General features: G+C 49.8%; 48 protein-coding genes, 1 tRNA gene and 1 rRNA gene. 6 read left to right on the plus strand and 44 right to left on the minus strand.

All coding sequences use genetic code 11. The annotated features are described in order from the left end of the window. Positions 1–265, plus strand: a 265-nt coding sequence (locus DP119_RS15955) for a hypothetical protein (protein WP_205853891.1), incomplete at its 5' end; no start/stop codon positions are given. A gap of 80 nt (positions 266–345) precedes the next feature. Here DP119_RS15955 and lysS read toward each other — a convergent pair. From lysS to tilS, 11 genes are all read right to left on the minus strand, one after another. Beyond that, positions 346–1,830 carry a lysine--tRNA ligase gene (lysS, locus tag DP119_RS15365; protein WP_112233955.1) on the minus strand — a complete coding sequence of 495 codons (1,485 nt, stop codon included), beginning with the start codon at positions 1,828–1,830 and terminating at the stop codon, positions 346–348. 154 nt (positions 1,831–1,984) lie between these two features. Next, positions 1,985–2,476, minus strand: coding sequence for a 2-amino-4-hydroxy-6-hydroxymethyldihydropteridine diphosphokinase (gene folK, locus DP119_RS15370; protein ID WP_112233956.1), 492 nt, complete (start codon positions 2,474–2,476; stop codon positions 1,985–1,987). Then, a complete protein-coding gene (folB, locus tag DP119_RS15375) occupies positions 2,473–2,838 on the minus strand; it encodes a dihydroneopterin aldolase (RefSeq protein WP_112233957.1) in 366 nt (121 codons plus the stop codon). Before folB ends, folK begins: the two co-directional genes overlap by 4 nt. A gap of 2 nt (positions 2,839–2,840) precedes the next feature. After that, positions 2,841–3,647, minus strand: a complete 807-nt coding sequence (gene folP, locus DP119_RS15380; RefSeq protein WP_112233958.1) for a dihydropteroate synthase — start codon at positions 3,645–3,647, stop codon at positions 2,841–2,843. Between the two features lie 136 nt (positions 3,648–3,783). Beyond that, positions 3,784–4,725 carry a cysteine synthase A gene (cysK, locus tag DP119_RS15385; RefSeq protein WP_112233959.1) on the minus strand — a complete coding sequence of 314 codons (942 nt, stop codon included), beginning with the start codon at positions 4,723–4,725 and terminating at the stop codon, positions 3,784–3,786. Positions 4,726–4,822: 97 nt separating this feature from the next. Then, positions 4,823–5,755, minus strand: a complete 933-nt coding sequence (locus tag DP119_RS15390; protein ID WP_112233960.1) for a peptidyl-prolyl cis-trans isomerase — start codon at positions 5,753–5,755, stop codon at positions 4,823–4,825. Then, a complete protein-coding gene (gene hslO / locus DP119_RS15395) occupies positions 5,736–6,617 on the minus strand; it encodes an Hsp33 family molecular chaperone HslO (protein WP_112233961.1) in 882 nt (293 codons plus the stop codon). Before hslO ends, DP119_RS15390 begins: the two co-directional genes overlap by 20 nt. Before the next feature lie 17 nt (positions 6,618–6,634). Beyond that, positions 6,635–7,402, minus strand: a complete 768-nt coding sequence (locus DP119_RS15400; protein ID WP_112233962.1) for a type III pantothenate kinase — start codon at positions 7,400–7,402, stop codon at positions 6,635–6,637. 105 nt (positions 7,403–7,507) lie between these two features. After that, positions 7,508–9,523 carry an ATP-dependent zinc metalloprotease FtsH gene (gene ftsH / locus DP119_RS15405; protein WP_112233963.1) on the minus strand — a complete coding sequence of 672 codons (2,016 nt, stop codon included), beginning with the start codon at positions 9,521–9,523 and terminating at the stop codon, positions 7,508–7,510. A gap of 121 nt (positions 9,524–9,644) precedes the next feature. Next, positions 9,645–10,196 (minus strand): hypoxanthine phosphoribosyltransferase, encoded by a 552-nt coding sequence (gene hpt, locus DP119_RS15410; protein WP_112233964.1) that lies wholly within the window; start codon positions 10,194–10,196, stop codon positions 9,645–9,647. 22 nt (positions 10,197–10,218) lie between these two features. Further along, positions 10,219–11,610 carry a tRNA lysidine(34) synthetase TilS gene (tilS, locus tag DP119_RS15415; protein ID WP_112233965.1) on the minus strand — a complete coding sequence of 464 codons (1,392 nt, stop codon included), beginning with the start codon at positions 11,608–11,610 and terminating at the stop codon, positions 10,219–10,221. 121 nt (positions 11,611–11,731) lie between these two features. On the opposite strand from tilS, the gene DP119_RS15420 reads away from it, so the two are divergent. After that, positions 11,732–11,805: transfer RNA gene (locus DP119_RS15420), tRNA-Met, on the plus strand. A gap of 45 nt (positions 11,806–11,850) precedes the next feature. Here DP119_RS15420 and DP119_RS15425 read toward each other — a convergent pair. From DP119_RS15425 to DP119_RS15435, 3 genes are all read right to left on the minus strand, one after another. Further along, entirely contained in the window at positions 11,851–12,312 is a 462-nt protein-coding gene (locus tag DP119_RS15425) for a DinB family protein (protein WP_112233966.1), read from the minus strand. A gap of 201 nt (positions 12,313–12,513) precedes the next feature. After that, complete coding sequence (locus DP119_RS15430) at positions 12,514–12,933, minus strand: S1 domain-containing RNA-binding protein (RefSeq protein WP_058382215.1); 420 nt, start codon at positions 12,931–12,933, stop codon at positions 12,514–12,516. A gap of 114 nt (positions 12,934–13,047) precedes the next feature. Further along, on the minus strand, positions 13,048–13,464 hold the full coding sequence (locus DP119_RS15435; RefSeq protein ID WP_112233967.1) for an FtsB family cell division protein: 417 nt from the start codon (positions 13,462–13,464) through the stop codon (positions 13,048–13,050). Between the two features lie 242 nt (positions 13,465–13,706). Between DP119_RS15435 and DP119_RS15440 the strand changes: the two genes are divergently transcribed. The 3 genes from DP119_RS15440 to argF are packed head-to-tail and all read left to right on the plus strand — an operon-like array spanning position 13,707 to position 18,812. Next, positions 13,707–14,774, plus strand: coding sequence for a carbamoyl phosphate synthase small subunit (locus DP119_RS15440; RefSeq protein WP_112233968.1), 1,068 nt, complete (start codon positions 13,707–13,709; stop codon positions 14,772–14,774). Further along, positions 14,767–17,865, plus strand: coding sequence for a carbamoyl phosphate synthase large subunit (locus tag DP119_RS15445; RefSeq protein ID WP_112233969.1), 3,099 nt, complete (start codon positions 14,767–14,769; stop codon positions 17,863–17,865). Before DP119_RS15440 ends, DP119_RS15445 begins: the two co-directional genes overlap by 8 nt. Continuing rightward, the gene (gene argF, locus DP119_RS15450; RefSeq protein WP_112233970.1) at positions 17,862–18,812 is read left to right on the plus strand and encodes an ornithine carbamoyltransferase; all 951 of its coding nucleotides are present in this window, start codon (positions 17,862–17,864) and stop codon (positions 18,810–18,812) included. The genes DP119_RS15445 and argF overlap by 4 nt, the downstream gene beginning before the upstream one ends. Before the next feature lie 871 nt (positions 18,813–19,683). Here the strand turns inward: argF and DP119_RS15455 are convergent. The 18 genes from DP119_RS15455 to metG all read right to left on the minus strand — a co-directional run bounded on the left by DP119_RS15455 (position 19,684) and on the right by metG (position 39,777). Next, positions 19,684–19,974, minus strand: coding sequence for an RNA-binding S4 domain-containing protein (locus DP119_RS15455; RefSeq protein ID WP_112233971.1), 291 nt, complete (start codon positions 19,972–19,974; stop codon positions 19,684–19,686). Continuing rightward, positions 19,961–21,439, minus strand: a complete 1,479-nt coding sequence (gene yabN / locus DP119_RS15460) for a bifunctional methyltransferase/pyrophosphohydrolase YabN (RefSeq protein WP_112233972.1) — start codon at positions 21,437–21,439, stop codon at positions 19,961–19,963. The genes DP119_RS15455 and yabN overlap by 14 nt, the downstream gene beginning before the upstream one ends. Before the next feature lie 3 nt (positions 21,440–21,442). Then, complete coding sequence (locus DP119_RS15465; protein WP_112233973.1) at positions 21,443–23,023, minus strand: putative polysaccharide biosynthesis protein; 1,581 nt, start codon at positions 23,021–23,023, stop codon at positions 21,443–21,445. Between the two features lie 16 nt (positions 23,024–23,039). Next, positions 23,040–26,573, minus strand: a complete 3,534-nt coding sequence (gene mfd / locus DP119_RS15470) for a transcription-repair coupling factor (protein ID WP_112233974.1) — start codon at positions 26,571–26,573, stop codon at positions 23,040–23,042. Positions 26,574–26,682: 109 nt separating this feature from the next. Further along, complete coding sequence (pth, locus tag DP119_RS15475; protein ID WP_112233975.1) at positions 26,683–27,243, minus strand: aminoacyl-tRNA hydrolase; 561 nt, start codon at positions 27,241–27,243, stop codon at positions 26,683–26,685. A 108-nt stretch (positions 27,244–27,351) separates the two neighbouring features. Beyond that, positions 27,352–28,002 (minus strand): 50S ribosomal protein L25/general stress protein Ctc, encoded by a 651-nt coding sequence (locus DP119_RS15480; protein ID WP_112233976.1) that lies wholly within the window; start codon positions 28,000–28,002, stop codon positions 27,352–27,354. An 86-nt stretch (positions 28,003–28,088) separates the two neighbouring features. Next, a complete protein-coding gene (locus tag DP119_RS15485) occupies positions 28,089–29,051 on the minus strand; it encodes a ribose-phosphate diphosphokinase (RefSeq protein WP_112233977.1) in 963 nt (320 codons plus the stop codon). 17 nt (positions 29,052–29,068) lie between these two features. Next, positions 29,069–30,439 carry a bifunctional UDP-N-acetylglucosamine diphosphorylase/glucosamine-1-phosphate N-acetyltransferase GlmU gene (gene glmU / locus DP119_RS15490; RefSeq protein WP_112233978.1) on the minus strand — a complete coding sequence of 457 codons (1,371 nt, stop codon included), beginning with the start codon at positions 30,437–30,439 and terminating at the stop codon, positions 29,069–29,071. A 303-nt stretch (positions 30,440–30,742) separates the two neighbouring features. Further along, the gene (gene spoVG / locus DP119_RS15495; protein ID WP_112233979.1) at positions 30,743–31,027 is read right to left on the minus strand and encodes a septation regulator SpoVG; all 285 of its coding nucleotides are present in this window, start codon (positions 31,025–31,027) and stop codon (positions 30,743–30,745) included. Positions 31,028–31,175: 148 nt separating this feature from the next. Further along, complete coding sequence (locus tag DP119_RS15500) at positions 31,176–31,553, minus strand: RidA family protein (RefSeq protein ID WP_112233980.1); 378 nt, start codon at positions 31,551–31,553, stop codon at positions 31,176–31,178. Between the two features lies 1 nt (position 31,554). Beyond that, complete coding sequence (purR, locus tag DP119_RS15505; protein ID WP_112233981.1) at positions 31,555–32,379, minus strand: pur operon repressor; 825 nt, start codon at positions 32,377–32,379, stop codon at positions 31,555–31,557. A gap of 57 nt (positions 32,380–32,436) precedes the next feature. Next, on the minus strand, positions 32,437–33,300 hold the full coding sequence (gene ispE / locus DP119_RS15510; RefSeq protein ID WP_112233982.1) for a 4-(cytidine 5'-diphospho)-2-C-methyl-D-erythritol kinase: 864 nt from the start codon (positions 33,298–33,300) through the stop codon (positions 32,437–32,439). A gap of 141 nt (positions 33,301–33,441) precedes the next feature. After that, positions 33,442–33,705 (minus strand): biofilm formation stimulator Veg, encoded by a 264-nt coding sequence (gene veg, locus DP119_RS15515; RefSeq protein ID WP_058382232.1) that lies wholly within the window; start codon positions 33,703–33,705, stop codon positions 33,442–33,444. 161 nt (positions 33,706–33,866) lie between these two features. Then, on the minus strand, positions 33,867–34,745 hold the full coding sequence (gene rsmA, locus DP119_RS15520) for a 16S rRNA (adenine(1518)-N(6)/adenine(1519)-N(6))-dimethyltransferase RsmA (protein ID WP_112233983.1): 879 nt from the start codon (positions 34,743–34,745) through the stop codon (positions 33,867–33,869). Continuing rightward, on the minus strand, positions 34,742–35,302 hold the full coding sequence (gene rnmV, locus DP119_RS15525) for a ribonuclease M5 (RefSeq protein WP_112233984.1): 561 nt from the start codon (positions 35,300–35,302) through the stop codon (positions 34,742–34,744). Before rnmV ends, rsmA begins: the two co-directional genes overlap by 4 nt. Before the next feature lie 115 nt (positions 35,303–35,417). After that, positions 35,418–36,767, minus strand: a complete 1,350-nt coding sequence (locus DP119_RS15530; protein WP_112233985.1) for a G5 and 3D domain-containing protein — start codon at positions 36,765–36,767, stop codon at positions 35,418–35,420. Positions 36,768–36,853: 86 nt separating this feature from the next. Beyond that, on the minus strand, positions 36,854–37,621 hold the full coding sequence (locus DP119_RS15535) for a TatD family hydrolase (protein ID WP_112233986.1): 768 nt from the start codon (positions 37,619–37,621) through the stop codon (positions 36,854–36,856). Between the two features lie 194 nt (positions 37,622–37,815). Next, positions 37,816–39,777 carry a methionine--tRNA ligase gene (gene metG, locus DP119_RS15540; protein WP_112233987.1) on the minus strand — a complete coding sequence of 654 codons (1,962 nt, stop codon included), beginning with the start codon at positions 39,775–39,777 and terminating at the stop codon, positions 37,816–37,818. Positions 39,778–40,086: 309 nt separating this feature from the next. On the opposite strand from metG, the gene DP119_RS15545 reads away from it, so the two are divergent. Beyond that, on the plus strand, positions 40,087–40,365 hold the full coding sequence (locus DP119_RS15545) for an AbrB/MazE/SpoVT family DNA-binding domain-containing protein (protein ID WP_058382238.1): 279 nt from the start codon (positions 40,087–40,089) through the stop codon (positions 40,363–40,365). Between the two features lie 46 nt (positions 40,366–40,411). Here the strand turns inward: DP119_RS15545 and rsmI are convergent, their stop codons facing one another. The 12 genes from rsmI to rrf all read right to left on the minus strand — a co-directional run bounded on the left by rsmI (position 40,412) and on the right by rrf (position 51,417). Next, complete coding sequence (gene rsmI / locus DP119_RS15550) at positions 40,412–41,284, minus strand: 16S rRNA (cytidine(1402)-2'-O)-methyltransferase (protein ID WP_112233988.1); 873 nt, start codon at positions 41,282–41,284, stop codon at positions 40,412–40,414. Next, complete coding sequence (locus tag DP119_RS15555; protein WP_112233989.1) at positions 41,281–41,553, minus strand: GIY-YIG nuclease family protein; 273 nt, start codon at positions 41,551–41,553, stop codon at positions 41,281–41,283. Before DP119_RS15555 ends, rsmI begins: the two co-directional genes overlap by 4 nt. Beyond that, positions 41,537–42,277, minus strand: a complete 741-nt coding sequence (locus DP119_RS15560; protein WP_112233990.1) for a tRNA1(Val) (adenine(37)-N6)-methyltransferase — start codon at positions 42,275–42,277, stop codon at positions 41,537–41,539. The genes DP119_RS15555 and DP119_RS15560 overlap by 17 nt, the downstream gene beginning before the upstream one ends. Positions 42,278–42,515: 238 nt before the next feature. After that, positions 42,516–42,875, minus strand: coding sequence for a DNA replication initiation control protein YabA (gene yabA, locus DP119_RS15565; RefSeq protein ID WP_112233991.1), 360 nt, complete (start codon positions 42,873–42,875; stop codon positions 42,516–42,518). Positions 42,876–42,888: 13 nt separating this feature from the next. Next, entirely contained in the window at positions 42,889–43,701 is an 813-nt protein-coding gene (locus DP119_RS15570; protein WP_112233992.1) for a PSP1 domain-containing protein, read from the minus strand. Positions 43,702–43,705: 4 nt separating this feature from the next. Beyond that, positions 43,706–44,698: a DNA polymerase III subunit delta' gene (holB, locus tag DP119_RS15575; RefSeq protein ID WP_112233993.1), complete on the minus strand. Its 993-nt coding sequence runs from the start codon at positions 44,696–44,698 to the stop codon at positions 43,706–43,708. 97 nt (positions 44,699–44,795) lie between these two features. Beyond that, positions 44,796–45,125, minus strand: coding sequence for a cyclic-di-AMP receptor (locus tag DP119_RS15580; protein ID WP_058382245.1), 330 nt, complete (start codon positions 45,123–45,125; stop codon positions 44,796–44,798). Positions 45,126–45,300: 175 nt separating this feature from the next. Continuing rightward, the gene (gene tmk / locus DP119_RS15585) at positions 45,301–45,933 is read right to left on the minus strand and encodes a dTMP kinase (RefSeq protein WP_112233994.1); all 633 of its coding nucleotides are present in this window, start codon (positions 45,931–45,933) and stop codon (positions 45,301–45,303) included. A gap of 78 nt (positions 45,934–46,011) precedes the next feature. Continuing rightward, the gene (locus DP119_RS15590; RefSeq protein WP_276308724.1) at positions 46,012–48,129 is read right to left on the minus strand and encodes an RNA degradosome polyphosphate kinase; all 2,118 of its coding nucleotides are present in this window, start codon (positions 48,127–48,129) and stop codon (positions 46,012–46,014) included. Between the two features lie 22 nt (positions 48,130–48,151). After that, positions 48,152–49,678: an exopolyphosphatase gene (gene ppx, locus DP119_RS15595; protein WP_112233995.1), complete on the minus strand. Its 1,527-nt coding sequence runs from the start codon at positions 49,676–49,678 to the stop codon at positions 48,152–48,154. A gap of 62 nt (positions 49,679–49,740) precedes the next feature. Beyond that, the gene (locus DP119_RS15600) at positions 49,741–51,159 is read right to left on the minus strand and encodes an aminotransferase class I/II-fold pyridoxal phosphate-dependent enzyme (protein WP_112233996.1); all 1,419 of its coding nucleotides are present in this window, start codon (positions 51,157–51,159) and stop codon (positions 49,741–49,743) included. Positions 51,160–51,301: 142 nt separating this feature from the next. Next, positions 51,302–51,417, minus strand: a 5S ribosomal RNA gene (gene rrf, locus DP119_RS15605). Positions 51,418–51,536: the final 119 nt, after the last annotated feature.

Genomic DNA, 51,536 nt, shown 5'->3' on the forward strand with positions numbered 1-51,536 from the left:
GTTGATTGCTCAATACTGCTGGCGTATCGCCGTCATAAGACGCGCGATTCGCTTTGATCTGCCGAAGCTGATCAGTAAGTTTGCCGCGATCGCTCGCGGCTGTATTATTGACGTTTTGCTGTTCAGTTTTCAAGGTTCATGTGTTAATTCGCTTAATGTGACAGCGACTTTTAAATACTACCAAACTCTCTTGGGAGAGTCAATAGTTATTTCGCTTTTCTTTGCTTCTCGCTTTTTACTAAAAACGCGACAAGAAATATCTTAACACCTTAACACGATAAACACAATAGTTTTTTTAAAAAAACCCAAACAAGCAAAATAGCTCATTCGGGTTTTACTAACACTTTATTCTTTTGGTCGCATCTGAGGGAACAATAACACGTCTCGAATCGAAGCTGAATTAGTCAATAGCATAACTAAACGATCAATTCCAATTCCCAATCCACCTGTTGGAGGAAGACCGTATTCTAATGCTTCGATAAAGTCATCATCCATTTCATGAGCTTCGTCGTTTCCTTCTTCTTTTTCTATGAGCTGCGCTTCAAAACGTTCGCGCTGATCGATCGGATCATTCAATTCTGTAAAGGCGTTTGCATGTTCTCTCCGCACGATAAATAATTCAAAGCGATCTGTGAATCGCTCGTCTTCAGGATTTTTCTTGGCAAGAGGAGAAATTTCAACTGGGTGCCCATAAATGAATGTAGGCTGGACTAATTGTTCTTCGACTTTTTGTTCGAAGAATTCATTGAGAATATGGCCAACTTCCATAGTCGGTTTGATTTCAATTCCATGTTCGTTAGCGAGCGCTTGTGCTTCTTCCTTCGACATGTGCTGCCAGAAATCTACACCAGTGTAGTCTTTAACTGCATCTGCCATGTGCAGGCGTTTCCAGCCCGGAGCTAGATTGATGTCTTCTTCCCCATAACGAACAGTGGTTGTACCAAGAACCTCTTGTGCAGTATGAGCAATTAAGTTCTCTGTCAAGGACATGATATCATTGTAATCAGCATATGCTTCGTAAAGTTCAAGCATAGTGAATTCCGGGTTATGACGGGTAGAGATACCCTCGTTACGGAAGACACGCCCAATTTCATAGACTTTTTCTAGCCCACCTACAATGAGACGTTTCAAATGAAGTTCGATAGCAATGCGAATATATAATTGCATATCTAGCGCGTTATGGTGAGTGATAAACGGACGTGCAGTGGCTCCACCAGCGATTGAGTGAAGCATCGGTGTCTCAACTTCTAAGAAACCTTGGTTATCCAAGTAACGGCGCATTGCTTGAATGATGCGGCTACGCAAAATGAATGTTTCTTTACTTTCTTCACTTGTGATCAGATCAAGGTAACGCTGGCGATAACGTTGTTCTACATCTTTTAAGCCGTGGAATTTTTCCGGCAGAGGGCGAAGCGATTTTGTTAAATATTCTACTTCTTGCGCTTTAATGGAAAGTTCGCCAACGTTTGTTTTGAAAACAGTTCCGCGGACACCAATGATGTCACCTAAGTCTGCTGTTTTGAAGAATTCATACGAATCTTCTCCGATGGCATCTTTGCGGACATATATTTGAATCTGCCCCTTTAAATCTTGCAAGTGAGCAAAACCGGCTTTCCCTTTTCCACGCTTGGTCATAATGCGTCCTGCAATAATAACCTCAGCGGATTTCTCTTCTAATTCTTCTTTTGAAAATTGATCGTATTGATCAACGATTTCTTGTGAAAGATGCGTACGTTCAAAACGTTTCCCGAATGGATCAAGTCCGTGTTCCCGGAAGTTTTGCATTTTTTGGCGGCGCACCACTAATTGGTCATTCAACTCTTCTGACATTTCCTACACTCCTTTTTCTGTTAAAACCACGTGCTTTCGTGTATTTATCTATTGTACACAATTTTTCTTGCCGTTACATAAGAAAAGCTGCCCTTTTATGGCAACTTCTAACTGAATTCTTTGTTGTTCTATTAATCGTAATTAATCTAGTTAACTAATTTTCATCAAGTAAAAATGCATTTACATCCTTATACGTTTTCCATAAATGTACTTCCTGTGTTTCTAGACCTTCCGGAAGCATGAGTGATGGCATCAGTTCCTGTAAAGGCACGAGCACAAATGCCCGCTCGTACATGCGGGCATGCGGGATGGTGAGCTTTTCTGTTGCCAGCTGCTCTTGACCGTACAACAATACATCAAGATCTACTGTACGGGGGCCCCAGCGAACCAACCGCTCCCTGTGCAAAGCGTGCTCAATTTCTTGGCATGCAGCCAGTAACCCCAAAGGTGAGAGACTGGTTTCCAAGCGGATAACTAGATTCAGGAATACATCTTGGTCGAGATAGCCTACTGGAGCTGTTTCGTAGATAGAGGACATTCTCATGTTGGAGATGGACGGATTCTCTTGAAGCAAACGAACCGCTTTTTGAAGCTGCGCTTTACGGTCCCCTATATTCGACCCCAGAGATAGGTAGGCTTCGTTCATCGAAAGCCCCCCCGGGTAATATCGATCGCTACTGATTTGTAATGCCCGGGAATCGGCGGGTCGGGTTTGATTAGCTGAATGCGAACTCCCTGGACCAAGGGGAATTGGTTCAATAATTCGGCAGCTACTGTTTCGGCCACTGCTTCGACTAGCTTTTTAGGTTTTCCTTCAATAACTCGTCGACATGTTTCGTATGCTTCGCCGTAATGAACCGTATGTTGCAGCTCATCGGTTTCCCCAGCACGTTTTAAATCGACGGCTAGCGTCACTGTTGCCCGGAAACGCTGACCAAGTTTTTGTTCTTCAGAAAATACCCCGTGATAGCCGTAAAACTCCATTTCGTTTAAATGAATATAATCCATGCCTATCCCTCCACCTTCGTCTTGCCTGTTAGGAAATCCACCATCTTGACTGTCTGCACCGTTTCTTTCACATCATGGACACGCACGATTTGGCAGCCTTTCGCGATACCGAAAGCTACCGTTGCAAGAGAGCCTTCCAAACGCTCATCAACTTTTGCATCGAGTAATTTGCCGATGAATGATTTACGTGAAGTACCGAGGAGCACTGGGTAGCCCATTGCCACGAGCTGATCGAGCCGCTGCATCATCTCGACATTTTGCGCGAGCGTCTTGGCGAACCCGATACCGGGGTCGAGCCAAATCTGATCATTCCGAACACCGGCATCTTGTGCGATGCGGATGCTTTCTTCAAGGTCTTTTTTTGCGTCTTGCCAAAAATCATTGTAAACCGCTTCGGCGCGGTTGTGCATTAGAATGATCGGCACTTGTTTGTCTGCAGCTACCCGGGCAATTTCAGGATCGTATTTCGCGCCCCAAATATCATTGATAATGTGCGCACCGGCTTCGACTGCTGCACGGGCGACAGCGGATTTGTATGTATCGATGGAAATAATTGCCTCTGTTTGTTCTTTGAGCGCCCGGATGAGGGGAACTACGCGGGCGATTTCTTCTTCGTCGGAAATCTGCGTGTGGCCGGGGCGCGTCGATTCACCGCCCACATCGATAATAGCGGCACCGTCTTTTAGCATTTGCTTGGCGCGGGCGAGCGCTTTTTCAACGTTGTTGAATCGGCCGCCATCGGAAAACGAATCCGGGGTTACATTCAATATGCCCATCACTTGTGTTTGTGCATGTACATCTAAGTTCATCTTTGTTCACCGTCCATGTTTGAATTGGAGGAATCAGTCATTTCCCGGGAAATACTATTATACAAACTGCTCTTATCTTATCGTGAATCTACAGTTTATGCACAAAAAGAGCCCCCTTTTCAGAAGGCTCTTCGGTTTATCCATTATTTTCGTCAAATTGGTAAAGCGGAGTGCTCAAATAGCGTTCACCGTTTGATGGCAAGATCGCCAATACTTTTTTGCCTTTGCCGAGTCTTTTCGCCAGTTCAAGCGCTGCGTAGATTGCGGCTCCTGATGATACACCACCAAGAATGCCTTCTTCGCGTGCCGTTCTGCGGGCAAATTCATACGATTGCTCATTGCTTACTTGCATGATTTCATCATAGATTCCTGTGTTCAACACGGCTGGCACAAAGCCAGCACCGATGCCTTGGATTTTGTGAGGGCCTGGTTTTCCACCGGACAAGACCGGGGAATCCGTCGGTTCAACAGCTACGATATGGATATTCGGGTAGTGTTCTTTCAATACTTGCCCAGCACCAGTAATCGTGCCGCCTGTCCCAATGCCTGAAATGAAGCCGTCCAGTTGATCCATCGCTTCGACGATTTCAGGCCCTGTAGTCAGACGGTGCACTTCAGGGTTTGCTTCGTTATTGAATTGCTGGGGCATGAACCAAGAGTTTTCAGCCGCCAGTTTTTCAGCCGTCTTGATGGCGCCGTTCGGGCCGTTCATGCCGTCTGGGCCTGGCGTTAACACTAGTTCCGCACCATATGCGCGCAACAAGTTGCGGCGTTCCATGCTCATTGTTTCAGGCATGACGAGTACGCTGCGGTAGCCTTTTGCTGCAGCGATCATCGCGAGGCCGATCCCTGTATTGCCGCTTGTCGGTTCGATTAAGGTATCGCCTTCTTTTAAGTCGCCGGATTTTTCAGCTGCTTCAATCATCGCGAGTGCAATCCGGTCTTTTACGCTGGAGCCTGGGTTGAAGTATTCCAATTTAACGTAAACTTCCGCATCTTCAGGTCCTGTCAGCCGGTTTAATTTAACAATCGGTGTTTGCCCGATCAATTCGGTAATTGAATTTCCTACTCGTGCCATGTTTACCACTCCTAATCCCTACTATTTTTGTCGACATTATTTATTTCATCCTATCAATTGCGGCGCGAGCTGTCAATCTTGGGAGCGTGTCGATAGCTTATTCTCCTTCGCCGTAAAACCACTCAGCATTGAATTCTTGCCAGAAGGCTTCGGGAGAAACCGATTGAGGCAATTGTTCGAGGGCCAGCTCCCGGCTGATATGTTCTTTCACTTCGTCGTAGCTGAACGTGCGGCCTTCGATTTTCTCTTTCACCATAATGACGGCGGTCCGTCCATCTTCAAGAGCCAGCGGGGCAGACCACGAGCCGGGTTCGATGCTTTCGACCGTTTTCGCGATTTGGGAATCGATCGACTCTTGGCCGGGAGATACGAATCCGATATCCCCGCCGAGGTTGCCTGTGGCGTTATCAATGGAACGCTCGCGTGCCAGTGCTTCAAAGCTCGAGCCACTGTCGAGTTCTTTGATCGCCTCTTCCGCTTCCGCTTTGGAATTCAAGACGATCATGCTTGTGCGGTAGGAATCTTTGACGTCATAGATGGTCCTGTTGTCTTCATAGAAGTCTTTGATGGCCTGATCATCGATGAGGACATCTTTTGTCAAGACTTTCTCCAAGATCAATTGCGCTTTCACTTTTTCACGCTGGCGTTCGTTGTCACTGGCATACAGCAGTTCTTCGGTCCCGTCCTGCGCGGTCCGCATCATGGCCAGTTCCAAGTCGATTTCCTTGTCGGATACTTCGATGCCGTAGTCATCTGCCGCAGCGGCCATGACTTTTTCATTGACCAATTCGAGAAGGGCACTTCGGCCATGCTGCTGTTCCATCGAGGCCATCCATTCAGCCCGCGTGATTTCTTCCCCATCGACTACTGCGACTTCCTCGTTTGCGGCACTGCTGCCGTTAGGGATGAGCCACGCAATGAACCACAGCAAATTGGCTAATAATAAAATACCGATGACCATTAACACAGGCTTCGTTTTTAAGTGGCGTTTCTGTTTCTGCGGTGTCGTGTTAGTTCGATTCGAGTTCATTGAGCAATGCTTCCAATTCTTCTTTAGTGTAATGATACTTTTCGTGGCAGAAATGGCATTCCGCTTCCGCTTGGCCATCTGTATCGATCATTTGGCGGATTTCTTCTTTTCCGAGTCCCATGATGCCTTCTGCAAACTTTTCTTTTGAGCACGTGCACTTGAACTGGACAGGCATCTTCCCGAGGATTTGCACATTATCTGCACCCAGCACTTCTTCCAGGATTCCTTCAGGCGTGAGCCCACGCTTGATCATGGACGAGACGGGTTCGATATTAGCCAAACGTTTTTCGATCAATGTAATGGTTTCGTCATCGATATCCGGCATCAATTGAATGATGAACCCACCGGCTGCGAGCACCGAATTGTCGGTGTCGACGAGCACGCCAAGGCCGACTGACGAAGGCACTTGTTCGGAGACGACAAAATAATAAGTCAGATCTTCCGCGATTTCCCCAGAGACGATCGGCGTCTGTCCGGTGAAATAATCGCGCATGCCCAGGTCCTTGACGACGGAGAGCATGCCGTCTGTGCCGACGACCCCTTTAACATCGAGTTTGCCGCCTTTGCTGTCGACATGGGTTTGTGGATTGGCGACATAACCGCGCACATTACCTTTGGCGTCGCTATCGACCAATAAATGACCGACCGGTCCGCCTGCTTCGATTTTCAAGGTGACGCGGTCTTCCCCTTTGAGCATGGCCCCGAACATGACACCGCCTGTCATTAAACGCCCGAGGGCTGCTGTCGCGGCAGGCCAGGTCTGGTGGCGGCGCTGCGCCTCCCCCACCGTTTTTGTCGTATTGACTGCAAATGCACGCACATTGCCGTTAAAGCCTAGTCCGCGTACTAAATAATCTGGCATATTGATTCTTCCTTCCTTTACGCTTGATTGCGTTTATAAATGAAATGTAGGCCTTTTAATGTCAAAAACGGGTCGACATGATCGATCATATCCGATTCTGCAGCAATCAACGGTGCTAGCCCACCTGTCGCGATGACCGTCGGGTGCTGCTTGCTTTGTTTTTTCATGCGGGAGATGATGCCTTCTGCCTGGCCAACGTAGCCATAAACGATGCCAGCTTGCATGGCCGAAATGGTGTTTTTGCCGACGACGGAGTCCGGGCGCGTGATTTCAATGCGCGGCAGTTTTGACGCACGCGTATATAGCGCTTCGGTCGAGCTTTGGATCCCCGGGGCAATTGCGCCGCCTTGGTACTGATTCTTTTCATCGACATAGCAAAAAGTGTTGGCGGTGCCGAAGTCGACGATGATCAAAGGGCCGCCATATTCCTGTATAGCCGCTACGGCATTGACGATGCGGTCCGCGCCGACTTCACGCGGGTTTTCATATTTGATGTTAAGTCCGGTCTTGACCCCGGGCCCGACAACCAGCGCTTTGGTGTGGAAATATTTTTGTGCCATGCGCTCCAGCGCAAACATGATTGGCGGAACAACGGATGACATAATCATGCCGTCAATCGCTTCAAAGCCTAAACCGACATGATTCAAAAATGCTTTGATCTGCATAGCGTATTCATCTTCGGTTTTGTGGCGGTCGGTTTCCATCCGCCAGTGGTGAAGCAGTGTGTTGTTGTCGTATACGCCAAGGACGATATTGGTATTGCCTGTATCCATCACTAAGATCATAAATTCTCCCCATTTATCTGCTGAATTTCCAACACATCATACCATAATTCTACAAAAGCAAAAAGCCGGCGCCAAGCCCTTTCCAGGGCTGGCACCGGCTTTCGGTTATTTACGGTCTTCTCGGATCGGTCCTTGCGAATCAGTGGATGAGCCTTCTTCCGGCAAATCTCCTGATGATGGATCATTCGGTGCGCCCGTCACATCCGGGTTTACCTCGTCTGAATCCGTTTCGCCTTCTTCATCTTTTTCGTATCGGCCATTCAAGGCTTCATACGAACGTTCCGGTAAGGTTCCGTGTTCTTTCAAATGCATAATTTGTGCAGCATCAAGTGTTTCCACTTCGAGCAATGTGTTGGCGAGTAGTTCGAGAAGCTCGCGTTTTTCCGTGAGGATCTCTTTCGTCCGGACATATTGCTCTTTAATGATGCGCTGGATTTCTTGGTCGATCTCGAATGCGATGGCATCGGAATAGTTTTGATCCGAATTGAAATCGCGTCCAAGGAAGACGTTTCCGCCTTGGGACTGGCCGAATTGAATCGGGCCGATCTTATCGCTCATCCCGTATTCAGTCACCATGCTGCGGGCGATCGCTGTTGCACGCTGGAAGTCATTGTGCGCGCCAGTGGATACTTCACCGAAGACGATATCCTCTGCAACGCGACCGCCGAGCAAGCCGGCAATCTTATCAAGAAGTTCCGGTTTGGTCATGAAGTAACGATCTTCACGAGGCAGCATGACGGCATATCCACCAGCCTGGCCGCGCGGGACAATCGTTACTTTATGGACGATGTCAGCGTCATCCAAAATCAGGCCGATAACCGTATGCCCTGATTCGTGGTATGCAACGATATTGCGTTCTTTTTTCGAAATAACGCGATTCTTCTTTGCTGGACCGGCAATAACCCGGTCTGTCGCTTCGTCGATATCGGCCATGTCAATTTTCTTCTTATTGCGGCGAGCGGCGACAAGCGCTGCTTCGTTCAATAAGTTCTCAAGGTCTGCACCGGAGAAGCCAGGCGTCCGCTGTGCAATTGCCTTCATGTCGACTGTGTCATCAAGCGGCTTGTTGCGCGCATGGACTTTCAACACTTCTTCACGTCCTTTGACATCCGGGCGGCCGACTGTGATCTGGCGGTCAAAACGGCCAGGACGCAGAAGTGCCGGATCCAGGATATCCGGACGGTTGGTTGCAGCGATGATGATGATGCCTTCGTTCGCGCCGAAGCCATCCATTTCGACGAGCAATTGGTTGAGCGTTTGTTCACGCTCATCATGCCCGCCGCCAAGGCCGGCACCGCGCTGGCGTCCGACTGCATCGATTTCATCGATGAAGATGATACATGGTGCGTTTTTCTTCGCGTTCTCGAACAAATCACGAACACGCGAAGCCCCGACACCGACGAACATTTCGACGAAGTCCGAACCACTGATGGAGAAGAACGGCACCCCTGCTTCACCGGCTACTGCACGGGCAAGCAAAGTTTTACCGGTACCCGGAGGCCCGACAAGCAAGATACCCTTCGGAATGCGGGCACCGATTTCACCGAAGCGTTTCGGATCTTTCAGGAAATCCACTACTTCGACAAGCTCTTGCTTCTCTTCATCCGCTCCGGCTACATCGTCGAAGCGAACTTTTTGTTTCTGGTCATCGTATAATTTCGCCTTGCTTTTCCCGAAATTCATCACTCGGCCGCCACCGCCGCCTTGTGATTGGTTGAGCAAGAAGAAGAACAGGATGAAGATGATGATGAATGGAATGATGCCGGTAAAGAATGAAACCCATCCGCTAGTTTGCGGCGCTTTCAAAAATTCGACTTCCACTCCTTCTTGCGCTGTTGCAAGCTCGTCAATTTGCGCTACCAACGCCTCATTCTCGATCGGCACATTGGTTACAAACGATTCGCCTTCATCATAATCTGTCATGCGGCCGGTCACTTCGTACACTTGTGCGTCCGGCTGGATGGTCACTTCTGTAATTTCGCCAGCGTTCAGCGCATCCAGAAAGTCGCCATAGCCAATATTTTGCGTCGGTTGGTTGCTATTATTGAAAGTTCCTAGAATACCGATGATGACTAGGAATATCAGTAGATAAAATATGGTGTATCGGAATATTCGATTCATCCCGCGCCTCCTCACAAAGTTTCCCAAAACTATACTAAATACTAACACAGGGACAAAAATGCATACAATGAAAAGCCTTTACGGCATGCTTGAAATCATCGGCTCTTTGAACGTTCTTTGACTATTCCTCTTCACCGCTGTAAACGGACGGCTTAAGTATTCCAATATATGGAAGGTTGCGGTATTTTTCTGCGTAGTCCAAGCCGTAGCCGACAACGAACGCATCCGGCACTTCAAATCCGATGTAATCCGCTTTCAAATCCACTTTGCGCCCAGTCGGCTTGTCGAGAAGCGTAACGATTTTAATGGAGTTCGCTTTGCGGTATTTGAACAGGTCCACCAAATAGCTCAGTGTAAGCCCGCTGTCGATGATGTCTTCGATAATCAGCAAGTCACGGCCTTCGACGCTTGCGTTCAAATCCTTGACGATTTTGACTTCACCTGAAGAAACCGTTGCGTTTCCGTAGCTTGAAACATCCATGAAATCCATTTCCACATAACCGTCAAAGCGTTTCATGAGGTCGCCCATGAATGGCATGGCGCCTTTCAATACGCCGATGGCAAGCGGGTATGTCCCTTCATAATCACGCGTCAATATTTCCCCGAGTTCGCGCGCTTTCTCCTGAAGCTGTTCTTCGCTGATCAATACTTCTTTAATGTCCTTTTGTAGCATGGTGGGCCTCCTAGTTTCTTCCTCATTTTGCATAGTCTATGCATTGTTCAACTAATACTCGGTTGTCTGCCGGACGCTTGGTCCGGCTCAGGCAAGCGGCGATGCGCAAACCGGGCACCAGTAATACTTCATTTTTTCCGGCCACGATGATTGGCCAGTCGTCCCGCTGCTGCGACGGGATTTTCTCATCAATCATCAGCCGCGCCAATTTTTTCGCCTGGCTCATGCCAGCCAATAAGATCCGGTCGCCCGGCTCTCTTCCGCGAAGCATGAAATCCGTCTTTTCGGAATGGAAATACCAAAAAACGGCATTCTCTGCTTCCGGCTCTTCACCGACCGGCACAACCCGGTAACGGGAACCAAGGACAGGCGGTGACCACAGCCGGCCTATATCCGCCCGCTGGCGCTGCAGGTTTTCTGAATGCTTTTCAAAGAATACCTGGTCGTATTGGCGTATCATCATATAATTTTGCGGCAAATGTAAAAAAACAGTGCCCGAGGAACTCTGCAGCAGCTCGCGCACTTGTTCCGCCAAATGGCTCGTTATTAACACTCGCTTATCATCATATAGATAGTTTAATAGTAGTAGAACCATCCTTTTTTGTAAAGCAGAGGGATGGCTTCTGAAACTTTCGGCAGAAATAAGCAATTCCTTATCTGAAGACAGCAATTCCTTTAGTGTTCCTTCAGCGAGCTGCTGGAGGAACGCTGAGTCTTCATTGATTTGTTCGGCAAGCTCTGAAAAGTGTAACGAAGCGCGAGGGTTTTCCTGTGCCATTGCCGGTAAAATGGTCTTGCGGATACGGTTTCGCGTGTAAGCGTCACTGGCATTACTCGGGTCTTCACGGTATGGTACTTTGTTCAGTTGTGCGTACTGGGTGATTTCCTCTTTGGTGACCGCAAGCTGCGGCCGCACGAGCATGCCGCTGCCAAGTGGGCGCTTGAGACGCATGCCAAAAGCCCCGTTACCCAGGCTGCCTCGCATGCCTTCCATCAAAATGGTCTCCAATTGATCGTCTGCATGATGGGCCGTGATGAGAACCGTGGATCCGGTTTTTTCCATTACTTGCTCGAATATCCGGTAGCGTTCGTTCCGGCAGACACTTTGTGCGTTCCCGCCATATTCAGCTAAAATCGCAGGGATAGGGACTGAAAAACTTACACACGGCACTTCCCATAGCTTGCAATAATGTTCAACGAAGCGGCGGTCTTCCGCAGATTGTTCGCCCCTCAGCATGTGATCGATATGCACTGCTGTGAGATGCACACCCAGTTGATGCCGCTTTTTTGCAAGAAACTGCAAAAGGACCATCGAATCGATGCCGCCGGAAACACCGATGACAAGACGATTTCCCTTTTCGAAAAGCCTGTGCTTTTTTTGGTATGCAAGCATCGTTTGTTCATAATGATCCATGGCATGCCCTCCTGTTCTGACTGTTTTCCAGCCTAAATAAAATAAATATCGCAAAAACATAAAATGCTAATTGACACATATGTATTGAGGATAGTATGATATAAACTGTTCGTTTGAACAAGGCGGCGTAGCTCAGCTGGCTAGAGCGTACGGTTCATACCCGTAAGGTCGGGGGTTCGATCCCCTCTGCCGCCATCCTGTTATAAGCAGCGCCCTCCGTTATGGAGGGCGCTGCTTTTTTTATGTTAAAAAAGTGTCGATTTGCTTGAAATGATGGGCATCGTGGCTGGTGAGATCACCGAAATAACGCCCCATTGTCATATCCTTATCATCGACGTAGAACACGGCATTCCATTGACCAGGAGTGGCAGATGCAAGCTGCTCTTTCAACATTCGGCGCTCTTCGATGGCTTGCGTGACAATTGACGGAAAATCCATCGTTTCGGCTTTATCGATGGCACGGCGGTTGAATTCATCGACTTCCGGCAAAGGTTCCAGATGTGCCCCTTCTTTCATATGCGGCAAGCGCTCGCTGCGAATAAAACGGTCCCATTCCGCGAGATGCAGGACCATTTGCGCAATCGACCATTTGCCATCCGCGATCGGCTTATGTGCGTCGTCGGACTCTGATAAGGTCTTTTGGAGAGATTCCAAGTAGATTTCGTACTCATCAAATGCCTGAAGGACTTGCTGTTGTTCCATCTTTTCCACACCTTTCCGCTGTATCGTGCAGGACTAATGCCTACTGAGCTGTCTACTTACTTAGACAAACGCACCCCTTTCTCCTACCGCTTCAAGTTTTCGGCCGATAAAAAAACGCTCTCCCCGAAAGGAAAAGCGTTCCATGTTCATTTTTCAACTAAGTTGAAGCATTTTCTCTATGCTATTAAAACAGCTAGCAAGTTAGCCTCTTTTCGCGCCGCGACCGCCACGCTTAGATTCTGTGGCACGCTTTAGCGTCGACAGATTGTCTTCACTGTCTTTCAGGAATTTTGCCATCTTCGTTTCGAAGGTTTCCTTAGGGGCGCGGTCAAAAGAACGATTGTTCGGACGCGGACGGCTTGGACGGCTTGTGCCGCCTTCAGGCTGAGGCTTCGCTTTGCGGATCGACAAACCGATTTTCCCGTCTGCTTCTACATTCATCACTTTCACTTCTACCATTTCGCCAACTTTCAAGTGATCGTTAATGTCTTTCACATAGTTGTCGGCGACTTCACTAATATGCACGAGGCCTGTTGCACCGGTTGGAAGCTGTACGAACGCTCCAAAGTTTGTAATACCCGTGACTTTTCCTTCTAACTTGCTGCCTACTTCAATCGACATAAAAAAAATGCTCCTCCTTAAAATTTAAGATGACTCCAGGTTCGGGCCAAATTGACAGTTTGCGGGACTGATCCCACCTTTAATTATAGCGATGAAAGGGTGAGTGTCAACCGACTACTCTTTTTCTTCGCTATCTTCTTGTGATTTCCCGGCATCATTCGGCAAGGTGAAAATGATCTCCCCTTCATCCGACAGGAAATAATCCTTGCGCGCAAGCTTCGACAAATAATCGTCGTCATTCAACAAACGGATCTGTTCTTCAAGCTTGGCCTGCTGCTTCTGTACTTCTTCAAGCTCGGCCAACTTTTCCTGTTGAATCTGTTCTTTCTCCGCAATGGTCTGTGATTGTGCATAAATGGTTGAGCCGAGCCAAATGCTCGTCAATAGTACCACCAAGCCGAATACTGCAAGCCTTCTGTACAATACCACTTTGTGCCGCTTTTTCCGTGCGTCTTCGATTTCCACAGCCCGCGTGTATTCATTTTGCAGCGGGGTCACTCCCTGATTTTCATGCATTTTCTCTCTCTTCATCTATGGACGCCCCTTCCCAACTGATTTTGTCATTATTATACATGAAAAACATTCCATTTTAAAAGATTTTCTGTAAGCCCTTTCTCCTTTTTTCCTGTATTTAACCGGAATTTAACCCCTTTTCCAGACAATTAATAAAAATGCTGTTGACTTAATTTTTATGCATCTTTATAATACAGGACACATCATTTATTATAAAAATTAATTATAATGTATATATATTCAAAAAAGGAGTGTGGATCATGACAGGGAAATTGATTTTGGCAAATGGCGCATCGTATACCGGAACATGGCACGGCACACAAGCGGCAGTACAAGGAGAAGTCGTCTTTTTCACCGGCATGACGGGCTACGAGGAAGTCATTACCGACCCTTCCTATAAAGGTCAGGTCATCGTTTTTTCCTATCCATTGATCGGCCAATACGGCATCGAATCACTTTATGCACAATCCGAAAAAATCCAAGCCTCGGGCATCATTGTTGCAGAGCTGTATGCGGGCCCGTTGCCAAAACAGGCAATTTCGCTGGCACAATTCGCAGAAGCGCAAGGCGTTCCACTCCTCAGCGGCATCGATACACGCTCAGTCATCCAACAGGTTCGCGAAACGGGCACCATGCCGGCGCAGCTGCTTCATACGAACTTCCCTGAACAGCCATGGCAAATGCTTAAGACCGATTTTTTCCCGGCCTGCGAAGCGGCGAAGACGAAACAGGTCGGCGAAGGCCCTTTGCATATCGGCCTGGTCGATTTCCATTACAAAGCCTCCATCTTAAAAGAATTGCTCGCTCTGGGCTGCACGGTCAGCATCATCCCATACAACGGGGCAATCGACCTTCCCGAAACTCTCGGCGTTGACGGGCTATTGTTCTCGAACGGCCCGGGAGACCCGCAAGCATTGAACAGCCGCTTGCCTGTCTATCGCTCATGGGCAGAACGCTATCCGTCATTTGGCATTTGCCTTGGCCATCAGGTGCTGGCTGCTGCTTTCGGGGCGAAAACAGCGAAGCTCGCTTACGGCCATCGTGGCGCCAACCATCCCGTCAAAAACAATAAGACCGGACGCGTCAGCATGAGCTCCCAAAACCACAGCTATGTCGTTGAAGCAGAGAGCCTGCCGGACACGCCTTTTGAAGTGTTGTACGAAAACGTCAACGACGGCAGCATCGAAGGCTTGATCCATCCGCAATTGCCGATTACGACGGTTCAATTCCACCCGGAAGCGGCTCCCGGCCCGGCAGATCATCTCGCATTGTTCCACGAGTTCCTGGAGACGGTAAATGAAATGAAGAAGGTGAAAATGCATGCCTAAGATAGAATCCATTGAAAAAGTACTTGTCATCGGTTCCGGCGCCATCGTCATCGGGCAAGCCGCAGAGTTCGACTATTCCGGTACCCAAGCATGCCTTGCATTAAAAGAAGAAGGCATCGAAGTGGTGCTCATCAATAACAACCCGGCGACGATCATGACCGATGAAAGCGTGTCGGACAAAGTGTATTTCGAGCCGATGACGCTCGAATCCGCCATTAAAATCATCGAAAAGGAGCGCCCCGACGGCTTGCTCGCGACTGTCGGAGGCCAGACTGGCCTGAATCTGGCGATGGCGCTGGCCGATGCCGGCATCCTGGAGCAATACGGCGTCGAATTGCTCGGTACCAATATGGCCGCCATCAAAAAAGCGGAAGACCGCGACCAGTTCCGTTCCTTGATGAAGCAACTCGGCGAGCCGGTTCCAGATAGCGACATCATCTATTCGCTCGACGGGGCGCTCGCTTTCGCGGAGCGCACAGGCTATCCCGTTATCGTCCGCCCTGCCTATACGCTCGGCGGTTTCGGTGGCGGTATCGCAAGTGACGAGGTGGCCTATATCAAATTGGTCACGCAAGGCTTATCGGCAAGCCCGATCAAGCAATGCCTCGTCGAGACGAGCATCGCGGGATACAAGGAAATCGAATATGAAGTGATGCGCGATGCTTCCGGCACATGCATCACGATCTGCAATATGGAGAACTTGGACCCGGTCGGTGTGCATACCGGCGATTCGATTGTCGTCGCCCCGAGCCAAACCTTGAACGACCCGGATTTCCATATGCTGCGCTCATCCTGCATCAACATCATCGAAGCGCTCGGCATCATCGGCGCCTGCAATGTGCAGTTCGCCCTCCATCCGGAAACCTCCGAGTATTTTTTGATTGAAGTTAACCCGCGCGTCAGCCGTTCATCCGCGCTCGCTTCCAAAGCGACCGGCTATCCGATCGCAAAAATCGCGGCTAAGCTGGCGATCGGCTATACGCTCGATGAACTGAAGAATCCGGTAACCGGCACGACCTATGCCAGCTTCGAGCCGGCGCTCGATTACGTCGCCTTGAAAATCCCGCGCTGGCCGTTCGACCAATTTCCTTCAGCGGACCGTTCGCTCGGTACGCAGATGAAGGCGACCGGCGAAGTGATGGCGATCGAGCGGCGCATGGAAGCTGCCATGCAAAAGGCGCTGCGTTCGCTTGAACTTCCGATAGACGGGTTCCGCCTTCCCGCCATCTCTGCATTGCCGACGGGTGATTTGCTGGAACTCGCTATGAAGCCGGACGACCGCCGCTTATTCGTCTTATTCGAATTGCTCGTCCGCGGGAAAACGATCGATGAACTGCACGCCATTACCGGCATCACGCCTTATTTCCTCTACGTTTTATCGAATATTGTCACAGAATGGCAAGACCTCAAATCGATCAGCTGGAACACCGTAACCGCTGAGCGCTTATTGCAGGCGAAAAAGCTCGGCTTCAGCGACCAGCAAATGGCCGATGTTTGGGGAGTGCCAGCAGCTGAAATCTGGGGGCAACGCAGAAGCTATAAAATTACGCCAGCTTACCGGATGATCGATACATGCGCCGCTGAATTCCGCTCGAATACAAATTATTTCTATTCGACGTGGGACAATGACGCGGATGTCGACCGCTCGAATGACGCGAAAAAAGTCGCGGTCGTTGGCTCGGGGCCGATTCGCATCGGCCAAGGCATCGAATTCGATTATTGCTGCGTGCACAGTGTCATGGCCGCACAGAAGCTTGGCTATGAAGCGGTCATGATCAATAACAACCCGGAAACCGTCAGTACCGATTACGAAGTGGCAGATGCGCTTTATTTCGAACCGATCACGGCGGAAGATGTCTTGAACGTCCTGGAATTTGAAGGCATCCACCAAGTCATCCTCCAATTCGGCGGACAGACTTCGCTTAATTTGGCGAAAGCGCTGGAAGAAGCGGGCATTACCGTGCTCGGCTCATCGGTCGATTTGCTGGATCAAATGGAAGACCGCGACCGCTTTTATGCATTTCTCGAGTCGATCGGTTTGCCGACCATCCCCGGGACAACGGCGAATGCGCCGGAAGAAGTGCTGCCGGCAGCGGAAAAGCTCGGCTTCCCGGTCTTGCTTCGCCCCTCCTATGTCATCGGTGGACGCGGCATGATCGTGCTTCACGACCAAGCGGAGCTAGATGCTTGGCTCACTGGAGCTGACAAGGCATTTCCGGTATTGGTTGACTATTTCGTCACCGGCAAAGAAGCCGAAGCCGATATATTAACGGACGGCAACAATGTCTGGGTCTCGGCGATCTTCGAGCATATCGAAGGGACCGGCGTCCATTCCGGTGACAGCATCGCCAGCACACCACCCTTGACATTAACAGATGTCCAGCAGCAAAAGCTGATCGATACCGCGAAGCATATTGCGAGACAACTCGATTACACCGGGCTGTTCAATATCCAATTTGTCTATGAAGAAGATCAATTATTCGTTATGGAAATCAATCCCCGGGCGTCGCGCACGGCACCGATCAGTTCGAAAGTGACGGATGTGCCGCTCGTTCAGCACGCGACCGCCCTATTGCTCGGCGTGCCGTACGATGAGCTGGGTATCGAAGACATGTACAACGGACAGCCGGACTTCACTGTTAAAGCCCCGGTGTTCTCCCATATCAAATTGCCTGGCCTGTCCCCTGTCCTATCGCCCGAGATGATGTCGACCGGCGAAGTGATCGGCACTGCAAAACTGTTTGAAGACGCGCTCGAAAAAGCGCTGACCGGCGCTTCTGTCCAACTGGCCCAATTAAAGCAAAGCTCCACAATTTTTGCCGCGGCGGACAGCGACAGTTCACAGGAGCTCGACGCCTTTCGCGCGCAAGGCTTCACGATCGTGACCGAAGACCAACTTTCGTTTAACGAGTGGTTAACATCGAAAGACGCTGCCGCCTATATCGACTTTTCCGAAACACCCGACGCCAGCCGCATGGCGCAAGCTGCCATCCACCGCCTCCACGCCTGGTCGCGTCCGGAAACGGCCGATGCTTTCGCCACAAGCTTAAAAATACAATCTGAACGCTTGAAAGGAGTGCTTGCCCAATGACAATGATCATGCCCCTAGCCCCGACCGTTGCCCAAGAAGATTTTTTATCTTTGAAAGACTATAGCTCCGAGGAGATTCTCGACTTGCTTAATTTAGCGATTGAATTGAAGAAACCGGAAAATAAACATTTACCGCTCTTGAAAGGAAAAGTGCTCGGCATGATCTTCGAGAAATCATCGACCCGCACACGCGTTTCGTTTGAAGCCGGCATGCTGCAGCTCGGCGGGCACGCGATGTTCTTGAGTTCCCAGGATACACAGCTTGGACGCGGTGAAACGATTGCCGATACGGCACGTGTGTTGTCGGGTTATTTGGACGGGCTGATGATCCGCACATTCCACCAATCTGCAGTCGAGGAGCTAGCTGAATTCAGCTCGATTCCCGTTATCAATGGCTTGACGGACGATTACCACCCATGCCAAGTACTGGCTGACCTCATGACGCTTACGGAACATTTCGGGGAATTGAAAGGCCGCAAGCTGGCGTATATCGGGGATGGCAATAATATGGCCAATTCCTTGATGATCGGTGCCGCAAAAGTCGGGCTCGATATCGCGATCGCCGCCCCGAAAGGCTATGAACCGCAAGCCGAAATGGTCGATCTCGCACAAGCCATCGCCAAAGATACCGGTTCTGTGGTGACAGTGACCCACGATCCCGTCGAAGCCGTGAAAAACAGCGACGCTATCTATACGGATGTCTGGGCGAGCATGGGCCAGGAAGCCGAAGCCATTAAACGTTTGAATGATTTTGCAGGCTTCCAAGTGAATGCGGAACTGGTGCAGCACGCGAAAGCGGATTACATCTTTATGCACTGCCTACCTGCCCATCGCGAGGAAGAAGTGACGGCCGATATTCTGGAAGGCCCCCATTCAGTCATTTTCCAGGAAGCCGAAAACCGCCTGCATGCCCAAAAAGCGGTGCTCGTGACTTTGATGGGCGATTGAACTTATTGATACGAATGAAGAGCCTTACCTGCAAATGGCGAGGCTCTTTTTTGCGTTGTCGAATTTTTAGTGGAGTGAAGTTTTCATGTATGGAGAAGTAAGTTTTGTTTTTTCATCACCTTGGTAGCCGCCGCCTCGCTTGGGGTTGAGCTCGCGCCATGAGCCAGGAAGGACGCCTGTCTCTTGGCTTCGCTTCACCCTTGTGCGCTTGGCGGCTTAGACATTTCGTTGAATCGAATGAGTCGGATGGATTCGGTTCTGGATGGTTCGTCCGCTTTTGGGTATGCGCTTAATGGGTTAAGCGAGTTGGGTCATGAAGTTTATGTGCGACGAGGTTCGTTCATTGTATTTTGCATCGCTTTGTTAGTCGCTGCCCCGCTTGGGGTTGGCCTTTCGCAATGAGCCAGAAACCCGCTGTCTCATTGCTTCGGCTCACCCTTGTGCGCTTGGCGGCTTGGATATTTCGTTGAAGTAAATAAGTAAGATGGTTCCGGTTTTGTATGACTCGTCCGCTTTTGAATACGTCGCTTAGTTGGAAATGCATGTGCTGAACAAAATCAGTAAACTGGTCTACCGAGAAAAAGTGCACTCTATTTCTTCATTTGCTGAGTGGAGAGGATGACACAACTACTTACCAATCTAAACCTAGAGATGAAGCGGAAACTGCTGACTCCTGGGGGACCGAGCGGGACTGGCGAGACAAATGTGTCGCGCTTTTTTGCGGCACATTGGCTCGATGCCCGCCCCCCGGAAAGCAGCAGTTGAAGCGCAATCTCACCTCATCACTATTCCACTCCAACTATTCACATCATCTTATTTTCAACATACAAAAAGAACCCAACCGTTAACCGGCTGGGTTCTTTTTCATTCTTTATGATTCGTCGTCCACAAAGCTTGGGTCCACTTTATCAAGCTTTTCTTCGTTCAAGATCGTGTACATTTCCGCAGTTTGTTCTTTGCGAACATTTTCGCGCAATTGGTCGATGCGGGCGGTGACGACTTTTTGCCCGAAGCGGATCTGCAGTTCATCGCCTTCTTTGACGACGCTGCTCGCTTTCGCTTTATTGCCGTTGACCAAAATGCGGCCTTGGTCGGCGACTTCCTTCGCCAAGGTGCGGCGCTTGATCAGGCGGGATACTTTCAGGAATTTATCGAGTCTCATGATTTCCGTCCTCTCCGTGTACAGCTTTCGCTTCGTTCCAGAAGCCGTCAAGCTGGTCTAATGTGTAATCCGAAAATGTGCGGCCGCCTTCTTTTGCGCGCTGCTCCACGTGCGAAAAGCGTGTGCGGAATTTACGGTTCGCCTGGACCATCGCCTGTTCCGGCGACAAGCCGTAAAAACGCGCGATGTTGACGAGCGTGAACAATAGATCGCCTAGTTCATCGAGCTGCTGGTCTTTGGAACCATTCGCCACTTCTATCTTGAACTCCTGCAATTCCTCTTCGAACTTCGCCCATGCACCATCTGCATCTTTCCACGTAAAGCCTGCTTTTGCGGCTTTCTTCTGATAATTATATGAGGTCAAAAGTGAGGAGCTGTAGCGATCCTGGCCATCGAGCAACGATTCGCCCGCCGGTTTTTCCTGCTGCTTGATCGCTTGCCAGTTATTGACGACTTCACTTGCAGAGGACACATCCACATCACCGAACACATGAGGATGGCGGCGGATCATTTTATCGCTGATGGCTTCTAGGATATCCTCCAGCTGGAAATAGCCGCTATCCTGGCCGATTTGCGCGTGCAAGAATACTTGCAATAGCACATCGCCGAGTTCTTCCGCGATGGCTTCGTCATCTTCCTCTTCGATCGCCTGCAGCAATTCGTGCGCTTCTTCGAGTAAATAAGGACGCAGTGATTCATGTGTCTGCTCGCGGTCCCACGGGCAGCCTTCAGGACTTCGCAGTTTCGCGATGATCTCACGGAATGTCTGCCATTCTTTCAAACGCTGGGTCTGCTCCGTTGCAGGCGGCACATAGACAGTCGTCAAATTATCGATTTCCGCCGAACGGTCGAGTTCGTGAAGCGGCACCGTACGCAGGCGCTCTGAAGTGGCCCCTGCGGCTGTAACAATCGTTACCGGGTAATCTTCCGGGTATTTCTCCATCAGCGACAGTTTCACTTCGGATGCGCTGAATTGGTCATACACTTGCGCGATCAAAATGTGTTCGGTCATATTCAATCGGTCGCTGTCGAGGCCAATGCCGTCGACCAGCTGAAAGCCGTCGATCGGATCGATGCGCAACGCGCCGAATATGGCGTCCAAAAAACTTTGCCCCCCGGCAATCGACAATGTGCAGCGCCCGTGCTTTTCTGCTTCGATCAAAAATTGCACCGTCTGTTCCGCAACGAGCGGATGTCCCGGCACTGCGTAATAAACGGATGCGTTTTCCGAAAGCGCAATAAGCGTATCGGCGATTTCCTGATAAACCGGTGCAAAATCATCATGCTTTTCGTAAATTGCATCAAAGCTCTCGTAACGTAAGCCTTCTGTCTCCAGTTCTTCAACGACCGGGTGATCCGCTGTCCGCAAGTAAAGCGGGTCCGCCTCTTTCAAAGTACGGTATACGCCGAGCGGCAATTGCAGAAGATCCCCGGCGCCAAGGCCGAGTATATGAATGGTATGCATTGTCTAACTCCTTTTCTTTCGTGAATTGAGCGCCAATTGCAACGCAGCCAGGCGGCGGCCGAACGGGATAATGTACCATTCCCTCTCGGTGATAATCCGTGATTTCGCCACCACCAATAAAAACACGGCAGCGCCGAGCGGAACGGCGGTCAGCGTGATGAATACGGCTTCGAACCGGCCGGACCATGGCACTAGCCGCGCGATCACCACTACATAGGCATAAACCGCAATAGCCATCGCCAAGGACGCTGCCATGAGCCAGCCGTAAAAATGGGCGTGGGCAAATTGCAGCGGCCAAACCTTCTTGAAATACCAGATGAGCGCTGCCGCAATGAACGCCAAGCCGATATTGCCGGCAAGCGCTGCCCCGGTGATGCCGTATCCGGGCACCAGCCATAAATTGCCGGCCAGTTTCAGCAGCAAGCCGATCAACAAGAACAGTGCCGGTACACCAACTTTTCCAAAACCGTACAGAATCGCCGTCAACACCAGCACAAGCGACATCGAAACGATTTGCCAATTAAAAACGATGAGTGCAAAAGATCCGTCCGGCGTCTTGAATAAAGCTTCATTGACATAAGGCATAACCAACGTCAACCCGGCGGAGGCGGCGACCGCAAACAACACGGACACACGCAAAGCGAGGCTCGCGTAAAGTGCCGGGCTGCGGCCGCTTTTTTTCTGCATCGTACGGGCAATCAATGGCACGAGCGACAGCGTCAAAGAAGTCGCCAATAAAATCCCGAATTGCACGAGCGGTTGCGCACGGTCATAGATGCCTTTCTGTTCCATGGCCGCCTCTGTCCCGAGCGGCTGTTCGAGCAGGCGATAGACGGTAAATGAATCGACCAGCTGAAATAGCACCAATAACAGCGAACTCATGCTGACACCGAGACTCATAAATAGCAATTTCTTCGCCGTCACTTTGTGGAACTTACCAAAAGGGCGCTCTCTTTGCCTCCTGTAGGAACGCCATAATAACAGCACAGCCGCGAATGAGCCGGCGCCGGCAGCGGCGATTGCCACTTGCCCCGCGACATAAAGCGAGAAGCCATAGCTGACGGCAGCAAACGCACCGAGCAGAATGACCGCGACGCGCACTGCCTGCTCTGCCACTTGAGCAGTTGCGACCGGTGCCATATTGCCAATTGCTTGCAAACGGCCTTTCAGGATGGCAAGCGGTGCCATGAAGACGACCGCAAATGCCCCTGCCTGCAGCACCCCTGAAAGCGCCGGGTCGCCCATCCAGCCAGCCAGCATGCCAGCCCCGAAATAAAGTACAGCAAACGCTGAGGCGGCAAGAATTGCCATGAGCCAGGAAGCCGTGCTTAAAATGCCGGCGTGCTTTGAATTATGCTGCTCCGCCAATAATTTCGACACGGCGACCGCAAAGCCGTAAGACGTCCAAATGCCGAAGATCGCAACGAATGGATACACTTGCTGATAAATATAAAAGCCTTCATCGCCGACCAGGTTTTGAAACGGTACCCGGTAAACGGCACTCAACAGTTTGACGACAAACCCTGCGAGCGCAAGTAACGCGGCGCCTTTCAAGAAACTGGCCATCGAATATTGAGCTGTCATCTATTTGCACCCCTCGTCACCCGACCGACGCCTCTTCCCTAATGGAATCAGCTAAAATCTCCATCATGCCTTCAAGCACGTCAAATGGGTGGTGCTTGCCGGTCTTCTTGCCGTCGATTGTCAACACGAGTGCTTGGCCATTCATCGTGAAGCCGACTGCACGCCCGTAGCTGCCGGAAGCCTCGACAACTTTGCCCCCGTCAATCGACTCCGTTCCTGCTTCGCTCAATTTGACCGTTACGCGATCGCCTTGCTGTTTGATCGATTCCACACCGGCCGCGCGCGCCCAGACTTTCATGCGGGCGATGCGCAGCAATTGCTCGGCTTCAATCGGCAAATCGCCGAAACGATCGATCAGTTCATCTTGCAAGTCGACCATTTCTTCTGCAGTTTCCATGTTTTTGACACGTTTGTACATCTGGATCTTCTGGTAGCCGTCGGCAATATAGCTGTCTGGAATATAAGCGTCTTCCGTCAGCGAGATTTCCACTTCCGGCACGACTTCTTTCTTCATGCCAGTGCGGCGTTCTTCAATCGCTTCTTCGAGCATTTGTGAATACAAATCGAAGCCGACCGAATCGATAAAGCCATGCTGCTGGGAACCTAGCAGATTGCCTGCCCCGCGGATCGACAAATCGCGCATGGCAATTTTAAAGCCCGATCCGAGTTCGGTGAATTCCTTGATGGCCATTAAGCGTTTTTCTGCGACATCTGTCAGCACTTTATCGCGCTGGTACATAAAGTACGCATACGCCACGCGGCTCGAACGACCGACACGGCCACGCAATTGATAGAGCTGCGACAAGCCCATACGGTCAGCATCGTGAACGATAAGTGTATTGACGTTCGGGATGTCGATGCCGGTTTCGATGATCGTCGTCGTTACCAGAACGTCGTATTCGCCATCGAGAAAGCCGAGGATGATCGATTCGAGTTCGGTCTCGGACATCTGCCCATGGGCATAGCCGACGCGCGCTTCCGGAACAAGCTGCTGGATCTCGTCCACTTTGCGAGTCATGTCGCTTACCCGGTTGTATAAATAAAACACTTGGCCGCCGCGCGCCATCTCGCGTTCAATCGCTTCACGCACGAGCCCGCCATTATACTCCATGACATAGCTCTGCACCGGGAACCGATTGGCAGGCGGCGTTTCGATAACCGATAAATCACGCACGCCAATCATCGACATATGCAAAGTGCGCGGAATCGGCGTCGCCGTTAAGGTCAATACATCCACTGTCGATTTCAGCTGCTTGATTTTCTCTTTATGGGTCACCCCGAAACGCTGTTCTTCATCGATGATCAACAAGCCGAGGTCTTTATACACGACATCTTTCGATAAGATGCGGTGCGTGCCGACAACGACGTCGACTGAACCGTTCTTCAAGCCTTTGACCGTTTCGGTTTGCTGTTTTTTCGAACGGAAGCGGCTCATGAGGCCGACTTCAATCGGATAATCCTTGAAACGCTCGCTCATCGTTTCGAAATGCTGCTGGGCGAGAATGGTGGTCGGCACGAGGAACGCCACTTGCTTGCCATCAAGCACCGCTTTGAATGCTGCACGGATGGCGACTTCCGTTTTGCCGTAGCCGACATCGCCGCAGATCAAGCGGTCCATCGGGCGTTTTCTCTCCATGTCTTTTTTCACTTCGTCGATAGAGCGTAATTGGTCAGGCGTTTCCTCGTAAGGGAATTCCGTTTCGAACTGGCGCTGCATATCCTGGTCTTCACTGAACGTAAAGCCTTCGAGCGCTTCGCGTTCTGCATACAGTTTGATCAAATCATCGGCAATGTCCTGTACGGCAGCCGATACTTTCGTCCGTGTCTTCTTCCACTCGACGCCTCCCATCTTATGGAGCTTCGGCTCTTTTTCTTCCGAGGCGATGTATTTCTGGACAAGGTCGATTTTATCGACAGGTACGAATAATTTATCATCACCTTTATAGACGATGTGAAGATAATCTTTATGCACGCCGCCGCTTTCCAATGTCTCAATGCCGACAAACCGGCCGATGCCGTGATGGATGTGGACGATATAATCGCCCGGCTTGATCTCCGAATAGCTCTTGATGCGTTCGGCATTGGTCAATTTTTGTGCGCGGGTTTTTTTCTTCGGCTGCTTTTTGAACAATTCCGCATCTGTAATGACCGCCATGCGCTGCAACGGCATTTCAAAACCGCCAGATAATTCGCCGTCGACGAGATAAGTTTTACCGTCTTGCACGATGGTTTTTTCGGTAATGATTTCCGCTTCCATCCCGTAATCGTCCAGAACGGCACGTACTTTTTGCATACGTTCTTCGCCACTTGCCACGACAAATACACGGAACTTGCCGAGTGTCCAGCGTTCCATTTCAGCTTGCAATAAATTCATCTGCCCGTGGAACGATTGCATCGGCTTGCAGGAATAGGCGAGCGATTTCTTGATCGTGACGAGCGGGAAAGTCCGCGTAAAGAGCGATAGGAAATTGGCCGGCTGCTTGAGTTTCGACAATACCTCCCGGAACGGGTACGCCAGCGGCACATCGTGGAGGAACTTTCCTTCTTCGAGGAGCGATACTGTCCACTCCGCTTCTTCGCGCTCCAGCGTTTCGGTCATTTCCTGTATGCGCCCGAGCTCATCGAAAAATACGACCCCTTCTCCAGGGAAATAATCACCGAGAAAAGCGGACTGCGAGTCGACCAAAGCGGCATATTTCGCCAGCTGTTCCGGTTCGTCGCCGCTCCGGAGCGTGTCGATGTCGTGCTGGATGTATTGCAGCATCAACTCTTTCGTTTCGTCATCCTTGAGTTTCTTCAAGCTCGCGGTCAGTTGGTCTTCAATCCGGTCGGCCAGCATGCGCTTCTGTCCTGCCGACAATACCAATTCAACAGCGGGTAAAATGCATAGCGACTCGATTTTCTCCAGCGAGCGCTGGTCTTCTGCTGAGAACAGGCGGATGGAATCGACTTCCGTGTCGAATAGCTCGATGCGTACCGGATGCTCGAAATGCAGCGGGTAGACATCGAGGATGCCGCCACGTAAAGCAAATTCACCTGGCGAAGTGACCATCGTCGTACGGGAATAGCCCATCGCAACGAGCTTCAATAACCAGTTCCCGGTATCAAGTTCATCCCCGTCCGCTACGCGCAAGGTTGCCCCGTCCCATTGTTCCTGGGACGGCAATAATTTGCGCAAGCCGGAAACCGGCGTGACGTAAATGCCTTTGCCGGTCGATTTCATATGGTCGAGCGTATCGATGCGGTGCGCTCGCAGCTCGGGACCTGAAAACGCGATATCGGCAGCGATCGTTTCTTCCGCCGGATACAAACGCACGCGCTGCTCCCCCATGAGCCTGACCAAGTCGTCATAGACCCGCTGGGCATGCAGCAAATTCGGCGTCACGACGAGCAGCGGTTTGTCTAGCTCTTCATGGACTGTCTGGTAAAAAATCGGCCGGGCACTGCCGGATAAGCCTGAGATCAGTTGATGGTCCTGGCCTTTTTTCAGTTCTTTGATAAATGATTGAGTGTGGGAATCCCCTAAAAATGCCTGCAAAATATGCTTCATGAAGATTCCTCCTTCCTGTTCAAAATAAAGCCATTTGATGGCTATATTACCCTTTTAAAAACGATAGGAAACGGGAAAAAGCCTTGGACGCCTTTATGCGCCAAAGCGGTTATCCGTTGTATTCATTCATGACTTCCTTGAATGGTTTGGCCAGCCAGTAATTGCACGCAGCCGCACTTTTTTCGACGGCGTCTTTCATCAGCGGTTTTTCTTCGTCACGGAAGCGGGCGAGTACGTAATCCGGTACTTTCATGCCCGCTGGCGGGCGGCTGATGCCGATGCGCATCCGGTTAAACTGCTGGGTGCCGAGATGCTGGATAAGGGACTTGATGCCGTTATGTCCCCCTGCGCTGCCTTTTTGGCGCAATCGGAGCTGCCCTGCAGGCAAGTCCAGGTCGTCATAGATGACCACGATGTCTTCAAGGTCAACATTGTAATAATCCATCAAGGGGCCGATGCATTCACCGGACAGGTTCATGTAGGTCAGCGGCTTGACGAGCATCACTTTGCCTTCGGGCCGGTGGACGACGGCATACATGCCCTTGAATTTGGACTGCGTGAGCGGTGCGTTCCAGTCACTCGCCAACTGGTCAATGACATGAAAGCCGATATTGTGGCGGGTTTCTTCATATGTTTTTCCTGGATTCCCCAGGCCGATGATCATTTTCATAGCAAACTCCTTTTACTTCTTCACTGCCTTTTATTTTACCATAATCTGCGCTCATGCAATAAAAACAGGGACTGCCTGTGGACAGTCCCTGTTTGGGCATTGCTGGGATTATTCTTTTTCTTCACCGGCTGCTTCTTCTTCGTTGTCGCCGATGACTTCAGGCTCTTCGCCTTCGTCAGTTGTTTCAAGCTCTTCTAGCTCTTCTTCTGTACGTGGTGCTGTGACAGAGATCAATAGGAAGTCATCGTCGTTCAAGATTTCAAAGCTGAATTTGTCACGGATGTCACTGACTGACACCGAGTCGCCGATCTGCAGCTCGCTGATGTCGATGTCGACGGAATCCGGAATATCGCTCGGTTTGACGCGAATATGCACTTCGCGGTTCGGCTGCGTGACGACGCCGCCTTCTTTTTCGCCTGGCGATTCGCCGATCAAGTGAACAGTTGCATCGACATCGATTTCTTCAGACATATTGATCGCCAAGAAATCGACGTGCTTGAAACTTCCTTTTAATGAATCCATTTGGTAATCGCTCAATACGACGTTCGTGCTCTTGCCGCCGATTTCCAAGCTGATGACGCCATTTCGCCCTGATTCACGCAAAGTCTTGATCAAGTCGATTTCGGATACGGCAATCGGTGTTGTTTCCATCTTGTAGCCGTATACGACGCCAGGCACATTGCCTTCGCCGCGCAAATCGGTCAATGCCGAATGCGGCTTTCCTGTTTCCCGTTTCGCTGCTGTCATTTTGATAGCCATATAATTTCAACCTCCAGTTATATTAAACGCATAGTTTATAACTACCCTGTTCATATAAAGCTGAAACCTGGAAGACTCTGGCGGCATCAATCAAATAAAGTGCTGACTGATTTCTGTTCGTGTACACGGATGATCGTTTCGGCAAGAAGCGGTGCGACCGTCAATTGCTTGATCTTGTCGATTTTCTTCTCATCTGCAAGAGCGATCGAGTTGGTCACGACCAGTTCCTTGATGACGGAATCCTGGATGCGCTGGACAGCAGGGCCTGAGAGGACAGGGTGCGTACAGCAAGCGTAGACTTCTTTCGCCCCGCTTTCGATCAATGCGCTCGCCGCAATCGAAATCGTCCCGGCCGTATCGATGATATCGTCGATGATGATCGCTGTTTTGCCTTCGACGTTCCCGACGATGTTCATGACTTCGGCAACGTTCGGCCGCGGGCGGCGCTTATCGATGATGGCAATCGGCGCTTTCAGGCGATCTGCCATTTTACGGGCACGCGTCACGCCGCCGTGGTCAGGCGACACGATGATTGCGTTCTCGAGGTCGATGTTCGCATCGTTCAGGAAATGATCGGATAGGAGTGGCACAGCTACCAGATGGTCAATCAAAATATCAAAGAACCCTTGAATTTGCGGAGCATGAAGATCCAATACGATTACACGCGTCGCGCCGGCTGTCTCGAGCAGGTTGGCGACGAGTTTTGCCGTGATTGGCTCGCGTGAACGTGCTTTGCGGTCCTGGCGTGCATAGCCGTAGTATGGGATGACTACGTTGACGGTACGCGCAGATGCACGCTTGACGGCATCGATCATGATCAATAGCTCCATCAAGTTTTCGTTGACCGGCTGTGAAGTCGATTGGACGATGAACACATCGCAGCCACGGATGCTTTCTTCGATGTTAATCTGGATTTCTCCGTCGCTAAAATGTGTTACCGAGCTTTTGCCGAGCGGCAAGCCCACCTGCTCAGCGATTTGCTCAGCCAGTTCTTTGTTCGAGTTCAACGAAAAGATTTTCAACTTCGAGTTAGTATTTTGAATGCCCATTGGGGGAAACCCTCCTATTATTTGCGGTTTAGTTTGCTTGCATAGCCTTCTTTATTTTCCTGGCGCGCCCGGCCGATCGCCAAGGCATCACTCGGCACGTCTTTCGAGATGGTCGACCCTGCCGCCACATAAGAACCTTTGCCGATGGTCACCGGAGCGATCAAATTCGAGTTGCAGCCAATGAATGAATCATCTTCAATGGTCGTGAGGTGCTTGTTTTTGCCATCGTAATTAACCGTGATCGTGCCGCAGCCGATATTGACGCCGCTGCCGACAAGCGCATCCCCGATATAGCTCAAATGGGAGACTTTGCTTCCTGTGCCAAGCTCGGATTTTTTCACTTCCACGAAATTGCCGATCTTCACTTCATTTCCGAGCGAGGATTGCGGGCGGATATGGGCAAATGGCCCAACAGCCGTATCGTTGCCGATTGTGCTGTCATACACTTCGGAGCTGCGGATTTCTGTGCGGTCGCCGATCGTGCTGCCTACGATGCGCGTATTCGACGTGATGATGCAATCTTCCCCGATGACCGTGTCGCCTTCGATGGTAACGTTCGGGTGGATGATCGTATCTGCCCCGATCTTTGCCTGCGCACTGATATACGCTGTTGCCGGGTCGATAATCGACACGCCTGCGCGCATATGCTGTTCAGCGATACGGCGGCGCAGGAAAGTTTCCGCTTGGCTTAGCGCGACGCGGTCATTGACGCCAAGCGTCTCTTCGAAACTGTCGGTTGCGTATGCCGCAACGATTTCACCTTGTTTCTGCAGGATCTCGATGACATCCGGCAAATAATACTCACCTTGCACATTATCATTTGAAACATTTTTCAAGGCTTCGAACAAGGCTTCGTTATCAAAGCAATACGTGCCGGTGTTGATTTCTTTCACGGCTTGCTCTTCAGCCGATGCGTCTTTTTGCTCGACAATCTTCTTGACGCTTCCTTCAGTGTCCCGGATGATGCGCCCGTAGCCTGTCGGATTTTCAGCGATGGCCGTCAGGATGGTCGCTTTGGCGCCGGTTTCTTTATGATGGCTGATGAGTGCCTCCATCGTTTCCGCGCGGATCAAAGGCGTGTCGCCGCAAACGACGATTGTCGTCCCGGCTTTCCCTTCGATCAGTGGCGCTGCTTGCTGCACGGCATGGGCTGTGCCGAGCTGCTCTTCCTGGAGCGCATATTCGCTCATGTCCCCCAGCTGTTCTTTCACTTTCTCCGCTCCGTGCCCGACGATCGTAACGATCTTCTCGACGCCAAGGCGGTGGATATTCCCCGTTACATGCTCTACCATTGGCATGCCGCATACCGGGTGGAGCACTTTATACAATTTCGATTTCATCCGCGTGCCTTGCCCAGCCGCTAAAATCACCGCATATGTATTGTCCATCGGTCGAATCCCTCCATTTCCTTTATTGAAATCTGGTTAACTGAAAAATAATTGTCTGGCGAAAGCGCTACCCGTTCAAGGCAAAAAAATGCCACTTTCACGTTTCCTTATTGACTATAGCTGAAAAACCCTTGATTTTCAAGGTTACAGGACATGACAATCCCATGACAAAGCCCGAAGCGAGCGCTATTCCACCCATTTTCGGGCATCTTGATAAAGGGGCTGAGAAATGCTTCTCATGCCATTTAAAAATTCCCATGAAAAAAAGAACCTTCTCAAATAAGTGGAAGGTTCTTCGGCGTATCAGATGCTGGCATTCTCGAGTACTGCCTGCTCTTCACTCTGTTCATATGCAATAAGCACAGCTTCTTGCAATTTATTGCGGGTGCCGGAATTGATCGGATGCGCAATGTCGCGGAACTCCCCGTCCGGCGTCCGCTTGCTCGGCATGGCGACAAATAACCCGTCGTTGCCATCGATGACGCGGATGTCATGGACCACAAATTCATTGTCGAGCGTGATTGAAGCGATTGCCCGCATGCGTCCGTCAGTTTGGACGCGGCGCAATCTTACGTCAGTTACTTCCATTCTCAAATCTCCCCTTCTCTTGCTGTAATTTTTTGGCGCTTTTGTTTGTATTCGGGGAAGAGGACTAAATTCCTTCAAAAATTACATAATTTATTAGAAAATTTACTTAATAAACGTAAAAAAAACAAAAACCACCCAAAAGGTGGCTTTATTGTGCAACTTTCGCAATGACTTCAATTTCCACTTTCACGTCTTTTGGCAGGCGTGCCACTTCGACTGTAGAGCGCGCTGGCTTATGATCGCCGAAATAAGAAGCATAGATGGAATTAAGTTCCGCAAAATCATTCATGTCTTTGATGAAAACGGTCGTCTTGATAACATGCTGAAGCGACGATCCCGCTTCTTCCAGGACAGCCTGAAGATTGGCAAACACTTGATGGGTCTGTTCCGCTACGCCGCCTTCCGCGAGTTCTCCGTCCGCTTTCAACGGAATCTGTCCCGAGCTATAGAACATATCTCCTGAGATAACACCTTGGGAATACGGCCCGATTGCCGCTGCCGCTTTGTCTGTCGCTACGTATTTCATATTAATCCGCTCCTTCAAAATAATTTCCGGCTCTCAATGTAATGGTCCGGTCTTTTTCACTGACTTCGTCCAATTTGACTAGCGATAAGTATTTTTCCACCAGGCGTTCATCCGCATGTTCCGCTTCCACGAGCACTGCAACACCTGCCAATGTGCAATCGAATTCTTCCAGCAAGTTCTTCATGCCATTCATCGTGCCACCGACTTTCATGAAGTCATCGGTGATCAACACACGCTGGCCGCTCTTCATGCTGCGTTTCGACAGCACCATTGTCTGGATCCGCCGCGTGGAGCCTGAGACGTAGTTAATGCTGACCGTGGAGCCCTCTGTCACTTTACTGTCGCGGCGGACGATGACGACCGGCACGTTCATGTGGCGCGCGATCGCCTGGGCAATCGGGATGCCTTTTGTCGCGACCGTCATGATGGCATCGATTTTCTCGCCTGCAAATGCGCTGGCGAATACTTTGCCGACACGGTTCATCATTTGGGGATTGCCGAGCACATCGGTCATATACAAATAACCGCCCGGCAGCAACCGGTCTGATTGGCTCAATTCGGTGATCAATTCATCCATGACCTGGCGAATCTCGACATCTTTCATCTTCGGCACGTATTTGACGCCGCCCGAAGCCCCCGGCACGGTCATCAACAGGCCGATGCCTTTTTCTTCAAAGGTTTCCTTGACGATACCTAAGTCCTCGCTGATCGAAGATTTTGCTGACTGATACAGATCCGAGAAATACGTCAACGGAATCAATTGATGCGGATGTTCCAATAGATAATGCGTCATGTCGACCAAGCGTTCACTGCGCTTCCATTTCACTACTACCCTCTCCTAAACACGAATATTCTAATGAAAACTTACCATAAATATACGTATTTAAGCAAGGGGCTCCCTGTCGCCGAGCAAACGCACCGCATAAACTTCGGAACAGAAGCCACGCAGACCGTTGTAGATGCGCGGGATGCGCGCTTCCTGGTTGACCAAGCCGAAGACGGTCGGGCCACTGCCGCTCATGAGCACCGCATCGGCACCGAATTTGATCATTTGTTCTTTGATCTGCCCAACTTCGGGATGCATATTCATCGTTACGCTCTCGAGCGCATTGCCGAGATTGTCGCACATCGCTTCGTAATTGCCTTCACGCAGTGCAGCGATCATCGCTTGCGTATCTGGATGTTCCGCTTTGTCCGGATCGAAGGCACCATAAACATCCGCTGTCGAGACTCCAAGCGATGGTTTTGCGAGAATGACCCAGCAATGCGGAGGCGCCGGCAGTTCTTCGATGACTTCGCCGCGCCCTGTGGCAAGCGCTGTGCCGCCATATACGCAAAACGACACATCCGAGCCGATTTTCGCGCCCAGTTCCGCCAGTTCATCGAGCGACAGATTCAATTGCCATAACTGGTTGAGCCCTTTCAATGTGGCCGCTGCATCGCTGCTGCCACCGGCCAGTCCCGCAGCCACTGGAATCTGTTTGTCGAGCGAGATGATGACACCCGTTTTGATATTGAATGTATCTTTGATCAATTGCGCAGCCTGGTACGCCAGATTACGCGAGTCGTTCGGCACGAAACGGTCCGCCGATTGGATATGTATGCCTTTCGCTGTCCCTTGCAGGCCAATCCGGTCTGCCAAGTCGACGGTGGTCATGATCATTTCGATTTCGTGGTAATTATCCGGACGTTTGTACAAGACATCCAGGGTTAAATTGATTTTGGCAGGCGCTTTTACATAGAGCATTCCACTGCCTCCTTTTCTGTTCTGATGAAGACTATTTTACCACAGACATACAGCTTCCGAAGAACCGGAACAATAGAAAAAACCCGCTTACGGCGAAATCACCGAAGCGGGTTATAAAAGTAAGTATGAAATAGAGTTCAATTATTTAACGACAAGTGCGTCTTCTGTTCCTTCAAAGACAGTGATTTCCACTGCTTCAGTTAAGATGTCCGCGTAGCTGTAAGATACACGTTCAAATGCATGTTCATCCTGATCCAATTCAATCACGAACACGGAGTGATAGGTTTCACGCAGAATTCCGGCACGTTCTACCGTCTTTTTGCGACCTCCGTTTGCTTTTAACAGCAACCTTTTCCCTAAATGCAGGTCTAATGACTTTTTAATCTCCGCCAAAGTTTTGGGCATTTTGTCTACACCTCACTATAGTCTAAAGTCTAGCATAAAATGACCGCGGAGTCAAATAAATTTTTAATTTTACCAATGCTTTTCAGGAATTGCAACAGTTATTTATCCGAAATATTCTACTTCCGAAAAAAACTGTGCCAAATCTGTTACAGTTTCACGGCTCAATGGAAATGCGGATACAATTTATCGGAAAGCAGCCCGAATTCCTTGATGCTGAGCGTTTCGCCGCGGCGTGCCGGGTCGATGCCAGCTTCATCAAGTGCCTGCAGAATGAGGTCTTTTTTCGCTTTCCCATCCGGCATGGTGCTTTGCAGGTTGTTGAGGATCGTCTTGCGGCGCTGGACAAATGACCCGCGTGTCACCAAGAAGAAAAAGTCTTCGTCGATGACGTTCACGATCGGCTCCGGCCGTTTGATCATGCGGATGACCGCAGAGTCGACATTCGGCTGTGGCATGAATACCGACTTCGGCACGGTCATGGCGTAATCGGCTTCCGTATAATACTGGATGGCAATCGACAGGGAGCCGTATGCTTTCGTGCCGGGTTTCGCCGTAATGCGCTCCGCCACTTCTTTTTGCAGCATGACAACCAAGCCGCGAATTGGCAGCTTCTCGAGCAATAACTTGAGGATGATCGGCGTCGTCACATAATAAGGCAGATTGGCCACCACCATGATATCTTCAAAACCGGCCAATTCTTCTTGGATCGCTTGTTCGACGTCCGCTTTCAAAATATCGGAATGGATCACTTTGACGTTATCGTAAGGCGATAAGGTGTCCGCGAGCACCGGCAACAGCCGCTGGTCGATTTCAAACGCCAATACTTTTCCGGCGTCTCTCGCCAAATGCTCGGTTAATGCACCGATGCCGGGACCGATCTCAATGGCGGCCGATTCTTTTGTGAGGCCTGCCTGGGAAACAATCTTGCGCAGAATATTCGGGTCGATCAAAAAGTTCTGGCCAAGGCTTTTCTTGAACGTCAGGCCGTGTTTGGCCATGATCTCTTGCGTACGGATCGGTGTTGCTATATCTTTGGTCATGTTATGTCCTCCTGGGTTAACGCTTGCACTGCGTTGATAAACTGCTGTTTGGTAATGCCGAACACATGCAGGCGCTTGTGCAGCTGCTTGCCGTTCGTGTAGCCGATGTTGAGCGCTTCTCCGAGCTCTGTCCTGCGTGCTTTCGCTGACGGATGGGCAATCAGCCGGGCATCGATCAGATCCTCTAGGGTAATCTCTACAGGCCGTTCTTCGCTCAGCGGAGTATAGACCGCCTCCAGCGCTTGGCGGATGTCTTCATCACTGGCATGCTCGATGCCAAGCCCTTTTCCGTTTTTTGCAATGGTCTTTTCTTTTGCCAAAAAGGCGTGCTTGGCTTGTGGCACGTGTTCTTCAATAATAGCACGAATCCGCCTTCCCGGATAATCGGGGTCTGTAAAGACGATGACGCCCCGCTTTTCCTGGGCATGCGTAATGCGGCGCAGCGTCTCATTTGAAATGGCGGAACCGTTCGTTTCGATCGTATCGGCTCCCACGGCCCGCTTGATCGCCACTGTGTCATCTTTGCCTTCGACAACGATCACTTCCTGTATTTTCATGGTCTATCCCTCGTTTCTGCAGATCTTATCCATTTTACCGCGCAGCCGGCAAACATGTAAAAAGCTTTCCCGGCATTCCGGGAAAGCTTTTCCTTCTATATAATACTGTATTCGATTAGTTGAGGATTTTAACTTTTAGCTGCTTGCGCCCGAATGCAATGGCATCGGAACGGTTCGGCATGAACAAATCGATCTTGTTGCCTTTGATCGCTCCGCCAGTATCGCCTGCGATGGCATTACCATAGCCTTCCACCCAAACTTTTGAGCCGAGCGGGATGACGCGCGGGTCAACCGCGATCACTTTGAGGCCCGGGTTCGCTTTCAAGTTAATGCCTGTTGCCGTGATGCCGGAGCAGCCTGTGCAGCTGGCCGTATACGCCGTGGCGGACACGTAGAATTCTTTGCCGCCTGACGGTTCAGAAGCCGCTTCTTTTTTCGCTGGCTGTGGTACAGCCTTTGCTTTTTCAGGAGCTTTTGCTACCGCTTTTGGAGCTGCAGCTTTCTTGGCTGGTACGGCTTCTTTTTGCGCCGAAGCCTGTTTAACAGGTGTTGCTGTTTCTTTTTTCGCCGTGCCACGCGATACGCTGGCTACAACAGTTTTCGTTCCGACAGCCAAGATCTGCTGTTTCGGTTCTTTGACGACTTTTTCTTTTTTCAATTCGCGTTTTACTTCTTTGCCGTTTTCTTTCACGACTTCATAAGTTTTCTTGACCAATCCGTTCTGCCCTTTTTGGACAATTTTTTCGCTGCCTTTCAAAAGGGAAGAATCTTTTCTCGTTTCCACTGCATACTTCACAGCGTCTTCCACTACATCGGTGACTTTTTCTACACGCACGACCTCGACTTTCGAATTCGGAAGAACCAATTCGTCCATATCCTGTTCTACGCGGTCAAGTTTACTTAGCTCAATACTATGCTGTTTCAAAAAGTCAGCGACCGTAGTCGAAGTGGACCACACTTTTTTGTCTTTTCCGCCATCCACGATGGTCACTTCATAAGCTTTCTCCACATCGATCACTGTATCTTCGTCCACTGTTTCATCAAGTGCGGGGCTTACTTCATCATACTTCGTTACTTCGATTTCCGCTTTTTCCAAGATAGCGGAGACCGTATTTTCAGTTGTCCAAGCCGAACGGGCCTCTCCATCAACTGTTACTGTATATTGTTCCGCTTCATCCCATTCGATCGCGGCATCTCCATCAATCTTGGTATCGGCTGAATGGCTGAGGAAATCGTCTTTCCCGACTTCAATCGCCTGCTCGTCCAATACATCGCCGACTGTCTCAGCATGTGTGCGGATTTCTTCTGTTTCACCGTTCGCTGTAATCGTCACGGTGTTTTTAGTACCTTCAAAAATCGCAAAAGCCAAAACAGCTGCGAATAAAAGAACCGTCGCGATGCTGACAGCCATCGATTTGCCGTTGAATGATTTATTGGTCTTGGTATTATTTGCTTCTTTTGTCAAAAATAACTCCTCCTTTGTACACTTGGGTGATTATAGGCGCCTGACACTTTCATGTCAACGCATACGTTTTTTCAATTAACCGTCATTTACGAAAATTTATAGAATCGTTCAGCGTTTTTCGTCGTTGCTTCCGCTACCGTTTCGACCGGCAGCTCTTTCAAGCGGGCGATCTCTTCGGCCACAAGCGTTACGTACGAAGGTTCGTTGCGCTTGCCGCGATAAGGATGCGGTGCGAGATAAGGGGCATCGGTTTCAATCATTAAATGCTCAAGCGGAATTTCAGCAGCTACTTCTTTCGGTTTCTTGGCATTCTTGAATGTTACCGGCCCGCCAAGCGAAATCATGAAATTCATCTTGATGCTCTCTTGAGCCGTTTCGACGCTGCCGCCAAAGCAATGCATGACGCCCCCGACTTCCTGTGCGTCTTCTTCGCGCAGAATCGTCAACACATCTTCCGTCGCTTCCCGGTTATGGATGATGATCGGCAAGCCGACGCGTTTGGCAAGCTGGATTTGCTTGCGGAATACTTGTTGTTGGATATCTTTCGGTGATTTGTCCCAATGGTAATCGAGTCCTGTCTCGCCGATACCGACCACTTTTTCGTGTGCGGCCAATTGTTCGATCCATTCGAGGTCTTCATCCGTACAATCAATCGCGTCGACAGGGTGCCAGCCGATGACTGCATAGATAAAATCATAGTTCTCCGCCAATTCAATGGCCCGTTTGATCGTTTTCCGGTCAAAACCGATGACGACCATTTTCTCCACCTTGCTGTTTAGCGCACGATCAATGACTTCCTGCAAATCCTCATCGTATTGATCGGCGTTTAAATGAACATGGGTATCGATATACATCTTCATCAGTCTCCTTCACATAGATTATATTGTACGGGCTGAAGCCATTTCTTTCTTCACAGCCACATTACATTTGGATTACAAAACATGATGTTTTGAAGTCATTACGCCTTTTTCAGCTGTTTTTATAGTCATTAAGTCCTTAGACGCAAAAAAAACAGCCTGCTCAACTAAGCAGGCTGTCACATGAATATTTACTTAACTTTTGTGCCATTCGGTAACTTTTGGTCTACGGAAGCGATGGTCAAGTAGCCATTTTGCTGTCCGGCAAGAATCATGCCTTGTGACAATTCGCCACGCAGCTTGACGGGTTTCAAATTGGCGACAATGATCACCTTTTGGCCGACGAGTTCTTCCGGCTTGTAATGTTCGGCGATGCCGGAGACAACTTGGCGTGTTTCATAGCCCATGTCCACTTGGAGCTTCAATAGCTTGTCGGTCTTCTTCACCGGTTCGCATGCCGTAACCGTCGCTACGCGCAAATCCACTTTCATGAAATCATCGATCGTGATCTCAGGGACGTCTGGCTTTTCGGGAACTGCCTGGGCCGGTTCTTCTTTCGGCTCAGCCCCGCCGCGCATTTGGTCACGGATATACGCCACTTCCGGTTCCACTTCGAGACGCGGGAAAATCGGCGTGCCTTTTTTCACGACGGTCGTACCTGCAGGAATGGCTCCGAATGACTCTAATGTCTGCCATTCGAGGAATTCCGGCGTAAGGCCGAGCTGTTCGATGATCTGCTTCGGTGCATTTGGCAAGAACGGTTGCAGCATGACGGCCGTCATGCGCAAGCTTTCCGCGAGATGCGCCATGACCGACGCAAGCTGCGTACGGTCGCCTTCTTCTTTTGCCAATACCCATGGTTGCGTTTCATCGATGTATTTATTCGTACGGGAAATCAATGTCCACACTTCGCTCAACACGAGACTGAACTGCATTTTTTCCATATGTTCTTCATAGACGGCGACCGTGTTTTTCGCGATCGTCTGCAAAGTCTCGTCGAAGTCAGTCTTGAAGCCGTCGACTTGCGGCACTTCACCGCCGAAATATTTATTGATCATCGAGACGGTCCGGTTCAGCAAGTTCCCCAGATCGTTTGCCAAGTCGTAATTGGTGCGCTCGACAAAAGATTCCGGCGAGAACACGCCGTCAGATCCAAATGGCAGCTCACGCAATAGGAAATAACGCGCCGCATCCAGCCCGTAGCGCTCCACGAGCATTTCCGGATAGACGACATTGCCTTTCGATTTCGACATTTTGCCGTCTTTCATCATGATGAAGCCGTGTGCGAAGACTTTCTTCGGTAATGGCAAGTCAAGCGCCATCAAGAAAATCGGCCAATAGATCGTATGGAAGCGCACAATGTCTTTTCCGACGACGTGGACGTCCGCCGGCCAGTATTTATTGAAATTGGAATCGTCATTCGAGCCGTAGCCGAGTGACGTGATGTAATTCGACAAAGCATCGACCCATACATAGATGACATGTTTCGGATCTCCAGGAACCGGGATGCCCCAGTCGAATGATGTCCGGGAAACGGACAAGTCTTCAAGGCCTGGCTTGATGAAATTATTGACCATTTCATTTTTGCGCGATTCGGGCTCAATGAATTCGACATGCTTATCGTAATAATCAAGCAAGCGGTCTGCGTACTTCTTCATATTGAAGAAATAGGACTCTTCTTTCACTTTATGCACTGGGCGGCCGCAATCGGGGCAATTGCCGTCTTCAAGCTGCGATTCCGTGAAGAAGGATTCACAAGGCGTGCAATACCAGCCTTCGTACTCCCCTTTGTAGATATCGCCATTGTCGAGGAAAGTTTGGAAGATTTTCTCTACCCCTTCCTTATGGCGGGCTTCTGTCGTGCGGATGAAATCATCATAGCTAATGTCCATGATTTCCCATACTTTTTTCGCCGCCTCTGCCATATCATCGACAAAGGCTTGCGGTTCTTTTCCGGCTTCGCGGGCTTTTTCTTCAATTTTCTGGCCGTGCTCGTCCATGCCCGTCAAAAAACGGACATCGAAGCCACGCAGGCGTTTATAGCGGGCCATTGCATCTGATGCAACGGTCGTGTAAGCCGTTCCGATATGGAATTTTCCGCTCGGATAGTAAATAGGAGTCGTCAGGTAAAATGTCTTGTTCTTGGCAGTCACGAAAAATTCCTCCAGTTTTTTTGTATATTCTTTATTTTAACGAAGTCGTGAATTTTGTACAATGTTTCCTCCTGTGAGAAAAACTCAAACCCCAAAACTGGAGCTTCTTCCCAAAACAGGGCGGAAGGAAAATGATTGGCAAAAAAGTAGCGAAATAATGGGTATTTGCCTCAAAAACCCAAAATTTATTATGAAATCCATAGTTTTTTATTGACCTAATTGCCATTAGTTGGTATGATTTATGACAAGAAGTGGTAAATGTCGAATTTTGACGAATTCTGCCGCTAAAATTGAAAGGGGCTAATGATTATGAAATCGACTGGTATTGTACGTAAAGTGGACGAATTGGGCCGTGTGGTTATTCCGATTGAATTGCGCCGTACGCTTGGAATTGCAGAGAAAGACGCGCTGGAGATTTATGTCGACGACGACAAAATTATCTTGAAAAAGTATATGCCAAATATGACATGTGCGGTAACTGGTGAAGTTTCCGATGAGAACATGCAATTGGTTGGCGGGAAGCTGATCCTCAGCCCAGAAGGCGCCGAGCAGCTTGTCAAAGAGATCCAAAGCAATTTGAAGAAATAAAAAAGCCGGCGTGCCTATGCACACCGGCTTTTTTTATGGGTTCGATTCAATCTTTATGAAATGCTTCATATACATCCCGCTTCGGCAGGCCACGCGCTTTTGCCGCTTCCTTGATTGCTTCTTTTGAAGAAATTTGCTTTTGTTCCATTAACTGAGTGACATGCTGTGTGTATGTCAGTTCTTTCCACCACTCATCCACTTCCAGTGCATCAGGCTTCGAATTGCCTTCAACCACTAAGCAGAATTCGCCGCGGATTTCATTCGACTCCGACCAGGCGACCGCTTCTTCTAAGCTACCGCGCAGAAACTCCTCGAATTTCTTGGTCACTTCCCTAGCCAACACAATCCGGCGCTCGCCACCGAACACGGACAGCAAACTTTTCAAGCTATCTTTCAAACGATGCGGCGCTTCATAAAACAGCAGCGTTTCTTCTTTCTGGCTTAACTTTTCAAGTTCTGCAAGACGTGTTTTCTTATTGCGCGATAGAAACCCATAAAACAGGAACGGCTGCGGAGTGATGCCAGAAGCGATTAATGCGCTGAGTGCCGCATTCGCACCCGGCACCGGCACGACCGGATAACCCGCATCGACCGCTTTTTTCACGATGTCTTCGCCCGGGTCGGAAATGCAGGGCATGCCCGCATCGCTGACCAGCGCTACCGATTTGCCATCCGCCAAATAGCGCAGGATTTTTTCTCCCCCGCTGTCTTGGTTATGCTCATGATAGCTGACCAATGGGGTTTCGATCTCGAAGTAATTGCATAATTTCCGTGTATTGCGCGTGTCTTCTGCCGCGATGACGTCCGCTTCTTTCAGCAGCCGCAATGCGCGTACCGTCATATCTTCCAAATTGCCGATCGGCGTCGCCACTAAATAAAGCGTCGGTTGTTCGCCGCTGAAACTTTTCTGTGATTTCATGTCGGTTCCGCCTTTCCGTTTCGAATATGGGCGATTTTTTCTGCCTTGCTCAATTGCTTGAAGGCATACTCCGCTTTCATCGCTTCCGGCTTCGTTTCGAATGACTCGTGGTAAAGGAGCGTCAATGGCCCGCGGGACCGCGTATATTTTGCGCCTTTCCCACTTTCATGCTTAGCTAAGCGCTTTTCTAAATCATTCGTATAGCCCGCATAATACGATCCGTCCCCGCATTCAAGCACGTAGAAATAATGTTCATTGTTCGTTTCCATACAACAAGCCCCGCACTTCTTCCGTGTATTCGCCGTCTTCCCCGTAAACGATCAAAGGCGGTAATACTTTTAAATCCGGCTTGCCATCCTTGATGCCTTCGATCAACAAAGTATTCGCTTCTTTGCCCGCTTTCGGGTAGACAAGCCGGATGCGTTTTGGCTCCAAGCGGTTGTTGCGCATCGCCGCCATGATGTCGATCAATCTTCCCGCACGGTGGACAAACGCCGCTTTTCCGCCTTGCTTCAATAACTGGCTTGCGGAACGGACCGCTTCGTCCAAGGTCAGGTGCAGTTCGTGGCGCGCAATCGCCATGTGTTCGCTTAAGTTTTTATCGCTCATCTCATGGGCTTGGAAATACGGCGGATTGCAGGTGACCGTGTCGAATTTTTCGTAGCCGAGCTGCACGGAGATTTCTTTCACGTCGCCTTCAATGATATCGATTTGCTCTTCGAGTCCGTTGAATTCGATGCTGCGCCGTGCCATTCCTGCCAGGCGTGGCTGAAGTTCCACTCCTGTGATCGTTGATTCGGTACGGGCGCTCAAAAATAACGGGATCGCGCCATTGCCTGTGCACAAATCGACAATCCGGCCCCGTTTTTTCGGCACATACGCAAAACGCGCCAGCAGTACCGCATCCAGCGAAAAGGAGAATACCGACGGGCTCTGGATGATGCGCAAATTTTCCGCCAGCAAATAATCCAACCGTTCGTCATCTGTTAACATATCGTTCACTCCTGCCATAATAAAAGGCTGCCGCCACACGGAGTGTCGGAAGCCTTTTGTTTCTATTCTGAGTTATGCCTGTCGGGCCAAAACGGCCGTTTCGGCTTTTCTTCATGGTCTAGCTCCAGCAGCCAGACCCTCGAGGTCACAAGCCAGTTTGCTTATGCGGCAAAGGACGCCGCTCTAGTAAACCAGTTTGTGCTTGTCGGGTCTAAACGGCTGCTTCCGCTTTGCTTCATTAATTCTGCTTATTGAGGAAAGATAAGCAAAACAGGCAGTCGTCGCCTTTTCTGGAGCTGCCGAAATGGACGTTGCAGACATGGTAGCCTTCGTGGTACAGGCGCGCCAAGTTGTCGTAGCCTTCACCGATGTCCATGACGGCTTTTTTCAATTTGACCGGATCGACTTTTTCCGGTTCCGGCACTTTGGCATTCAGTTCATCGAGGCGGGCACGCAAATGGTGATTTTCCAATTGCAGCGCATGATGCTCTTCCATCGTCCGCGCTACTACTGCTTTCAAGTCGCGAAACTGCTCTTGCATCGATTCCAATTGCTGTTCAAAATCCATGACCGTATCCAAAAAGTTCTTTTCTTTCACTGATACCACCACCTCACGCTCTCGTCCCTTGGTTCATGATTTCATCCAATGTATATTCCAGCGTCTGGTCTTGTTCAGCCAGGCGGATTTTCAATACGCGCTCAAGCAAGTTCAGGCTGACGACGCGGCCATTGCCATCCGGCGTTTCGACACGCGCGCCGATATCCGGCATTTCCTTTTTCGCTTGTTCGTATTCATCGTTCTCGTATTTCAGGCAGCACATCAAACGGCCACACAGTCCTGAAATTTTCGACGGATTCAAAGACAAGTTCTGGTCTTTTGCCATCTTGATCGACACCGGCTCGAAATCGCCAAGGAAAGTCGAACAACACAACATGCGCCCGCATGGCCCGATGCCGCCGAGCATTTTCGCCTCGTCGCGCACACCGATTTGGCGGAGTTCGATACGCGTACGGAAAATCGACGCCAAGTCTTTGACCAAATTGCGGAAATCGACGCGACCTTCCGCGGTGAAATAGAAAATGACTTTATTGCGGTCAAATGTATATTCCACATCGACCAGCTTCATGTCTAGCCGGTGCGATTCGATTTTTTGCGTACCCACTTCAAACGCGCGCTCCGCTTCCGAGCGGTTTTCTTCTACTTGCTGGCGGTCGCGTTCGGTGGCGACCCTTACTACTTGCTTGAGTGGCAAGACGACATCGTTCTCGCCCACTTCTTTCACGGGCACGACCACTTTTCCGTACTCGATGCCGCGTGCTGTTTCCACAATGACATAATCGTCTTTTTCGATCGCAGCTTCGCCTGGATCGAAATAATATATTTTACCCGCTTTCTTGAAGCGGACTCCTATTACTTTATACAATTGCTTACCCCTCCTGCAGATTCAGCATTAATTGCTCCATCAACAGTGTCCGGTTCATATTGCGCGGCAGTTGCTGTTTGGCTTGTAGTACTGCCTGCAGCTGCCTGGACAATACATCGAACGAACGCTGAAGCGCCATCTGCTTCCAAGTTTCTTCCATGTCCGGATACGTGCGTGCAGTTTCAAGACCCGCTTTCACTGTCGCGATGTCCCGATATGCAAATAATAACATGTCGAGCCCTCTTTCGGCATCTTCTTTCTCCTTGAACAGCGGCAGCCAATCAGATTGGATCAAAAGTAATGCCTCGTGGACATTGGCCGCTACCGTCTCGACCAACTTCAGCACCAGTTTCCGCTCGTCGGCAAACTGCTCTTCCTCGCTCAGCCGCTTCGCTTCCTGCTCGCTTTGCGTCAGCATGCTTACCGTCGCCGCCATCGAACCTGTCATCCCATCCGACATCAAACGCTCCATCAGTTTCGGCCGTGACAGCGGCTGGAATGACACTAGCTGGCAACGCGACCGGATCGTGCTCATGATGGCATTCAAGCGCTCCGTCAATAACAGGGCGGTCACATTCGCTTCCGGTTCTTCCAAAAATTTCAGCAAAGCGTTGGCAGAGGAATTATTCATCCGGTCTGCCTGCTCGATTACGTAGATCTTGCGCCCGCTGTTCAGCGCCGTCTTGTTCATCGTATAAATCAAGTCGCGGATCTGGTCAATTTTGATGTTCTGGCCATCCGGTTCTATGAATAAAATATTCGGGTGATTGCCGTTTTCATACAATTTACAGCTGCGGCATGTTTCACATGGAACATTATCGATCGGTGTTTCACATAATAATAATTTGACAAAGAAATGTGTCAGTTCCTTTTTTCCGGAACCCGACGGCCCTTCGAGCAGATACGCATGGGCCAGACGGTCATTTGCATACGCCCCTTGCAGCCGCTTCAATACGACCGGCTGCATCTCTTGCAGTTCTTCTATTGTCTTGTGCATGATTCCACCTTCAAACTTTGTAAAAAATCCCGTGTTCCACATGGATCACGGGTAGTGCGGACGAAACAGCAGTTGTCGGCCAGCCAGCCTTAACCGCTTAAAATTGCTGGAACTGTTCAATCGGCAAGACGAAAATCGTTGCCCCGCCCACTTCCACTTCGACCGGATACGGTATATAAGAATCCGCATTCCCGCCCATCGGGGAAACCGGCGCCACCATCTGTTCGCGCGCACGGCAATTGTCGCGGATCAAATCCATTAATTTCGGGACACGGCTATCGTCGACCCCGATTAAAAAGGTGGTATTTCCTGAGCGCAAGAACCCTCCCGTACTGGCAAGCTTGGTAGCCCGGAAATCATTTTTCGTCAACGCATTGGATAAGCGGTTACTATCTTGATCCTGTACCACTGCAACGACGAGTTTCATCAGCACTCACTCCTTTTTTGGTTGCTTCTCTATGTATTAGTATAACACGAACGGCGAACGTCCCGTCACATCTTTCCTTTAGCCGATACGAAAAATTCATGGCTATATGCATAAAGTCTCTTGATTCCAGCCATGAAAAAAACAGCCCTTAACGAACAAGGCTGTCTATACTCATTTATTGTATTTCAGCCAAGAAGCGCTGCAACGCTTCATACGCATCCGCCACCACTTCATCCAATCCGTTTTCCGCATTGATCAGCTGTATGCGTTCCGGGTAGCGGCCGAGCAATAGCAAATAGCCTTCCCTCACTTTGTAATGGAACGCCAGTGATTCTTCGTCCAGGCGGTTGAATTCACGTCCTTGATCGAGGTCGATGCGCGCCAGCCCTGTTTTCGGATTGACATCAAAATACAGTGTCAATTCCGGCATATGCCCTTCGATGGCGAATTCATTGATTGCCAGCACGTCGTCTAATCCAAGACCGCGTGCATGCCCTTGGTAAGCGAGACTGCTGTCGACAAAGCGGTCGCAAAGAACGACTTTTCCTGCCTGAAGCGCCGGCAGCACACGCTCCACCAAATGCTGGCGCCGCGCCGCTGCGTACAATAGCGCTTCAGTCCGGGCGTCCATTGCCGTATGCGTCCGGTCCAAGATCACTTCGCGTATTTTCTCCGCAATTTCAATGCCTCCCGGTTCACGCGTCGTCACCACTTCAAACCCATCAGCCGTCAAGCGTTCTTCCAGCTTCGCCAGTGCCGTCGTCTTGCCCGATCCTTCGCCGCCTTCTAGCGTGATAAAATAACCCATATTTTCACCTGTTTCCTTGTCTTTTAACTAAATCCACTATAACGCAAAAACGGGCTGTTCCACAACTTCCTTTAGACCTTATTCCTCGTCTTCCGCTACTTGGTAAGCGCGTTCGAACAGTTCCATTTGGCTATCGATCACCGCTTGCCCTTCCATCCGCCGGACATAACCGTAATTGCCTTCCGCGTCCTGTGCACGGGCTTTGACATTATCTTTCAGGCCAAGCTCAAGAATCTCCCATACCTGTCCTTTCACACGTTTATCAAGGACCGGGAAAAGGATTTCAATTCGGTTGTTCAAGTTTCTCGTCATCATATCCGCTGAGGACAAAAAGGTCTTCTCTTTGCCATTCTGATGGAAATAGTACACGCGGCTATGTTCGAGCAGGCGCCCAACAATGCTGCGGACGCGAATATTGTCGCTCACTCCCGGGATTCCCGGCCGCAAGCAGCAGATGCCCCGGACGATCAAATCGATCTTCACCCCGGCACGCGACGCCTCATACAGCTTCATGATGATAATCTTATCCGTCAAAGAGTTCATCTTAGCCACGATGTGGCCATTGCCGTACTTCTTCTCGTACCGGATCTCGGAGTCGATCAGATGAAGAATGTCTTTCCGTATCGAAAACGGCGCCACCGATAGATAATGGAATTCCGGCTTTTCCGTATACCCACTCAAGTAATTGAAGAAATTCGTCGCATCGATACCGATTTCTTTTTTTGACGTGAACAGACTCATATCGGTATAGATTTTTGCCGTCTGGTCGTTATAATTGCCGGTCCCGAGATGGACAAAGCGCTCGATTCGCCCTTGCTTTTTCCGCACCACTAGAGTGATTTTACTATGGGTCTTCAAATGGGTCATGCCATATATGACGTGGCAACCGGCTTTTTCCAGTTCTTTCGCCCAGTGTACGTTATTTTCCTCATCGAAACGCGCCTTTAATTCAACCAGTACCGTCACTTGCTTGCCATTTTCCGCTGCCCGCTTCAAGGCTTTGATCACTGGGGAATCTCCGCTGACACGATATAAGGTCTGTTTGATCGCGAGCACATCAGGGTCGTCTGCCGCTTCCGAAATAAACTCGACGACTGGCTCGAATGATTCATAAGGATGATGCAGAAAAACATCTTCATCAGCGATTTTTGCAAAAATCGCCTTGCCGTTCTCCATCCCTGCCGGCAATTGCGAAATCTTCCCCTCATAGACCAAATGCTCCCATATCGGTGCCATTTTCTTATAAAAACTGAAAAACACTGTCAAATCCAGAAATCCATCAATTTCATAGACATCTTTCGGATGCACTTCCAATTCTCTCATTAAATAGTCCAAAATAACAGGGTCCAGTCCGTCTTTTTGCACTTCGAGCCGGACGGCAGCTCCCCATTTGCGCTTTTTCAACTCTTCCTCGATTTCTTTGAGCAAGTCGCGTGCGCCTTCTTCGTGTATCGTCATATCCGCATTGCGGGTGATACGGAACACGGTTGTCGACTTGACTTCGTAGCCGTGAAACAGCTTGCCGATGAAGAAACCGATAATGTCTTCCAGCAGCAACAGCTTGCGTAACCCCCCGTTCTCAGGCAATTGAACAAAGCGCTCAAGCATCGCCGGCAACTGCACGATAGCTGTGCGCATCCGTTGTTCAGAATCCGTTTCTTTTGTCGGGTCTTCCAGTACCACCGCCAAATTAATGCTTTTATTCAACAGCATCGGAAACGGCCGATAGGCATCGATCGCCATCGGAGTCAGCACAGGGAAGATATGCTCATCAAAATAAGTCTCCAGAGCCTCACGCTGTGAGTCGTTCAATTCCCTTACTTTCAGGAAATGGACATGCTCTTTCTGGAGCTTTGGATACAATATTTTACGCAAGGTATCATATTGCAAATTCACCAATTGATGGTTTTTTAAGGCAATTTCACGCAATTGCTGCTTCGGTGTCATCCCCGCTTTGTTCTCGGGCTTATTGAAGCCCACCTTCACCTGGTCTTGCAATCCCGCAACACGCACCATGAAGAACTCATCCAAGTTGGAACTGAAAATCGCCAGGAACTTCAGCTTTTCGAGTAGCGGATTGCGCGGGTCAAGCGCTTCCTGCAGAACCCGTTCATTGAATGCCAACCAGCTCAGTTCGCGGTTATTGTAATAAGAAGGATTGTTCAACTGGATCATGTCTTCCTTTTTCTTTCCCACGGCAAAAACTCCCCCTCAGGTTTCATTCATGAAAATGGACGGTGACCGTTTTCTTCAATAATTTCTCCAAATGCTTTTTCTGCTTCTCGACTTGGTATTGCTCCGGTTTCCAGTCTTCCCGGCATTGGATAGAGAAAATGAGTTCTTCTTTTTGGCATTCCAATTGGATGTCTTCAACAATATCGCGCTTTGTCGCATTCAAGCTATATGCGAATTTGATGACAGCGCCGATGATGTTGAATTTATCCAACTCTTCTTCCGTGAACCAGTCTTCATAAAGTGCTGCATTGCGCTTGAACAGGTTTTTGTTTTTATAAGAAGCCAGCAAAGCGACGATAATACGTTCTTTATGCAAAAGCCCATCGATGGTCCGGTTCGCCAACAGATAGAAGGTATGCTGGTTGCTCGATTCGGAATCGATATATGAACCCAGATTATACATGGAACTGCCAAGGCGGACCCATTGATGGTCCCTCTCTGTCAATCTGAGAATCCCTTGTTCTTCCAATTCCCGCACAATCATCAGTGAGCTATTGGTCACATGGATGGCATGGGTCAAATTGATGTCGTAGTCGATCGCTAAATCATAAAAGCTTTCTTCAATGACGTTCGGAAACACCGGCATCTCAAAGTCTTTCGTCATCTCTTCATAAAACACGCCATCCCGAAGACCTTTTCGGCTCAAGGCGAAAATCTCAGCATCGATCAATTCCATTAGGCAGTTGAACACTTCCACTGCTGGAATGATGATATCCGCCCGGTCACGCGACAGCCCTTCCACGCGTTGCAAATCATCGAACTCCATCGATCCCAGCCATTTATTCGTTTCTTCCACTTCTTTTCGCTTCATGGTGTATTGGTGGACACCGGAAAGCGGATAATCGACTTTTTCCTGATGAATCTGCGCCAAGTTCCGCGCACTGCCCCCAATCCCGATCAATGGCAGTTTCTTCTTTTCAATCCAATCGAGTGTCAAAAATTGATGTTCGAGAAACTCACGCAAAGCTCTCAATTCACTATTTTTCGGTGTATCCCCTTCGATAAACTGCTTCTTCAGCGATAAGGCACCGAACGGAAAACTGTGGAAATGAACAAGTTCACGGTCTTCGAATAAGGTCAATTCCGTACTGCCACCGCCGATATCCACCGTAATAGCACTTTTATATGACATCGAATTGACCACCGCCAAATAGCCGTAATGTGCTTCCTCGTATTCCGATAGGATACGCATCGTGAAATCCGTCTCTTCCCCGACGCGCTGGATGATGGCTTCCTGGTTCTTCGCCTGCCGCACAGCAGCCGTCGCAACACATTTAATCGCTTCGAGCTGATGATGGCGGGTCACTTCCTGGAAACTCTTCAAGGTATCGATCAATACTTGTACGCCTTCTTCCGAGAGCGCATTACCGTCTGTTAAGTAATTACGCAGCCGGGCGACGGCCTTAACGTTCTCGCTTTCCGAGAAACGCCCACTCTTATCCCGTGTATAGATGACCAATCGGACGGTATTCGAGCCAATATCGATGATTGCATACTTTTCCTGTTCCATACTATTACCCCCAAATTCGCTTTCGCATATGCTATTGTATACCACCGAAAAGCCCGTTCTACTCACCAGGGGATAACCGAAACGAGCTTTTCCGACAAGCGATGGTCCCCTTGTATTTCAGCGCCGGCCCCGAGATAATCCGAAAGCTCCTCGACTTTTTCAACAGTCCATTTCTCTCCTGCCACCACAAGCGGGACACCGGGTGGATAAGGCGTCAACATAGCAGCTGATATGCGGCCGATCGCTCTCGTATAGGGCACCCATTCCTGTACCGATAAATCCACTTCCTCAAACGACAGCTCAGGCACTGTCACCGGTTTTGGATGACCAGGACGGAAACTTGGTGCAAGCTTTTCTAATAGCCGCATGCTTTGCACAGCTTCTTTAATGCGGCTGCGTATTTCGGCATACGGATAAGCATGCCAAGGCTTCGACAGCGGCAAGATCAACAGCACCTGGAAAGGATCTGCCAATTCGACATAAATACCTGCCTGTTCCAATGCCCCTTTTAGCTGGAATCCCCCTCTATTATCGACTCGTAGCAATAACTTCAATGGATCATCCGTCTCCACTACTTCAAGAGAAGGGATCCGCCTGATGCTGGAAATGAAATAAAAGCGTTTTTCGAGAAAATCGCGCTTATCGTGAACGGAATAATTCTGGATATATGCCCTTGCATCATCCAGCGAGGCCATAATCGGATAAGAAGGGCTGCTCGATTGAAAAACCCGCAAATACTTCCTCACCATTCTTTCCTCCACCAGTTCTCCTGCTATATGAAGATACGAGCCCATGGTCATTGCCGGCAAGGTTTTATGGGCGGACTGCACCACCACATCGGCTCCATACGCCAATGCGCTTGCGGGGAACGGCTCGCCAGCAGCTAAATGCGCCCCATGTGCTTCATCAACCAGCACCGGGATCTCATGTTCATGGCAAAATTCAATAATCGCCTTCAGTTCTGAAGAACCCACACCATAATAATTTGGATACGTCAAAACGACCGCTTTCGCTTCCGGATATTCATCTATGGCAGCCACTATTGAAGAAAGGGCGACAGCTGCAGCGCTTTTGGACGCCTCATCCCATTCAGGCGCTACGTAAACGGGTTTTACATGGGCAAGTTCAAGCGCATGGAAGATCGATTTATGCGAATTGCGCTGAACAATTACATGTTCCCCTTCTCTGCATACCGCATGGATCATCGCTAAATTTCCTGCCGTAGTCCCATTCACCAAAAAATAACTTTTTTTCGACCCATATGTATTTGCCAGTAAATCTTCCGCTTCCTTGATCGCCGCCTTAGGGGCATGCAAATCGTCAAGGCCCTCCAATTCTGTCATATCGTAAGCAAGTGCCGCTTTAAGTTCTTGCGGCAAGCCCGAAAGAAGGCCATGTTTATGGCCAGGCACATGAAACGAAATCGGCCGCCTGCTCTGAAATTGAACTACTGCATCCACAACTGGACGTCTTTGTGTCATAGTCTTTGCATCCTCACATTTTTATTCTTAGTTACTTCCATTATACCGAATGCCCCGCTTTTCCGGAAAGGCGAGTCGGGTTTTCATCAAACAATGCAAAAAAAGCCGCTACCGGAATGAACCGGTAACGGCTTTTCGACTTGCCCAGCGACGTCCTACTCTCACAGGGGGAAACCCCCAACTACCATCGGCGCAAAAGAGCTTAACTTCCGTGTTCGGGATGGGAACGGGTGTGGCCTCTTTGCCATCATCACTGGACTCTTGAGCTTGTTCGCTCAAAACTGGATAAATCGACATTGTGGGAAACTTGCGTTTCAGTTTGTTGGTTAAGTCCTCGATCGATTAGTATTCGTCAGCTGCACGTGTCGCCACGCTTC

Origin of the sequence: Planococcus maitriensis (assembly GCF_003289925.1) — a bacterium.
In the GTDB taxonomy this organism is placed as follows: Bacteria; Bacillota; Bacilli; order Bacillales_A; family Planococcaceae; genus Planococcus; species Planococcus maitriensis.

Bases quoted from the DNA above. Each gene is read 5' to 3' on its own strand.
- DP119_RS15445 (WP_112233969.1), top strand. From the start codon at position 14,767: ATGCCTAAGATAGAATCCATTGAAAAAGTACTTGTCATCGGTTCCGGC.
- DP119_RS15440 (WP_112233968.1), top strand. From the start codon at position 13,707: ATGACAGGGAAATTGATTTTGGCAAATGGCGCATCGTATACCGGAACA.
- DP119_RS15480 (WP_112233976.1), bottom strand. From the start codon at position 28,002: ATGGCTATCAAAATGACAGCAGCGAAACGGGAAACAGGAAAGCCGCAT.
- DP119_RS15580 (WP_058382245.1), bottom strand. From the start codon at position 45,125: ATGAAACTCGTCGTTGCAGTGGTACAGGATCAAGATAGTAACCGCTTA.
- argF (WP_112233970.1), top strand. From the start codon at position 17,862: ATGACAATGATCATGCCCCTAGCCCCGACCGTTGCCCAAGAAGATTTT.
- rsmA (WP_112233983.1), bottom strand. From the start codon at position 34,745: ATGACCAAAGATATAGCAACACCGATCCGTACGCAAGAGATCATGGCC.
- DP119_RS15430 (WP_058382215.1), bottom strand. From the start codon at position 12,933: ATGTCGATTGAAGTAGGCAGCAAGTTAGAAGGAAAAGTCACGGGTATT.
- glmU (WP_112233978.1), bottom strand. From the start codon at position 30,439: ATGGACAATACATATGCGGTGATTTTAGCGGCTGGGCAAGGCACGCGG.
- DP119_RS15425 (WP_112233966.1), bottom strand. From the start codon at position 12,312: ATGGAACAACAGCAAGTCCTTCAGGCATTTGATGAGTACGAAATCTAC.
- rnmV (WP_112233984.1), bottom strand. From the start codon at position 35,302: ATGAAAATACAGGAAGTGATCGTTGTCGAAGGCAAAGATGACACAGTG.
- DP119_RS15390 (WP_112233960.1), bottom strand. From the start codon at position 5,755: ATGAACTCGAATCGAACTAACACGACACCGCAGAAACAGAAACGCCAC.
- veg (WP_058382232.1), bottom strand. From the start codon at position 33,705: ATGCCCAAAACTTTGGCGGAGATTAAAAAGTCATTAGACCTGCATTTA.
- DP119_RS15600 (WP_112233996.1), bottom strand. From the start codon at position 51,159: ATGACACAAAGACGTCCAGTTGTGGATGCAGTAGTTCAATTTCAGAGC.
- DP119_RS15455 (WP_112233971.1), bottom strand. From the start codon at position 19,974: ATGAGACTCGATAAATTCCTGAAAGTATCCCGCCTGATCAAGCGCCGC.
- DP119_RS15435 (WP_112233967.1), bottom strand. From the start codon at position 13,464: ATGAAGAGAGAGAAAATGCATGAAAATCAGGGAGTGACCCCGCTGCAA.
- DP119_RS15545 (WP_058382238.1), top strand. From the start codon at position 40,087: ATGAAATCGACTGGTATTGTACGTAAAGTGGACGAATTGGGCCGTGTG.
- tmk (WP_112233994.1), bottom strand. From the start codon at position 45,933: ATGGGTTATTTTATCACGCTAGAAGGCGGCGAAGGATCGGGCAAGACG.
- hpt (WP_112233964.1), bottom strand. From the start codon at position 10,196: ATGCTACAAAAGGACATTAAAGAAGTATTGATCAGCGAAGAACAGCTT.
- DP119_RS15535 (WP_112233986.1), bottom strand. From the start codon at position 37,621: ATGTATATCGATACCCATGTTCATTTAAACGCCGATCAATACGATGAG.
- ppx (WP_112233995.1), bottom strand. From the start codon at position 49,678: ATGGAACAGGAAAAGTATGCAATCATCGATATTGGCTCGAATACCGTC.
- lysS (WP_112233955.1), bottom strand. From the start codon at position 1,830: ATGTCAGAAGAGTTGAATGACCAATTAGTGGTGCGCCGCCAAAAAATG.
- DP119_RS15465 (WP_112233973.1), bottom strand. From the start codon at position 23,023: ATGACAGCTCAATATTCGATGGCCAGTTTCTTGAAAGGCGCCGCGTTA.
- mfd (WP_112233974.1), bottom strand. From the start codon at position 26,573: ATGAAGCATATTTTGCAGGCATTTTTAGGGGATTCCCACACTCAATCA.
- holB (WP_112233993.1), bottom strand. From the start codon at position 44,698: ATGCACAAGACAATAGAAGAACTGCAAGAGATGCAGCCGGTCGTATTG.
- DP119_RS15400 (WP_112233962.1), bottom strand. From the start codon at position 7,402: ATGATCTTAGTGATGGATACAGGCAATACCAATATCGTCCTTGGCGTA.
- hslO (WP_112233961.1), bottom strand. From the start codon at position 6,617: ATGCCAGATTATTTAGTACGCGGACTAGGCTTTAACGGCAATGTGCGT.
- DP119_RS15485 (WP_112233977.1), bottom strand. From the start codon at position 29,051: ATGGGCATTCAAAATACTAACTCGAAGTTGAAAATCTTTTCGTTGAAC.
- DP119_RS15560 (WP_112233990.1), bottom strand. From the start codon at position 42,277: ATGTTAACAGATGACGAACGGTTGGATTATTTGCTGGCGGAAAATTTG.
- folK (WP_112233956.1), bottom strand. From the start codon at position 2,476: ATGAACGAAGCCTACCTATCTCTGGGGTCGAATATAGGGGACCGTAAA.
- cysK (WP_112233959.1), bottom strand. From the start codon at position 4,725: ATGGCACGAGTAGGAAATTCAATTACCGAATTGATCGGGCAAACACCG.
- tilS (WP_112233965.1), bottom strand. From the start codon at position 11,610: ATGGATCATTATGAACAAACGATGCTTGCATACCAAAAAAAGCACAGG.
- spoVG (WP_112233979.1), bottom strand. From the start codon at position 31,027: ATGGAAGTAACTGACGTAAGATTGCGCCGCGTCCAAACTGACGGACGC.
- yabN (WP_112233972.1), bottom strand. From the start codon at position 21,439: ATGCATACCATTCATATACTCGGCCTTGGCGCCGGGGATCTTCTGCAA.
- DP119_RS15500 (WP_112233980.1), bottom strand. From the start codon at position 31,553: ATGAAATACGTAGCGACAGACAAAGCGGCAGCGGCAATCGGGCCGTAT.
- DP119_RS15555 (WP_112233989.1), bottom strand. From the start codon at position 41,553: ATGGAAACGAACAATGAACATTATTTCTACGTGCTTGAATGCGGGGAC.
- rsmI (WP_112233988.1), bottom strand. From the start codon at position 41,284: ATGAAATCACAGAAAAGTTTCAGCGGCGAACAACCGACGCTTTATTTA.
- folP (WP_112233958.1), bottom strand. From the start codon at position 3,647: ATGAACTTAGATGTACATGCACAAACACAAGTGATGGGCATATTGAAT.
- ispE (WP_112233982.1), bottom strand. From the start codon at position 33,300: ATGCTCTATGTAAAAGCGCCTGCCAAAATCAATTTAACCCTGGATGTC.
- folB (WP_112233957.1), bottom strand. From the start codon at position 2,838: ATGGATTATATTCATTTAAACGAAATGGAGTTTTACGGCTATCACGGG.
- ftsH (WP_112233963.1), bottom strand. From the start codon at position 9,523: ATGAATCGAATATTCCGATACACCATATTTTATCTACTGATATTCCTA.
- pth (WP_112233975.1), bottom strand. From the start codon at position 27,243: ATGAAAATGATCATCGGCCTGGGGAATCCAGGAAAAACATATGAAGAA.